Below are 54,765 nucleotides of genomic sequence, written 5' to 3'. Positions count from 1 at the left end.
CTTTCGCTGACCAGGACCGGGAGTCGGGGCAACCCCGGCGGTCGAATCTGCAAATTGCTGTCTGCAAGCAGCATTTGGTATGGTGATGTTCGTCTATTGAGAAGGTGGGTGGACCCGGAGCCATGGCAGGCGGAAGAAGCCCGGTGATGAGACGGCGGCGGCTGGCCGCCGAGCTGCAGCGGCTCCGGCTCGCCTCGGGGCGCACCCTGGAAGAGGTGGCCGGCTATCTGGAGTGCTCGCCGGCCAAGGTCAGCCGGATCGAGAACGGCCAGGTCGCGGTCCGGATCCAGGACGCGCGCGAGCTCCTGGAGCTCTACCAGGTCACCGACGACCGGCGCGAGGACCTGCTCCAGATGGTCCGGCAGGCCCGGGGCCGCGGCTGGTGGTCGGACCACGCCGACGTCCTGGAACCCGGCGCCGAGACCCTGCTCAGCCTGGAGGACGAGGCGGCGGGGATCTTCATCTACGAGACGAACCTCGTCACGGCGCTGTTGCAGACCCCGCGGTACGCCTTCGAACTGTTCTCGTCCTGGACCGATGTCCCGCTGGACCGGATCCGCCGCCAGGTCGAGGTGACCGTGGAACGCCAGCGGGTGCTGGACCGCGCGAACGCCCCGGCGCTGACCGTCGTGCTCGACGAGTCCTGCCTGCACCGCGTCCTGGGCGGCGCGGACGTCATGCGCGAGCAGTACGACCGGCTGGTCTCCGTGGCCGGCCGGCCCGGGGTCGATCTGCGGATCCTGCCGTTCGCCGCCGGTCCCCACCAGGCGATGGGGTTCGGCTTCCACATCTTCCAGTTCGCCGGAGAGGACCCGGCCATCGTCCACCTCGAGCGGCTCAACGCCGCCGACTTCCTGGAGGGTGCCGAGGAGGTCGGGCGGTATCAGGCGGCGTTCCGCCAGGCGCGAGAACGAGCCCTGTCGCCGGAGCGTTCGCTGAAGCTCCTGGAAGGGCTCGCCGCGCGCCTGGAGGAGACCTCCGCCTAGCCGTCGAGGTCCGCTCAGACCGGCACGTGCGCTCCCATGATCACGCACCGGTCGGCCGGCAGCCCGAAGTAGTCCACCGGGCTGGCCGCGTTGTGCGCGATGGTCAGGAACAGCCGCTTGCGCCAGGACCGCATCCCCTTGGCGCCGGTCCGCACGATCGCGATCCGGGACAGGAAGTAGGACACCTCGTCCGGGTCGATCCCGGCGATCTCGCCGGCGTCCGGGTGCGCGGTGGCCTGGCGCAGGATGCGCGGCACGTCCGGCTCGTCCTGGAAGCCCAGGCGGGCGGTGAGGTGGATGATGCCGTCGTCGCTGTGGCCCAGGTCGTCGAAGACCAGGCGCTCGGCGGCCGGGACGTGCGGGACCTTCTCCACCATCATCGACAGGATGACCACGGTCTTGTGCAGGGTGTGGTTGTGCTCGACGTTGGCGCGCAGGGCCAGCGGCGTGGTCTCGATGTTGGCGTTGAGGAACACCGCCACGCCGTCCACCCGGTGGATCGGCGGCTGAAGGGCGTCCACCTCGTCGACGAAGGGGCGCAGCGGCCCCTCCAGCGCCGTCCGGTTCGGCGTGACGATCGCGCGGCCCCGGCGCCAGGTGCTCAGCACGGTGAAGACCAGGGTCGCGACCAGCAGCGGCAGCCAGCCGCCGTGCACCACCTTGGTGAGGTTGGCGGCGAAGAACGCGGTCTCGCTGGTCAGGAACACCACGGCGCCGACGGCGATCTTCCAGGGCGCCACGCCCTTCAGGACCCGGGCCACCGCCAGGAACAAGATGGTGTTGAGCATGAACGTGGCGGTCACCGCGACGCCGTAGGCCGAGGCCAGCGAGGCCGAGGAGCCGAAGCCGACCACCAGGACGGTGACCGTGCAGCACAGGAACCAGTTCACGACCGGCACGTACACCTGGCCGATCTCGTGCTCGGAGGTGTGCCGGATGGTCATGTGCGGCAGGAAGCCGAGCTGCATCGCCTGCCGGGTCACGCTGAAGGCCCCGGAGATGACGGCCTGCGAGGCGATGACGGTGGCGATCGTGGCCAGGATCACCATCGGGAACTGCGACCAGTGCGGCATCAGCAGGAAGAAGGGGTTCGAGATGGTGTCCGGGCGGCGCAGGATCAGCGAGCCCTGGCCCAGGTAGTTCAGCGTCAGCGCCGGGAAGACGAGGTAGAACCAGGCCCGGTGGATGGGTTCGCGCCCGAAGTGGCCCATGTCGGCGTACAGCGCCTCGGCGCCGGTCACCGCCAGCACCACCGAGGCCAGCGCGATGAACGCCACGATCCCGTGGTGCACCATGAACTGCGCACCGTAGGTGGGGGACAGGGCCTTGATGATGCCCGGGTGCGAGGCGACCTCCGCGGCCCCGGCCACCCCGATGATCAGGAACCACACCGTCATCACCGGCCCGAACAGCCCGCCGACCAGCGCCGTCCCGAACTTCTGGATGGCGAACAGCCCGATGACGATGACCACCGTCAGCGGCACGACGTAGTCCTTCAGCCCCGGCGCCGATACCTTGAGCCCCTCGACCGCCGACAGCACGGAGATCGCCGGCGTGATCATCCCGTCGCCGTAGAACAGCGAAGCCCCGAGTATCCCGAATGCGACCAGCAGTACCTTGGTCCGCTTGGAGCGGAAGTCCAGCTTCTGGATCAGGGCGGTCAGGGCCATGATCCCGCCCTCGCCGTCGTTGTCGGTCCGCAGGATGAAGCTCACGTACTTGATCGACACGATGAGCGTGATCGCCCAGAACACCAGCGACACCACACCGTAGACCTGGTCCGCCGACGTCCCCACCGCCTTGTTGTCGGCGGTGAAGACGGTCTGCATCGCGTACAGCGGACTGGTGCCGATGTCCCCGAACACGACGCCGAGGGCGCCGAGCATGAGCGCGGCCGCGCCGGCCTTGTGGGCGCGTCCGGTGCCGTGGCCGGCACTGGCATCGGCGGCGGCATCGGCGGCATCGGCGGCGGAGGTGGGCGCGGCGGTCCCCGTGGCTTTAACGATCACGAATCAGTGATCCTGACAGGTGTGCGGGGTGTGAGCAAGGGGAGGTCAACTATGTGGGACTCGTTGGCGATGCCTACGAGAACCCGAGAGCGTGCGAAACGCTGCGGTGGAACCCGCCAGCCGAGAACTCGCACGTACCATCGCCTGCATCGACGACTTGGGCGATGAGTCCCGGCGCGACGAGCAGGTTGCCGGGATCGGCCGGCCACCGCCAGGGACGCAACGGGACGGACTGCAGGGAACTGGTCAGCTCGCGGGCACGTCGAGCGGCTCTATTGGCACGTCGCGGAATGTATCGATGCGGTGAGGGCGTACTGTCCGATCGGTGATGAAGCGCTCCGTCCGCCGCCGGACCCAAGCCGCCGCCGAAGCCCTGCTGCCCGGCCTGGCCAGTGAGAACCTGGGCCTGCTGGCCAGGGACGTGAGCCGGCTCGCGCAGGCCGTTCTGGCGCGGACGGATGCGACGATGACGCCGGCTGACAAGGCGGATCTGTCCCAGGCCGTCGCAGCCAGCGCCGACCGCTTCCTCAGCCACCTGTCCCGGCGCTCGACCGCCGAGCTGTGGGAGAGCTTCGCAGTCCCCTGGGACTACGCCGACCTGCTGTCTCGCCTCCGGTCCGGCCAGTATGCCGCCGCACTGATGGATGACGCGCTGTGGGCCGTAGACCAGACCGTCGCGATGTTCAGCTCGACACCGCCCCGGTCGGCCGCCTCGGCGCGGAAATCAGCTCGGGCCCAGGCGTCCGATCGCGCCACTGCCCGGCTATCCGGGCGCAGGGTCTGACAGCGCTGCCTCCGGTCCGCTGTGGGAGTCCGACTACGACCAGATCGACTAGTTCTCACTCGCGCTCCCGTTGCACGTATAGATCCCAGCATCCGCATAGTTCGCGGTCGAAGCCCCGTACACGCTCAACCACTTCCCCGACTGCGCGCCCACGATCGTCCCCGACGCGTTCACCGTCCACCGCTGGTTCGCGGCCCCGCTGCACGTGTTCACGCCCACCAGCGACTTGTCGGCCGTCGCGCTGCCCTGTACCTCCAGGCACAGGCCGCTGGACGCGCCACTGATCGTGCCGTTCGCGTTCGCCAGCCATTGCTCGCTGGAACTGCCGTTGCAGGTGTAGATGTCCGAGGTGGTGCCGGGGGCGGTCGAGCCGCCGGTGACGGACAGGCACTTGCCGGACAGGCCGCCGACGATAGTCGTGGGACTCGCCCCCGACGGCGCCCGGGCCCAGCGAGGCCGCAAAACCCGCCGTCTACGGATTCTTGTTGCGCAACTCAACTCATACGCATGTACGCGTATTGAGCAGCCGCGTAGCAGCGCAGGCGATTACCGCGGTGCGGCGCGCGCGGCCAGAAGCGCGATGTCGTCCTCGACCGCCGGCGGCGCGACCAGGCGCAGCGCGTCGTCGAGCAGATCCTCCAACCCGCCGCCGACCGGGAGCGGTAGCGACGCCAGCCGGGCCAGCGAGACGTCGATGTCCTCGCCGCGCCGTTCCACCAGGCCGTCGGTGTAGATCAGCAGCACCTGGTCCGCCCGCAGATCGACGATCACCTGCTCGTACCCGCCCACGCCGGTCCCCAGCGGCGGTCCGGTGGGCAGCTCGACCAGCTCGGTGGGCCGGTCGGCCGCGAACAGCGCCGGCGGCAGGTGCCCGGCGCTCGCGAACGTCCAGCGCCCCCGGTCCGGGTCGGCGACGCCGAGCAGGCAGGTCGCCGGGCGCGCCGACTCCTCCTTGGAGATCAGGTTGTCCAGATGCCGCAGGATCCCGTGCGGCGGCAGGTCCATGCCGCCGGCGTCGCGGATCGCCGAGCGGTAGATGCTCATGTCGACCGCGGCCTCGACCCCGTGTCCCATGACGTCGCCCATGACCAGCAGCGTCCGGCCGAACGGCAGCCGCACGATCTCGTACCAGTCGCCGCCGACCAGCGCGCGGTTGCCGGAGGGCAGATAGCGCGCGGCGACCTCCAGGTTCGAGTGCGGGCGGCCCGGTTCGACCAGCAGCGCGCGCTGCAGTTCCAGGGTCACGCTCTGGGAGTCGGCGTACTGCCGGGCGTTCTCGACGCTGACCGCCGCCCGGTCGGCGAGGTCCTTGACCAGGACCGCGTCGTCGTCGCCGAACCCCTCGCGGCCCCGCCCGCGGGCCAGCGTCATCACCCCGACCAGCCGCCCGCGCGCGCTCAGCGGCACAGACAGGACCGAGCCGATACCGGCCAGCCGGTACGCCGCCAGGATCTCCGCGTTCGCGGCCTGGTCCTCCAACTCCGCCTCGGAGAGGTGGTTGGCGACGACCAGCCGGCCCTCGGCCAGGCTGCGCGCGACCGCGGAGTCGGCACCGGGCCGCACCGAGGCGCCGGGCATGGCCAGCGTGCCGAGCCGGCGGCGCAGTCCCGGCGCGCAGGCCAGGGCCGCCCGGCGCATCCGGGGGGCCTCGGGCGCGCCGCCCTTGCCCCGGTCGGTGACCTCGTACGGCAGCACCTCGACGATGGTGAGGTCCGCCATCGCCGGCACCGTGAGCTCGGCCAGTTCGATACAGGTGATGTCCACGTCGAGCGTGGTGCCGATGCGCTCGGCCGCGGCGTCCTGGAGCGCCAGCCGGCGGCGGGCCTGGTCCAGCCGGCGCTGGTCCGGGGTCGCCGGCCCGGTCACCGCCGCGACCACCCCGGCGATCCGGCCGTCGACCTCCAGCCGCCGGTAGCGGACATGCCAGCCGGTGCCGGTGGCGGTGACCAGCCCGGACTGGTCGTCGTCAGGGCTGGCTGTCCTGCCGGTGCCGCCAGGTCCGCCGGTCCCGCTGGTGCCGCGAGCGCCGCCGGGGCCGTTACCGCCGTCGTACGAGCCGTCCCGGGCATTCCCGTCGAGCAGGACGCGTCTGATAGCCGGCAGGTCGGCGGCGAACGGCGTCGCGGCGGCGGGCCGGTTCAGGATCCGGGCCGCGTCCAGGCCGGTGGTGGAGAAGAAGGCCGAATTGGCGTAGACCCAGCGCAGTTCGGCGTTGAGCAGACCCATCCCGATCGGGGCCTCGGCCAGGATGCCGACCAGCAGCTCGGTGCTCAACGACGTGACGGTACCGAGGAGCGCCTCGGCGTGCTCTCCTCGTGCGTCGCCCCGCGAGTGCCCGTCGTCCATGTCCATCTGTCGGGATCATCATTTGATCGGCTGCTTAATCGTAGGTGATTGTTCAGCCAGAGGCGATGCTACGGAGGAATCCGCAGGTCACGTCGCGGTGATGTCCCTTCCCGGGATCAGCCGATCCGCTGCAGGGCCAGCTTCGTGGCGTCGGCGATGAGGGCGTCGGCGGAGTTCGCGTCCTTGCCGTCGCGGTGGGAGAGCACTGCGATGACGATCGGCGCGCGGTTGGGCGGCCACAGCACGGCGATGTCGTTGCGCGTGCCGTAGTCGCCGTTGCCGGTCTTGTCGCCGACCTTCCAGCCGGCCGGGACCGAGGCCCGGATGTAGGGACCGCCGGTGGTGTTCGCGGTGAGCCAGGAGGTCAGCAATGTGCGCCGCTGCGGAGTGAGGGCGGTGCCGAGCACGTACGCGCGCAGGTCCTCGGCCAGCGCCCGCGGGGTACTGGTGTCCTGCACGTCGCCGGGCACGGCCGAGTTGACGGTCGGCTCGGGGCGGTCGGCGTTGGTGGTCGCGTCGTTCATGGACCGCAGCGCCGACTGTAGGCCCGACGGGCCGCCGAGCTGGTTGAGCATCAGATTCAGCGCGGTGTTGTCGCTGACCTCGATCGCCGCGGTCATCACCGCGGTGAGGGTCATGCCGCCGTTCACGTGCTGGGAGGTGACCGGGGAGTAGTCCACGAGGTCCGAGGCGCTGTAGGTGATGGTCTGGGCCAGTTGGGCGTCGGTCTCGCGGTGCAGGAGTTCGGCGGCGGCCAGGGCTTTGACCGTCGAGCAGAAGGCGAACCGGTTGTCTGCTTGGAACGCGACCGTGCGGCCGGAGCCGGTGTCCAGGGCGTAGAGGCCGAGCTGTGCATGATAGCGGGATTCGAGGTCTGTGAAGGCCGTCGAGCCGCTGCCGGTGTCCGAGGGAGCGGGCGTCGTTCCGGATGCGGATTCGGACGCGGATTCGGTTGCCGCCGCGGGCGTCGATGTGGCCGCGCCGCCGCCCGAGGGTGTGGCGGCCGCCGGATGCGACGCCGTGGAACACCCGCCGAGCGCCGCGGCCGCCAAGCCGAACGAGGCCGCGACCGGGACCGTACGGGAAAGGATCCGCTCCGTGAATGTGCTCATGCGTGCCACCCTGGTCGGGATTGATCCATCCGGTCAAAGACCCGGACGCGATGTTCCATGCCGATTCGGCATACGATCTGATCCCGTGGACCTCGTCAGCGCCTGCCGCATCTTCACCTCCGTGGCCGAGCGCGGCAGCTTCACCCTCGGCGCCGCCGCCGAGGGCATCCCGCAGTCCGTGGCCAGCCGCCGCGTGGCCGCGCTGGAGAAGCACTTCCGACAGCCGTTGTTCGACCGCACGGCGCGCCGGGCCGTGCTCACCGTCTTCGGCCAGGACATGCTGGGGCCGGCCAAACGGCTCGTGCAGTACGCCGAAGCGCTCGAACACCACGCCGCCGAGGCCAAGCTGCGGCCGTTGACCCTGGCGGTGCCGGAGACCTGCGGCGTGCGGCACCTGGCGCTGCTGGACGCCGCGGCGCGCGAGGCCGGCGTGGCCCTGGACATCCGCTGCGCGGGCCCGGAGCAACGCACTGCATGGATGCGCGACAAGGCGGTGCGCGCCGCAGTACGGGCGGTGCCGCCGACCGAGGCGATCTGGGTCGTCCCGCTCGGGCTGGCACGGCCCCCGACGCCGGATCGGCACGGCGATTCGCAGGGCTCGTCCACACCCCGCCCGGTGCGGCTGGAATCGCTGCGGCCGTCACGGACCGACCCGGCGCTGCGCCGCGCCTGGATCCAGCCCGAGGACGACGTCCCGTACGTCCGCGACGTGCTCCAGCGCGCCGGACACCGCGCCGCGCTGCTGCCCGCGCAGATCTCGGTCGCGGCCTCGCTGGTCACGGCGGTCGGGGCCGCTATACGCACCGACGATTTCGTGCTCGCCTCCGCCGACCAGGCTCGCGACCTCGGCCTGGCCTGGCGGCCGATCGCCGACGCGCCGGTCGCCCGGGGCTACACCGTCGTCTCGGACATCGGCGAGGACGCCTTGCTCATACGGACGCTTCTCGGTGCCGTGTTGGCGCGGGCGTTGGGTGTGGCCGATGCGTGACAGAGGCCTGATCGCGGATTGCCGGGAAAGGTTGGCGGAAGCCGGTTTGTCAGGGTCCTTCCTCGTGCGCGATCTGGGTACCGGCCAGGAGATCGCCGTCGATACCGACGTCACGTACCCGATCGCCTCGCTGGTCAAGGTGCCGTTGGCGATCGCCGTCCTGGAAGCGATCCGTGCCGGGCGGCTCGACGGCGGGCGGATGCTCGAGCTCGTCCCCGATCCCGGAACGCCGCCTCCGCCGATCGGTATCGGCCGGTTCAGGCACCCGGCCCGCATCGCGATCGAGGACCTGATCTACCTCGCCGTCGCGATCAGCGACAACGCCGCCGCCGACGCGCTGTTCGGACTGGTGCCGCCCAGCGAGGTGGACCGGACCCTGGCCGAGGCCGGAATCGGCGGCATCGCGGTGCGGCATCCGATGCGCGACCTGCTCGGCGTCTCCGGCAGCGAACCCGGACTGGCGCACACGCTGGCCATGGGCGCGCGTACACCCGGTGGCGGCCATCCCCTCGCGCACCTGGACCTCACCCGCGCCAACACCGGCACGGCCCGGGCGCTCGCCGACCTGTTGCAGGAGCTGTGGCGCCCGACCGCGATCCATCCGCAGGTCGCCGCGCGTGTCAGAGCCCTGATGGGCGACGGGGTCCTCCAGCGCCGGCTCGGGCCCGACTTCATCTCGGACGCCACCTCCTGGGCCTCCAAGTCCGGGACCCTGTTGAACCTGCGGCATGACGCCGGTGTCGTCGAGCACGAAGATGGCGAGACGTACGCGGTCGTCGCCATGACCGAATCGAAGGTGCCGGCGGTGGCGCAGCCCGCGGTGGACGCGCTCATCGGGCGGATCGCCCGCGCGCTGCACGACCATCTGCGCGAACACTGAGACGAACGAGCAGGAGAGGACCCCGATGTCCGTCCGCTACCAGCTGGTGATCGACTGCGCCGACCCCGACCGCCAGGCCCGGTTCTGGGCCGCGGCGCTGGGCTACGTGCTCGCGCCGCCGCCGACCGGCTTCGCCACGTGGAACGACTACTACCGCGACCTCGGCCTGCCGGAGGCCGAACTCGCCGACGGCGCGGACCGCATCAGCGACCCGGCCGGCGGTGGCCCGGCGATCTGGTTCAACGCGGTCGCCGAGGCGAAGACGGTGAAGAACCGGCTGCACATTGACATCCACGCCAGCGGCGAGCACTCGGATCCGTTCGAGGAGCGCAAGCGGCGCGTTGATGCCGAGGCGCGGCGGCTCGTGGACTTGGGCGCGACCATGACGATGGTCATGCAGCAGGACGGGCTCGATCACTATGCGGTCGGGATGAAGGACCCTGAGGGCAACGAATTCGACATCAACTGATGCCCCGGTTCGACATCAACCGACGCCCCGACACCCCGGCGGCACGCCGCGCCGCCGCTTCAGCCCACCGCCCCCAACCCCCGCGCCGCCGCGGCGAGCGTCTCGCGGAAGTCCGTCGAGTACGACCGCCGCGTCCACTGCGCCAGCCGCGTCCGCCGTGGTAGCACGGCGTGCATGTCGCCGAGCATCCGGTCGATGTTCCCCAGCGAGCGGGGCAGGACCACCGTGCCGCTCGCGTACTGGCCGCGCATGCGCGCCTTGCGCGCCGCCAGGTCCGCGCGGACCTGGGCCTGGCGGGCCGGGAGCGGGGGCAGGGTGAGGGCGCCGGCGAGGTGGGCCGCGATCCAGGTCGCTCCGACCTCGGCGCTCAGGGAACTGACCAGCGAGGTGTTGTAGCCGGCGAAGGTCAGGTTCGGGATGTGGTGGGGCAGGACGTTGCGGAACAGTTCGAAGTCGCCCTCCGCGTTCTGCGCGGTGAGCGGCTGGTCGAGGAACGGCACGCTCTGCTCGAAGCCGGTGGCGGCGACGATCAGGTCGGCGGGCAGCTCGGTGCCGTCGTCCAGCACGGCCTGCGGCTTGCCCGCGCCGCGCAGCTCGGCGATGGAACGGTCGCGGCGGACCGCGATCGCGCCGGAGCGCACCGCGTCGAAGAAGCCGTCGGTGGCCAGGCTGGCGCTGCTGGAGGCGATGTCGTCGAAGCGGCCGGGCGGGACCAGCCCCAGGGCGTCCAGGCCCTGCTGCTTGACCGTCGCCCGGCTCAGGACGCCGAAGACCGGGCCGAAGCGCCGCGGGTTGGCGAACAGGACCTCGCCCAGGCGGGTGATCGCCACGTCCTCGAAGTGCTTGCCCAGCAGGACCTTGGGGCCCTTCCACAGCAGCCGGCGCGGCACCATCGTGACCGAGTCCGCGGACGCCGTCAGCGCCATCGCGGTGTCGCAGGCCGACTTTCCGTACCCGACGACCACCACGTGCCGGCCGCGTGCGTCGTCCAGCGTGAGCTGCTGCGAGGGGGCCTTGACCACGCCGCCGGCGTCGGCGTGCGCCGCCCGCCCGGGCCAGTCGGGGACCATCGGGCGGGAGAACACGCCGTTGGCGATGACCAGGTGCGCCGCCTCGACGTGCTCGCCGGAGTCCAGGCGCACGTCCCAGCCGGCGGCGATGGGCTCGGCCAGCGCGACCCCGGTGCTCAGCCGCAGGTTCGCACCGAAGCCGAAGCGGTCGACGTAGCCGCGTAAGTAGTCGTGCCACTGCCCGGCCCCGGGGTAGTCCGGCCACGTCTGCGGCGCGGCATGGTCGGAGAACTCGTAGGTCATCCGGGTGTTCTGCGTGGTCAGGCCGGGGTAGTGCCGCGTGGGACTCCACACGCCACCGACCTCCGGCTCGGTGTCGAACGTCGTGACCTCGTGCCCCACGGCCGTGAGCACCTTGGTCACGGCCAGCCCGGCGATTCCCGCTCCGATGACGGCGATCTGCATGCGGAAAGTGTCACAGAAGGCTGATGCGGTGGATAGATGTCGGGGGTGTCGGCGGCCGACGGACCGGATGGACGGAGCAACGGCGCGCTCGCCGGCCTTACCGCCCTTTCGCACCCGGGTTTAGCATGTAAAGGACTGTAGGCATTGGAACGAGTACAGCGCATGGCGCAGTCACACGGTCTGCGCTGCGCGGATCGGTCGGCACATGTCCCTCAGTGAGCACGACCCGGGCCGGAACCAGGATCAGGGCCAGGGTCAGGGCCAGGGTCAGGGCCAAGATCAGGGCCAGGGTCAGGGCCAGGGTCAGGGCCGAGATCAGGGCCGGGACCCTGGCCACGACCTGGACCGGAGCCACGACCAGCTCGACCGCATCTGCCTGCACAACCTCCTGTCCAGCAGCGCCGACACCATCTACTTCAAGGACCGCCAGTCCCGCTTCATCCGCGTCAGCCGCAGCCAGGCCGACCTCACCGGGGCCGCCGACCCGGCCGAGATGATCGGCAAGACCGACTTCGACTACTTCACGGAGCAGCACGCCCGGAACGCGGAGCGGGATGAGGAGGAGATCATCCGCACCGGGGTGCCGATGTTCGACATCCGGGAGGCGATCACCCTGCCGAACGAGTCCGACCGCGTCTTCAGCTGCAGCAAGCAGCCGCTGCGGGACTTCGACGGAATGATCATCGGCACCTTCGGCATCTCCCGTGACATCACCGCCCGCACCACCACCGAGGCGCAGCTGCGGGCCAAGACGGCCGAGTTGGACCGGATCGGCACCGAGCTGCGGGCCCTGATCGAATCCAGTCCCGACCCCATGTGCCGCTTCGACCGGCAGCTGCGCTACACCTACGCCAACCCCGCTGCGCTGCGGGCGGCCGGCGTGCCGGAGAACGAGCTGGTCGGGCGCACCAACCGGGAGGCCGGGCATCCCGTGGAGTTCGTGCGGGAGTGGGAGCAGACGCTGCGGCGGGTGCTGCGCACCGGGGTCGGCGACGAGGTGGAGCACGACCTCGTCCTGGGCGGTACGCGCCGCTTCTTTCACACCCGCCTGGTGCCCGAGCGGGACGCCGACGGCACCGTGGTGAGCGTCCTGACCGTCAGCCACGACCTGACCGACCGCAAGCGCATCGAGGACGCGCTGGCCGATCAGGCCGTGACCGACCCGCTGACCCGCCTGCCGAACCGCACGCTGCTCGTCGAGCGCATCGAGGCGGCCCTGGCCCGGATGCGCGCCGACGGCGGCCGGCTGGCCGTGCTGTTCCTGGACCTGGACCGCTTCAAGGTCGTCAACGACAGCCTCGGCCACGCCGCGGGCGACGCGCTGCTGGTCGCCACCGCCGCGCGGCTGCGCAGCGCGGTACGCCGCGGCGGCGACCTGATCGCCCGCTTCGGCGGCGACGAGTTCGTGATCGTGTGCGAGCACGTCCAGGGCCGCAAGGACGCCGCGGCGGTGGCCCGGCGGGTCTCCCGGGCCCTGGCGGCCCCCTTCGACAGCGACGGCCAGCCGATCCACATCAGCGCCAGCATCGGGATCGCGGTGACCTCCGACCCGGCCACGACGGCCGACGCGCTGCTGCGCGATGCCGACGCGGCCATGTTCCGGGTCAAGGCCCGCAACCACGGATCGGGCAGCTACGTCTTCTTCGACGACAGCGTCCGCGAGGAGGCGGTCTCCCGGCTGTGGCTGGAGAGCGAACTGCGCCGCGCCATCGACCAGCAGGAGTTCCGCCTGGTCTACGAGCCCGTGTACGACCTGCGCAACCGGCGGATCACCGGCATGGAGGCGCTGATCCGCTGGCAGCACCCCGAGCGCGGCCTGCTGCCGCCGTCCACCTTCATCGCGGTCGCCGAGGACTGCGACCTCATCGTGCCGATCGGCCGTTGGGTCCTGGGCGAGGCCTGCGGACAGATGGCCGACTGGAACGCGCGCCGGGACCCGGCACTGCCGCCGCTGACCATGGCCGTGAACCTGTCCCCGCGCCAGCTCAACGACGAGGGCCTGGTCGCCGAGGTCGCCGCCGCGCTGAGCGGCAGCGGACTGGGGCCCGAGCAGCTGTGGCTGGAGGTCACCGAGACCGCCGTGCACGAGGCGCCCGCCTTCGCGCAGGCCGTGCTCTCCCAGGTCAGCGACCTCGGCGTGCACATCGCGCTCGACGACTTCGGCACCGGCTACTCCTCGCTGGGCCACCTGCGCCGCATCCCCGCCGACGCGCTGAAGATCGACCGCGCCTTCGTCAACGGCCTGGAGCACGAGGGCGGCGACTCGGCGATCGTCACCGCGGTCATCACCATGGCCCACGCCCTGGGCATGATCACCATCGGCGAGGGCATCGAGAGCGACGAGCAGTACGAATCCCTGCGCGCACTGGGCTGCGACCAGGGCCAGGGCTACCTGTTCGCCGAGCCGGTCTCCGCCGGGGCGTTCGAGGCGCTGCACCTATGATCGCCGCATGCGCTTCGCCTTCTTCGACCTCGACGACACGCTGGTGGACGCCAAGTCAGCGCTGCGCGCGTGGTCCGTCGACTTCGCTGCCGAGTACGTCACCGGCGTGGCGGACGCCGCCTCCGACGTGTTCGACCGCGTGGACGCCGCCGCGAACTGGCCGGCCTTCGTCGCCGACGCCCGCGGGCGCTACGGCATAACCGCATCGGACGAGCAGCTCATGGAGCACGTCGCCGCGGTGTTCCCGGGCAAGTTCGTGCTGGAGCAGCAGGTCCGCACCGGGCTGGCGGAGCTGCGCGGGGACGGCTGGCGGCTCGGCGTGGTCACCAACGGCTCCACGACGGTCCAGCAGGCCAAGGTGGACAGCGTGGGGCTGCGCGAGCACGTCGACGTCGTCGTCGACTCCGAGGCCGCCGGCCACCGCAAGCCGGACCGCCGCATCTTCGAGATCGCGGCCGGCGAACTCGGGGTGGAGCTGGGGCCGCGCGGCTGGATGATCGGCGACCGCCTGGACAAGGACATCGCCGGGGGAGCGGCGGCGGGGCTGCGGACCATCTGGATCTCCCTGGGCGAGCCGCTGCCCACGGGGTTCACGCCGCCGACGTACATCGTCGGGTCGATCACGGAGGCGTTCGCGATCGTGCGAGCGTCCGCGGCGCTGTGAGCTCGAGTGCCTGGTGGCGCCGCGTTGTTAGCACGGTGTTAGGCCCCTTAGAGGCGCGGTTGCGAGGCTGAACGGCAGGTGGCACATCGCGGCCCACCGTTGGCTCCGAATCTGTGAGGGGGAGCGATGTCCTCAAGCAAGCCAGGCCCGGCCGTCGGCGCGATCAGCGCCTGGGATACCGGATGGGGGAACTGATCACGCGCCGGCCGTCGCGGACGCCTCGCTGGGGTGGACCGCGGCGGCCGGCGCATTGTTCTCGGTGGTGATAACAGGCCCCTTCGGGGCGGAAACCGGCCTTGCTCAGGCTGTGTCGAGGCCGCCCTCGCCGGCCGTTGAGACCCACGCCACTGGGCGTCGAAGGCTCGTCCGTGCTACCCCTGGATCATGAGCAGCGGACGGTCACGGTCGCTCGACGGCACCGGGATCGCCCCTCAGCGCCAGCGAGAGCATGAGGAAAAGACCATGAGCACCCTGACAGACCGCCTCGACGGCCTGCTCTTCTTCCCCGTCACGCCGTTCAGCGCGGATCGGGCGCGCGTCGACCTCGACGCGTTCGCAGCGCACCTGGAGAGCCGGCTGGCGCTGCTGGATCCGGAGCGCCCCGGGCTCTCGGCGGTGTTCGCGGCGTGCGGGACCGGCGAGTTCTGGGCCCTGGACCAGCGCGAGTACGCCGCGGTGCTGCGGGTCGCGGTGCAGGTCACGGCCGGTCGGGTGCCGGTGTTCGGGGGCGTCGGCTACGGGTCGGCGCTCGCGGCGTCCTTCACCGCCGCGGCCGAGCAGGCCGGGGTCGACGGCCTGCTGGTGCTGCCGCCCTACCTGGTCGCCGGCAGCCAGCAGGGGCTGCTGGAGCACTACCGGACCATCGCCGCGTCGACCAGCCTGGACCTGATCGTCTACCAGCGGGACAACGTCACCTTCGCCCCGGAGACCGTCGCCGACCTGGCCGAGGTGCCGAACATCATCGGCTTCAAGGACGGCAGGGGCGACCTGGACCTCATGCAGCGCATCGTCTCGGCCGTCCGGCTGCGGCACGGCGCCGACCGCCTGCTGTTCCTCAACGGGCTGCCCACCGCCGAGCTGACGCAACTCGCTTACCGGGGGATCGGCGTCCCGCTGTACTCCTCGGCGGTGTTCTGCTTCGCCCCGGACATCGCGCTGGCGTTCTACCACGCCCTGCGCGACGGCGACGGGGCGCTCGCCGACGCGCTGATCGACCGGTTCTACAAGCCGCTGGTGGAGCTGCGGAACAAGGGCGCCGGCTACGCGGTGTCGCTGGTGAAGAGCGGGGTGCGGCTGGATGGCCTGGACGCCGGGCCGGTGCGCGCGCCGCTGACCGAGCCCGAACCGGAGCACGTGGCGCAGCTGGAGAAGCTGATCGCCGAGGGCCGGGCGGTGCTGGCCGGGCATCAGGCCGGAGGTGCGGTGTGAGCACCGAGCCGGGCCCGGTGGTCACCGGCATCGACATCACCCCGGTGGCGATCGCCGACCCGCCGCTGCTGAACGCCTCCGGCGTGCACGAGCCGTTCCAGCTCCGCTCGATCATCCAGGTCCGCACCGATGCCGGCATCACCGGCGTGTCCGAGGCCTACGGCGACGACGCCACGCTCACCCAGCTGCGCCAGGCCGCCGCCGCGCTCACCGGCCTGGACGTCTTCCACCTCAACGAGCTCACCCGGCGCGTGGCCGAGGCCCTGGCCTCGGCGTCGGCCTCCTCGCCGACCGAGCTGATCGGCGCCGCCAGCGCGGACAAGACCGTCGCGCAGGCGGTCTCGGCGTTCGAGGTGGCGTGCTTCGACATCCAGGGCAAGGCGACCGGCAGGCGCGTTGTGGACCTGCTCGGCGGCCCGGTGCGTGACCGCGTCGACTTCAGTGCGTACCTGTTCTACAAGTGGGCCGAGCATCCTGGGGACTTCCCGGCTGACGACTGGGGAGCGGTGCTGGATCCGGATGGGATCGTGGCGCAGGCGCGCCGGATGGTGGATCGCTATGGCTTCAAGTCGCTGAAGCTCAAGGGCGGTGTCTTTGCGCCCGAGGAGGAGATCGAGGCCGTCAAGGCTCTGCGACGGGAGTTCCCGGACCGTCCGGTGCGCCTGGATCCGAACGCCAACTGGTCGGTGGAGACCAGCCACAAGGTGGCGGCGGCCCTGGAGGGCGAGCTGGAGTACCTGGAGGACCCTACGCCGGGCATCCCCGGTATGGCCGAGGTCGCGGCCAAGACCTCGCCGCCGTTGGCGACCAACATGTGCGTCACCGGGTTCGCCGAGATCCCCGAGGCGGTGCGTCTCGGCGCGGTCCAGGTGATCCTGTCCGACCACCACTTCTGGGGCGGCTTCCGCGCCACGCAGAATCTGGCCGCGCTGTGCCAGACCTTCGGCCTCGGCCTGTCGATGCACTCGAACACACACCTGGGGATCAGCCTCGCGGCGATGACCCACCTGGCCGCCGCCACGCCGAACCTGACCTACGCGCTGGACACGCATTCGCCGTGGAAGACCGAGGAGGTCATCGCGGGCGGCCCGCTGCGGTTCGCCGACGGTGCGCTGGCGGTCCCCGACGGCCCGGGGCTCGGCGTCGAGATCGACCCCGACGCCCTGGCCCGGCTGCATGAACAGTACCTGACCTGCGGGTTCCGCAAGCGTGACGACGCGACGTGGATGCGCCGGGCGCAGCCGGAGTTCAGTGGAAAGCGGCCGAGGTTCTGATGGCGTCCGGGGCTTTGGACGCCGGGATCTATGTATACCCCTGGGACGTCGTCGGGGACCCGGCCGCGGCCGAGCGGGTGGCCGGGCTCGGCGTCAGCCACGCGACCGTCGCAGCGTTCTACCACGCCACCCGCGCTCTGACTCCGCGGCATCCGGGGCACCGGGTGGTCGTCGCTGAACGCAGCGCCGCGTATCTGCCGGTCGGACCGGCATGGACGGACCTGCTGCCGGCTGCGCAGAGCTGGGTCGCCGGACACGACGTGTTCGGGGACACGGTCGCCGCGCTGGCCGGCGCGGGTGTCCCGACGCACGCGTGGGTCGTGGTGGACCACGTCGACGGCTTCGGCGGCCCGCACGTGGTCAACGCCTACGACGACGTGTACCCGTGGGCACTGTGCCCGGCGAACGAATCCGTCCTCGAATACGCCGTAGGGCTCGCGGCCGTGGTCGCCGAGCGCCCGGACATCGCAGGGATCGAATTCGAGGCGGCTGGGTGGTACGGCTTCGACCACCTGAGCCAGCACGACAAAGTAGCCGGCGTCCGCCTGTCCGAGGACGAGCAGTTTCTGTTCTCGCTCTGCTTCTGCCCCGCCTGCTGCGCGGCCTATCGCGAGGCCGGAATCGACGCCTCGCAACTGCGCTCGGCGGTCCGGCAGCGGCTGGACGCGAACTTCGACGGCCGCCCGGCCGCGCCGTTCGACGCCGACCTGGACGCGGCGGTGTCGGCCATGCGCGGCCGGGTCGCCGACCGGCTGCGCGAGGCGATGGTGCGGGAGCTGCGCACGCAGCGGTCGGACCCGGGTTTCTCAGTGGCCTTCCACGCCACGCCCCGGCCCCGGGTGAGCCTGGCCAACACCGGCGTGGACATGGCGAGGCTGCCGGCCGGGACCACCGGCGTCGTGGTCAACTGCTGGAACGGCAGCGCGGCGCCGGTCCAGGCCGCGGTCGGACACGGCGTGGACGTCTACGCCGGGCTGCTCGGGATCCGCGGCATGGGCGGCGACCCTGAAGGGCTGGCGCGCGTCCTCGGCGACGTCCGGGCCGCCGGAGCCGCGGGCGTGCGGATCTACCACGCCGGGCTCGCCGCCGCCGACGACCTGACCGCGATCGGGAAGGCACTGGCAGATGCTTGAGGACAAGGGCCGCATGCTCGGCCGGATGCTCATCACCGGCGCGGCCGGGGGAGTGGGGACGTTCCTACGCACCGGACTGGCTGAGCTCGGATGGCGGCTGCGGTGCCTGGACCTGCGCGTCCCGGACGATCCCGGTGCCGCCGAGTGGGTGGTCGGCGACATCACCGACCCGCCGACCCTCGACGCGGCGATGGCGGACGTCGACGTCGTGATCCACCTGGCCGCGATCCCGGTCGAGGACCACTTCGAGGCGATCCTGCACGCCAACATCGACGGCACCTACCGGGTCTACGACGCGGCCGTACGCGCCGGGGTGCCGCGATTCCTGTTCGCCAGCAGCAACCACGCGGTCGGGTACTACGAACGGGCGGCCTTCCGCGACCGGCGCATCGGCATGGACGCGCGGCCACGTCCCGACACCTTCTATGGCGTGTCGAAGGTCTTCGGGGAGACCCTCGGCTCGTTCTACCACGACCGCCACGGACTCCAGGTGGCCTGCGTACGGATCGGGTCCTGCTATACCCGGCCCCGGACCCGGCGGATGCTGGACACCTGGCTGAGCCCCGCCGACGCGGTGCGGCTGTTCCACGCCCTGGCCACGGCGCCTGACCTGGACTACGAGATCGTCTACGGCGTCTCGGCGAACCGCACCGCGTGGGGGAACCCGGACCCCGCGCGGCAACTCGGCTACGAAGCGCAGGACGACTCCTCGGTCTTCGCCGACCAGTTCGCCGACGAGCCGATCGACCCGGACGACCCCGAGGTGCGCTACCTGGGCGGCGACTTCACCACCGCGACTCCGGGTTCGCGCTGAGCGCTACAAGTGGGGATGTCCCCAGATAGCAGCTGCGGTGGATCACCGAAGTCAGGGCCTCGCGAGAGCACGGGATCGGGACTCGATGGTCAGGACTCGGCGACAACGCGCAGCAGAGCTGAGCATCGCTCGGCGACCGGCACTCGGTGCTGCCACGTAGTAGTACGAGGCGTTGCCCGGCGATCGGACTCGATGATCGGGAAGACCGATATCGAGCAGCAGAGCTGGCATCGCTCGGCGATCGGGACTCGGCGGTAACGCGCTGGAGTGCTGAGCATCGCTCTGCGACCGGACTCGATGGTCAGGACTCAGCGATACCGCGTAGCAGTTCCGCAGCGCGGGCCAGGACAGCGCGGTCCTCGTCGCTGAGCGCGTTCAGCCGCTCGTCGAGCCATGCGGTGCGGTGGGCGTGCGTGGCGCCGGCGATGGTGTCGCCTTCGGGGGTCGTGATGAACAGGACCTTGCGGCCGTCGTGCGGGTCGCGGGTGCGGAACGCGTAGCCGGCGGAGGTGAGCCGGTTCACGGTCTGGCTCATCGAGGCCGGGGAGACGCGGGCGCGGTCGCTGAGCTCGGTGAGTGTTGCCGGACCGTGTTTGTGCAGGTGGGTCAGCACGTCGATCGCCGCGTCGCCGAGGGCTCCCTCCGGGCGCATCCCGCGAAAGCGGCGGTACAGGCCGCCGACGGCCGCGCGCAGGTCGACGCTGAGCTCGGTCTCTTCGACCGCGTTCGCCCAGCGTTCGGTTGCTTCCTTGTCCATGGCTCTTTAATATACCTAAAGAAATCGACAAAAGGAGCCGAAGCCGTGCCCGCAAACCCCCTTGGCGTCGCGCTGCGCAACCGGCGTGCCGGCCAGCACACCCTGGTCTGGGCCCGCCCAGACCTGCAGGCCGCGGAGAACTTCGTGCTGAGCAGCCCCGCGTTCGAGCACGAGGCGCCGATCCCGTCCGCGCACCGTGGCCGGATGTTCGGCGCCAACATCTCCCCGGAGCTGGCCTGGACCCGGCCGCCGGCCGGCACCGTCGAACTCGCGCTCATCGTGCAGGACCCCGACGTGCCCTTCAGCAAGCCGGCCATCCACGCGCTCGCCCTGGGCATCGACCCGGCGCGTGACGGCCTGCCGGAGAACGCCCTCGCCAACCCGAGCCCGATCGCCGGCTTGCGGCACGGCAAGGGCCCGCTCGGCCGCCGAGGCTATGCCGGGCCGATGCCGATCCGCTCGCACGGGCCACACGCGTATGTGTTCCAGCTCTTCGCGCTCGACCAAGCCACGACGCTCCCAGAAGGATTTGCGCTGAAGGATGCGCTCGCGGCTATCGCGGGCCACGTCATCGGTCGTGCTCGGCTGGATGGGACCTACGAGGCCCGGTAGTTCGCGCTCGCCACAGCGCGACGGTCTTGCCGGTCCGGCCGGAGATGTCGCGCGCCGGGCCGGAAGCTTACTGAGCAGGGCCAGATGCTTCCCGCGTCGGGCCGGAGTCATCGCGCGCCGGTGAGAAGCTTCCCGCGCCGGGTCAGAGGTGTCCCGCGCAGCACCGGCGGTTGCGCACGCCAGACCCGCGATCGCCTATGCCAAGTCGGCAGCCGCACGCGCCTGGCCGGCCGGTCTAACGTGCCAGACCGGCGGTCTCCTGCGCCCGGCCAGCGGCCTCCCGTGCTAGCCCCGAGCCCTCCTCTGCTAGCCCCGAGTTCTCCTCCGCCAGACCTGAGGCCTCCCAAGCCGCCTCGATCATGCGGAACACCTCGTCCACCGCCGCTCGCGGATCGTCCGCCTCGCGTGCCACGGAGAAGGCGTCGACCACGAACCGTGCGATCGCGTGGCAGGCCGGCGTGGTCTGCGGGAGGTTCAGGTCGGCGGCGATGGCCTTGGCCAGCGACTGGGCGTGGCGCTGCCTCATCGACTCCTCGTACTGCTTCAGTGCCGCCGAATCCTCGATCATGTGCCACAGCGGGGCGGCGCCGTCGGCCGTGCAGTGCTGCACCATCGCGTGGATCTCGTGGCGGAGCGCCGGGATGAGCGGGGCGTGCGGCGCGCGGTCGGCGACCGCCTGCACGAGGCGCTGCTCGAAGTCCTCGTCCTGCTCGAAGACCAGCGCCTCCTTCGAGCTGAAGTGTGCGAACAGCGTGGTCACGGCCACGTCCGCCTCCGCCGCGACCTCGCGGATGCCCACCGCGTCGTAGCCGCGCTCGGCGAACAGGCGCAGGGCGGTGTCGGCGATCTTCTGGCGGGTGGCGGCCTTCTTGCGCTCGCGGCGTCCCGGCTGCTCGATCATGGCGTCACACTATCAGGTGTGAAATCACAACGGTTTCAAAACACTAACCGTTAGTGTTACGGTCTGCGGCATGAAGAAAGTGAGCTTCGCCGAGTTCGGCGGCCCGGACGTCCTGCACCTCATCGACGCCGAGGAGCCCCACGCGGGCCCCGGCCAGGTGCGCATCGCGGTACGGGCCGCCGGTGTGAACCCCGTCGACTGGAGGATCCGTGAAGGCCAGAAGTTGAGCGCGCATCCGCTGCGGCTGCCCTCCGGGGTGGGACTGGACGCGTCCGGGGTCGTGGACGAGATCGGGGAGGGTGTCGCAGGGTTCGATGTCGGTGACCACGTGTTCGGCGAGGGTGTGGACACCTACGCGGAGTTCGCCGTGCTCACGGCCTGGGCCCGTATGCCCGAGGGCCTGTCGTTCGAGGAAGCCGCCGGATATCCCTCGGTGGTCGAGACCGCGCTGCGCATCATTGGCCAGGTCGGCGTACGGCCGGGACAGACGCTGCTGGTCAGCGGTGCCGCCGGCGGCGTGGGATCCGCGGTGCTGCAGGTGGCCCGCGAGCGCGGCATCACCGTGATCGGCACGGCCGGCGCGGCGAACCAGGACTACCTGCGCAGCCTCGGCGCCCTGGCCACCACCTACGGCCCCGGCTGGGTCGACAGGGTACGCGGGCTCGGCGAGGTCGACGCGGCGCTCGACCTGGCCGGCTCCGGCGTGATCGGCGAACTCGTAGAACTGACGGGGGACGCGGACAAGGTCGTCTCGATCGCGGACCTGGGCGCGCCGGAGTTCGGCGTCCGGTTCTCGGGCACGGCTGGAAGCGTCACGGACGCACTGACCGAGGCCGCATCCCTGATAGCGCAACGGAAACTGCACATCCCGGTCGACAAGTCCTACCCGCTGGCCGAGGCCGCGAAGGCGCACATCGACAGCCAGGCCGGGCACACGCGCGGCCGGCGCGTGATCCTGATCTAGGGCTAGGGCTAGGGCTAGGGCTAGGGCTAGGGCTAGGGCTAGGGCTAGGGCTAGGACCAGTTCGAGTTCGAGTCCTGGGTCGAGTTCCTAGTCCTACCTCTAGTCCTACCTCTAGGCCGAACTCTTCGCCTTCTGCCGGGCATAGAAGGCGCGCGCACGGTTGCGGTCGCCACAATCCTTCGTGTCGCACCAGCGTCGGTTCCGGCGCGGTGAGGTGTCGAGGTACACCCAGCCGCACTTGACGTCTTCGCACTGGTGGAGTCGGTCGAGGTCGGCGCGGTGGGTGAAGTCCACCAGTCCGCGCACGATGCGGTCGCGGGGCATGCGAAGGCTGGTGCCCCGCTCTCGCCAGTGCCACCCGGGGGAGTACCGACCATGCCCGCGCCCGCTCGCAGACCGTTCGCCGCGCTGTTGGCGTCCCAGGCGTCCTCGAACCTCGCCGACGGACTCCTGCAGTCCGCGGCGCCCCTGCTCATCGCCACCCTGACCCGCGACCCGCTGGTGGTGTCGGGCATGACCGTGGTGCAGTTCCTGCCCTGGCTGATCGCCAGGTGCCGGCCGGCGTCCTGGCCGACCGGATGGATCGGCGCCGGGTCCTCACCGCCGGCAACTGGCTTCGGGCCGCCGGCTTCGCCCTGCTCGCGCTGACGCTGGCCAACGGCTGGCACCACGTCGCGCTGCTGTACGCCGCAGTGTTCCTGGCCGGTTGCGCCGAGACGATGGTCGACAACGCCGCGCTCACCATCCCGCCGCGCCTGGTCCCCCGCGAACGGCTCGAGCGGTCCAACGGCTGCCCGTTCGCCACGCAGTCCGTCATCCACACCTTCGTCGGCCCGCCGGCCGGAGCGGCGCTGTTCGCCCTGGCGGCGTCAGCGGCCTTCTACGCCGGTGCCGCCGGCTTCGCGCTCGCGGCCTGGCCGCCATGCTGCTTCCGGCGCTGCGTCCTACTACGGAGGAACTGCACCGTCGCCACTCGACGCCGACCGCCATCACCCAGGACATCCGCTCGGGCTGGTCCCACTTCTGGCAGCACGATCTGCTGCGCCGCGTCGCGTTCATCTCGGCGGCCGTCAACTTCTTCAGCTCCGCGACCGGCGCCCTGCTCGTCCTGCTGATCACCGGCCCGTACCACGCGCCCGCGTCGCGCTACGGCCTGTTCATCGCGGTGCCGGATCGTCGTCAGTACTCTGCGCCAGGCAGTGGTGCCCGACGGACTCCTGGGCCGGGTGACGGCCGCCTACCGGCTGGTCGTCCTCGGCGTCGTCCCGCTCGGCGCGCTGACCGGCGGTACCCTCGGGATCCGCACCCCGTTCATCGCCTCGGCGGTCGGCCTCGTCGCCGCAGCATTCCTGCTTGCTTCCCGAGTGAGCACCCAGGCCCTCCGGGATGCCGAAAGTGCCGCCGTGGAGGATGATGCCGAGCTCGTACCGGCCGGCCACGCGTTCTAGCCGCCGTGGACGGCCTCGATGCCGGCGAGGATCAGGTCGACCCCGGCGGCGAACTGCTCGCGGTCGTCGTGTTCAACCAGATGCGTGCGGGCCCTGAACACCGACGGGTACCTGGCCGGGTCGAGCTGGTCCCATCGTTCGGCGACCGAGGCCAGGAACGCGTCGCGGTCCATCTTGCCGGCGGCCAGTGCGCGGGCGTTGGCAGCGTTCTGCCCCGCGACGCCGAGGATGTAGTTCACCAGCACGCCCGCGCAATCGGAGACCCCTGATTCGGGGACGCCGAGCGCCTTCAAGTGCGTGCTGATGCTCTCGTAGACGTCCAGCAGCGCCGGCTGCCAGGGTGCACGGCTGAGCTGCGCGCCGACCCAGGGGCGGGCGTCGATCGCGTCGAACAGGCCGAGCGCGAGCGCGCGCAGCGCCGGCCGGGCTCCGGCGTCGGCGGAGAGGTTGTCCAGCAGGTCGGCGATGACGTGGTCGGCGGCCGCCGCGAGCAGGTCGTCCCGGTCAGTGACGTGGTGGTAGATCGCACCGTAGCCGGTGGACAGGCGCACAGTCAGTGCCCGCAGGGTCAGAGCCTCCTCGCCCTCGGTGTCCAGGATCTCGGTCGCGGCGTCCACGATCACGGCTCGGGACAGCGCCTCGGTACGTCGCGGCGCTCGCCGGGGTTTGGTCGCCATGGGCTCATTGTGCCATGGATGGATCGCCGCTCCAAAGTCGTGCTAGCGTTTTTGGAGCGACGATCCAAACTGTTGCGGAGGAGCATCATGACCACACCGATCACCATCGTCGGGGCCGGCCTCGGCGGCCTCGTCCTGGCCCGGGTCCTGCACGTGCACGGCATCCCGGTCACCGTCCACGAGGCCGAGGACTCGGCGTCGGCGCGCACCCAGGGCGGCCTGCTGGACATCCATCCCTGGAACGGCCAGCCGGCGCTGGAGGCGGCCGGCTTGATCGAGGAGTTCCGCGATCTGGTCCTGCCCGGCCGTGAGTCCTACCGGGTCTTGGACCGGGCCGGAACCGTGCTGCTCGACCTGCCGGACGACGGCACCGGCCAGCGCCCCGAGGTCTCGCGCGGCGAGCTGCGTCAGATGCTGCTGGACTCGTTGCCGGAGGGCACTGTGTGCTGGGGCAGCAAGGTCACCGGTGTGCAGGCGGTCGGCGAGGGCCGTTATGAGCTGTGTTTTGCCGACGGTGACAGGGCACTGACAAGCGTGTTGGTCGGCGCGGACGGGGCATGGTCGCGGGTCCGTCCGCTGCTGTCCACGGCCGTACCGCAGTACGTCGGCTACACCTCCGTCGAGTACTTCCTGCTCGACGCCGACACCCGGCATCCGGCCACCGCCGCGACGGTCGGCACCGGATCGTTGTTCGCGCTCGCGCCGGGCAAGGGTTTTCTGGCTCATCGGGAGCGCGGCGGCACGCTGCATGCGTATGTGCAGATCCAAGCCCCTCGCGACTGGCTCGCCGACATCGACACGGCAGACATCGACAGGCCAGGCACTGACACGGCGGACGGCTCCGCGATATCGGCGCGGCTGCTCGCCGAGTTCGACGGCTGGGCGCCGGAGCTCACCGCGTTGATCACCGCCGCCGACACCGCACCGGTCGTCCGTCTCCTGCACACACTGCCGCCGGGCCACCGCTGGGCCCGCGTGCCCGGCGTGACCCTGATCGGCGACGCCGCGCATCTCGCGCCCCCGAACGGCGAGGGCGCGAACACCGCCATGCAGGACGGCGCCGAACTCGGCCGCGCCATCGCCGCGCATCCCGAAGACGTCGAGAGTGCGCTCGCGAGCTACGAACAGGCGCTGTTCCACCGTGCAGGCAACGAATCAGGTACCGAATCAGGTACCGAATCGGGCCACGAGGACGTCTACGACCTCATGCTCGGCGCCGACGCCCCGCACAGCTGGGTCGCCATGATGACCGGAGCCGAGCAGGCGTCCTGAGCAGGCGCTATGAGCACGCCGAGGGCGTCCCGGTCGCCGACTTGATCAGATACTTGTCGTCCGAGGTGTAGGTGAGGGTGTACGTCAGGCTCCACATGGTGCAGGTCTGATTCGGATCGTTGCCGGGCCCGTAGCCGGCCGCCTGCTGGCTGCGGAAGGTGACGTCGGCGGTGGTGGCGGCGCCCGGGCCGGCCGGGCTCAGCGCGGTCAGCGTCGCGTTGTCGTCGGTGCTGGTCTTGTCGGCCTGCTCGAAGGAGTCGCGCTGCTGCTGGTCGTTGGTGTTGAGGTCGCCGCTCGGGTCGTACAGGGCGAAGACCGCGTCGAAGTTCTTCGTGGTGATGTCGGAGAAGTAGGAGTCGAACAGCGTCGCGACCTGGACTGAGCGCGGATCGCCGACGAGCGAGGGGTCGATCTGCACCAAGCCGACGGCGGTGGTCGCAGGCGGTGACGGCGGCGGCGTCGGAGTCGGAGACGGGGTGTCGGTGTCGCCACCGGTATCGGTCGTCGCGGTGTCGCCGCCGTTCGGGTCCGTGCTCGCCGAGCCCCCGGCATTGGTGGGGACTCCGTTGTCGTCCTGCGAGACGCTGAGCGAGCTCGTGGTCCCGCTGGAACCGGCCACGTCGTGGAACGAGCCGTTGGCGACGGCCACGCCGACCGCGACGACGCCGGCCGTCAGCAGCCCGCCGAGCGCGACGAGCACGCCGGAGCGGTTGCGCGGCGGCGTGGGCTGGGCGGCGTGGTGCGGGCCGGCCGCGCCCGGCGCTCCGTACCGTCCGAACGGTCCCGCCGGCGCGCCCAACGGCGGCGCCGGCACGTGGATGGTCGCCGTCGGCGGGTTCGGGTCGGCCGCCGCTGCGGCGGCCCGCAGCTCGGGGATCCAGTCCTCCGGCGTGCCGCGCCTGGCCGGATCCGTGCTCTGGCTGGCGCGCGCCAGATTTTCCAACCGCGGCGCCACTCGCCCCAGCCGGGACGGATCGCGTGAGGACTGGTCGCGGGCGAACAGCCGGATCGCCAGTAGTCCGAACTTCAGCGTGTCGGCGGCAGGGGTGGCCGGTTCCTCGCCGGGCGGCAGGTCCCAGTCGGGGGTGTGGGCCTGCGGCAGTACGTCCGCGCCGTGCAGCCGCATCGAGTCGCAGTCCAGGTAGAAGGTGCGGTGCGTGGGCAGGGAGAAGAGCATGTTCTTCGGCGAGAAGTCGCCGACGCGGGCTCCGAGCCGGTGCAGGCGGACCAGCGAGTCGGCGATGTCGGCCAGCAGCTTCAGGCGGTCCCGGTCGGAGACCATCAGGCCGATGTCCTGCAGATAGCGGTCCTCGTTGAGCAGGAACGCGTACTCGGCGGTCGTCTGGGTCACGCCCGAGGGGCTCAGGTGGGAGAAGGAGAACTCGGCCGGGATCTCGCGCATCAGGAAGCCGATGACGCGGCCGCCCTCGGTGATCAGCGCTTGGGGCCAGGCGGTCCGCTCGCGCAGCCACAGCGCGTCCGGTCCGGCGTGCGCCGGCAGGTCGCCGAGCGCGTCCAGGGCCCGCTCGTCGAGCCGGTCCAGCCACTCGGGCCGGTAGCGCTTGAAGATCAGCCGGTGGCCGTCGGTGTCGCGGGGCCGGTCGACCGGGATGATGCGGCCCTGGCCGCCCTTCTTCAGGGTCAGCTCCGGGCCCAGGTCCAGGGCGCTGTGCTCGATGCGCGCGGTCATGGTGCCTCCCGCCGCGCCCGGCGCGGCCAGACGGCCAGCAGGGTGCGGTCGTCGTCGAAGGTCTCGCGGGAGAAGTCGAGCAGGTGTGCCAGTCCCCGGGGCGGCGGCGGGGCGGCGAGGTGCCAGGCGAACAGCTGCCCGATCTGGCCGGTGCCGTCGCCCAGCGGGTCGCCGAAGCCGTCGGTGCCGACCAGCAGCACCTGGTGCGGCAGCAGGTCGAAGGCGGCGAACGGCATCGGGTCCGGGATCTGCGGCAGCGCGGTGACGCCCGAGGAGACCACCGCCGCCTCCGGTGTCCCCTCGGCGCCGAAGACCGGCCGGTAGTGCGCGCCGTCGAGCACCCACGCGCCGGAGTCGCCGACCCGGGTCATGATCACCCGGGCCCGGTCGGGCAGCGCGCCGACGGCGCCGATGGTCAGCGTGGTGGCCAGCAGCTCGCTGATCTGCGCGGCGCTGGGCGCGGGGACCTGCAGGTGGCGCCGGGTCACGCTGGCCATGTGCCGTACCGCGGCGTCGGCGACGGCGGCCCAGTCCAGCGGCCGGCCGCTGAGCAGGAACTGTTGCAGGGCCTCGATCGCGGCCTCGGCGGCGGCCGCCGCGCCGAGTTCGCCGTGGCGGGCGTTGGAGACGCCGTCGGCGACGGCGAACAGCAGCTCCTCGCGGTTGCCACGGCGTTGGAAGAACACGGTGACGTGGTCCTGGCGGGGCGCGCCGTTGTAGCGGTGGGCGTAGCCGCGCACCGAGGCCGAGCGGACCGTGAAGGAGTCGCTGGACCAGCCGTCGAAGACGGTGTCGGGGATGTGGCGGCGCACCGGGACGCCGGGCGGGCGGGGCTCGAACTCGGCGGTGGCCCGGTCGACGACGATCGGCTCCCAGGCCGCCGCCAGATCGGCCGGTGGGGCGTGCTCCGGCGGCGGCGGCGGCGATGGCGATGGCGATGGCGACGGCGACGGTGACGACGACGACGGCGGCGCGGCCTGCCAAGGGTCCTGATACGCCGGGGCCAGCCACGCGTGCGCCGCCGCCTCCTGATCGCGCCGCAACGCCTCGTGTTCCCGCCGCACCCCCTCCTGATCGCGCCGCGCGGCCTCCTGATCCCGTCGCGTGCCGGTGGGCCCGCCGCGCCGTTCCAACTCCCGCGCCTCCCGCTGTCGCAGGTCCTCCAACGAGGAACCGGCGCTCTCGTCCTGGTTGCGGCGCGTGCCCGATGGCCACCGCATGCTCAGACCACGTCGATCGCGAGCACGAACTGCTCGGGCAGGTCGACCGCCAGCTCCGGGTTCCCGCCGGCCAGCGTCTGCCCGGAGTGGATGACGCTGGCGGTCAGGGCGGTGAAGAAACTCGCGATCGCCCGCCCGATGTCGGCGCCGGGGACCGCGATCAGGCCGAACTCGCGCGCGGTGGCCACCGTGGCGATGGTCGCGGCGTCCGCGCCGCCGACGCCGCAGGCGATGATGTTCGGCGCGACCGGGGTGGTGCCGCGGTCGGTGAGCTGCTTCAGCGGGCCCTGCCAGTCCTCGTCGTTGGGCAGGCCGTCGCTGAAGAAGAACACCGCGGGCCGGTGCACGACGTAGTTCTGGCGCTTCAAGGCCGCCACGTCGTTCGGGATCCGCCGCATCAGGTCCAGGAACACGCTGCGGTAGCTGGTGGTGTTCCCCGAGCCCATCGGCGGCATCGCCGGCTGTTCGCGCACGTCGCACAGCGCCAGGCGCTCGACCACGGTGTCGGCGAAGCCCAGCACCGCCAGCCGGACCTTCGCCGCCACCATCGGGTTCATGCGCAGCTCCGAGTACAGCGCCTCCAACCCTGCGGTGAGCTCGCCGGAGTGCGGGCGCATCGACGCGGACTCGTCGGCGGCCACGTACACCGGGAGCAGATGGCCTTTCGTGTCGGGCATGGATCAGCCTCCTTGGTGTCGGTACTGGTTGGGGTCAGTACTGGTTGGGGTCAGTACTGGTTCGGACTCTCGTGCGGGGCGCGGGGCTCCTGCGGCGGCGCGACGGCCGGGACGAAGCCGGCCGGCCGGTCCAGGACCGCGCGCCCGGCGCCGGTCAGCGACTCGGCGGCCCAGTGGGCGACGAACCGCGCCAGGAAGTCGGTGAAGGAGCGCACCGAGTACTCCACCGGCATGCCCGCTGCGGCCTGGAAGGCCTGCCCGGGCTGGGTGGCCAGGCGCGCCACCGTCGCCGGGTCCGCGCCGCCCAGGCCGCAGGCCACGATCGTCGGGGCGTAGCGGAAGGTCGCGCGGTCGGTCAGCGCGTGGTGCGCCGCCGGCCAGTCCTGCGGGTCGTGCGGCGCGGCGGCGCTGAGCACGACCACCACCGGCCGGCCGACCACCAGGTCGTGGCTCTTGCAGCGGTCGATGTCGGCGGTCAGCCGCTCGCGCAGGTCGGTCAGCGCCGGGGCCAGCCGGCAGCCGCCGCGCGGGGTCAGCGCCGGGACCGTGCCGGCTCCGGAGACGCCGGTCAGCGGGATCCGCACCGCCACCTCGGCGGCGTAGCCCAGCAGCGCCAGCCGGATCGCGCCGACCGTGTCCGGGTTGCGGGCCAGCGCGGCCGGCAGCCCGGCCAGGCCCTCGTTGACCGCGTCGAGGTAGCCGGGCAGCTCGACGGACTCGTCGACGAGCACGTACACCGGCACCGCGCGCCCGGCCGACGGCGGCGAGCCCGGCGGCGGCCCGGGCACCGAGCTGCCGCGGATCACCTGGCTGACGCCGTCGGGCAGCTGGTCGTCCCAGCCCTCGCCGGCGCTGGGCAGAGCGGCGTCCCCGCCGCCGGCCGGGCCGGCGATCTGCTGGACCCGCTTCAGGGTCTGATCGCGCAGCTGCCCCATGTCCACCGGCTGGATCAGGTCGCGGTCCATCATGTAGCGGACCAGCTCCAGCGACCGCTGGTCGTTGATGTCCTGGCGCGCGGCCAGGGCGTCCATGTGCCGGGCGTACAGGTCGGTGACGTACGCGGTCTCATCGGGGTGCCTTTGCAGGTGCAGGATCAGCACGCTCCACAGATCCTGCGGCAAGTTCGCCAGCGCCTCGCGCTCCAGGCGGTCCTCGTCGCGGCGCGCGGCGGCGGCGATGTGCGCCAGCCGGGCCTCGTGCTCGGCCTTGGCGATCTCGCGCGCCTCCAGCTCAGGCTGCGTGCGCGCGGCGAGCTGGTCCAGCTCCTGGCGGCTCTGCTCGGCCATCAGGGCCATGATGTGCTCGTGCTGTGCGGCGCCGACGTCCTGGCCGTGCCGGGCGGCCCCGACGGAGGTGGCCCGCTGGACCTCTTCGAGCTGCTGGAGGTAGATCCGGGCGGCGTTGTCGGGGGAGAGCCGGACGCTGCAGTAGTAGATGGTGATGCCCTCCTCCAGCACCGCCGGCCGGGCGAACCAGCTGTTGATCTCCAGCTCGGCGTCCTCGGCGCGGCGGATGTCGTACTTGCGGGTCACCAGCCGGAACTGCGCGGCCAGGTGGCCGTAGACGATCGGCAGGGCGTCGCCGACGTTGCGGCGCACGATCGCCTCCGGGTCGCTGACCCGGAACCCGACGTCCACCTCGGCGTCGAAGCGGTACGCGTCCTCGCGCGAGGGCAGCGGCGTGCGCTCCAGGCGCGCGGTGCGGCGGTGGTCGGACAGGTCGACGTCGTAGCGGAAGCGGTACTTGGACATCAGCTGCTGCCCGCGGCGCAGCGGCCGGCCGTCGAAGCTGGCCACCTCGCCGAAGCCGGTGGCGTAGACGACGGCGACGTTCGGCTGCGCCGGCTGGGCCGAGGAGAGCGGGCCGCGCGGCACCGGCCGGGTGTCGAGGATGAGGCGTACTTCGGTGCCGGTCATGGAAGCTCCCTGGATGGGGCCAGGACGCGCCGCAGCGCGTCGCCGGTCTTGGGCAGCGGGGCCAGGTTGTCCGGTTCGGTCCAGGTGTCCGCCAGGCGTATCAGGATCCTGCGGACTCGGTCGTGGTCCCGGGCCACGGCCAGGCCCAGCCGGACGAAGGCCTCGCACAGGTCGGGGTCGCTCTCGGCCATCGAGGCCCAGGCGGTCAGCACCGAGGCGGCCTCCTCGTGCAGCGGCGCGTCGTCCAGGACGTGGCGCCACAGCCGGACGACCGGGCCGCGGGCGTCGGGGCGGGCGGCGGCGAGGTCCAGGAGGTAGGGCCAGGTGACGGTGCCGCCGGGCTTGGCGGTGTCACCGGGCTCGGCGGTGCTGCCGGGCTTGTCGGCGCTATCGGGCTTGTCGGCGTTGCCGGCGCGGCCGGCGCGATCAGCGCTCTGCGACGTCAGAACGGCCGTTCGCCGGGTCGTGGGACTGGCCGGACCGGTCGGCGCCCCGGCGCCGTCGGCCCGCACCGGCCGCTCGGCCAGGATCAGCACCCCCAGCAGCAGGAACCCCAGCTGCGCGGACAGCGTCGTCTCGTGCTCCAGCACGGCGTCGGCCAGCCGGGCCACGATCGTGCGGGCCCGTTCCGGCTCGCCGGTGGCGACCAGTTCGGCCAGCGCGTGCCCGACGGCGATGCCGACCCGGCTGTCGTCCACGGCCAGCAGCCGAAGCACCGCCTCGGCCGAGCCTGCCGGGTCCTGCCGGCCCAGGCCCAGCCCGTGTACCAGGGCCGCGGTGGCCTGCCCCAGCGGCTTGTCGCGGTCGGCGTACCAGCCGCGGGTCAGGGCCTGGACGGCGGGCCGCAGTTGCGCCTGGGCTGCCACCACCCGCAGCGCGTAGGCCACCGCCTCGCGGCGGAACCGGTCCTCGTCGAACACCCAGGGAATCAGGACCCTGCGGCACACGAAGTCGAAGGACAGCGTGGCCAGCGTGCCCAGCGCCGAGCCGGCCAGGATCCGGATCTGCTCCGAGGGGTCCTCGGCCAGGCCGGTGAGCCAGTCGAGCAGGTCGTCGTGGATCCGGTGCCGGGTCCAGACGTGGCGCAGCACCGCGGCCGGATAGGCCGGATCCAGGTAGCCGACGACCTCGGCCGGGGCGGTGCCGAAGGGCCCGGTGACGGTGGTGTTGGAGGTCCGGGCCCGCAGCCGGCCCAGCAACTCGTCCTGGGTCGGGGTGAACGGGTCCCCGCGGTCCCGGAACCCCGCGGCGGCGGTGTCGGTGACCAGCACCGGCGGCTCCGGCTCGAGGCGCCGCCGCAGATCCTCGGCCGCCACCGCGACCGTCTCCTGCCCGACGCCCTCCAGCACCGCCAGCGCCACCGCGTGGCAGCGGGTCTCGATGTCGCGCAGCCCGGCGAACCAGGTGCTGAAGTCGTCGGCGGCCCGCCGCGACAGCCGCCGTGCCACCGGCTCCGGCTCGGCCCCGCCGCCCAACTCCTCATCGGCCAGGATGTCGGCCAGACGGACCGCCACCGAGCACGCCGTGCCGGCCGTGAGCTGCTCGGCGACCAGATCCCGGATCCCGGGCCGGGCCAGCAGGCGCGCGGTGCGCTCCTCGTCCAGGCGCCGGCGCAGGTGCGCGGCCAGCACCTCGGCCAGGTCCGGCTGCGCGGGCAGATCCACGACGTGGTCCAGGAACCCTTCCGCGGGCAGCGCCGAGGCGGCGTCGGCGGCCAGCACCAGGCGCGCGTCGGTGACGTCCAGGGCCGCCTCCAGACCGCGCAGCACCGAGGCGGTGAGCGTGCCGAACTCGGCCGCGTCGTCGAGCACGAAGCCGGCGCCGCGCAGGTCCTGCATCGTCGTGTCCTGATCGGCGGTGAGCAGGACGTCCGGCAGCCGCGCAAGCTCCGCCGCACCGAGGTGGTAGACCGGGTCGGAGTGCGGGAGCAGGCGCAGTGCCGCGGTGGTGCGGCCGTGGCCGACGGTGCCGCGCAGCACGACCACGCGCTTGTGGACCGCGACGGCCAGCACGTCGTCCCACTGCCCGGGCGCCACGAACACGCTGCGCGCCGACTCCACGAGCACCGGCGCCATCAGCGGCAGCCGGACCGTCTCCTCGGTGCCGAAGATGTTCACGACCTTGTCCCGGCCCACCGCGTCGCCCTCGACGGTGCGGATGCGGTCGGCCTGGCGCAGGAACGCGCGGCGGCGGCTGCCCGCGCCGCGGTCGGCGGTGGCGTCGGCGACGGTCTGGCCGGAGCCGATGCTGTGGGATTCCGGGGCGGTTTCGGTGGGCTGGGTGTTCGCGGGCTGGTCGGAGGTCTCCGACTGGGACCCCGAGTTCTCCTGTGCTCGGCCCGGATTCGGGGCGGGACCCGGGCCCTGGCCCTGGCCGTTGCCCGGACTCGGACTCGGACCCTGACCTGGTCCCTGGCCCGGACCCGGACCCGGCCCAGGGCCCTGGCCCGGCGGAGCCGGATTCGCGCCAGGGGCGGGACCACCCGGCGGCGGACCGGCCGCGGCCGCAGCCGCGACCGCGCCGGCCGAGTCGGTCGTCGACCCGCTCACGGCTGGCGGCCCACGTTCTTGTCGCGGCCGACGACGTCCCCGCGCACGCGGTCGATGTTGAACACCGTCGAATACGCGTCCTGATTCGGCGAAGCAGGCCGCTGATCAGCCTTCTCCCGCAGCCGGGTGGTACGGCACGCCCCCAGTTCCGGCACCGCCTCGGCCAGCTCCTCGATCAGCGCCGGCATCGTGGCGTCCAGCCCGCCGCCCGGCGCGAGCCGCCGCGCCTGGTGCGTCACCAGGTCCCGCAGGTCCGGCGGCAGCGCGTCGGCGTCCGGCACCGAGACCTCGCCGTGGTTGCCGATCAGCAGCGGCACCACCAGGTTCCCGGCCCGCAGCGCCAGCCGGATCTCCTTGCGGACCCAGTCGTCGGGGGAGTCCAGCCGGCGCGTGCCGGAGGCGTCCGGCGCGCCCAGCCAGGCCGGGCCCATGCAGACCAGCATCACCGGGCAGTGCGCGGCCTTCTCCTCCAGGATCGGGGCGTACACCTCGCCCGGCCGCAGCGAGTTGCCCGCCTTGAACACGACGTCGGCGCCGAACGCCTCGGTCATCCGGGCGTGGACGTACTCGGTGGCCCAGATCTCGTCGGTGCCCCGGTAGTTGACGAATATCAGGTGCTTGGTGTCGGGCATGGGTGGTGCGCTCCTCGTCGCGGGCGTTGCGGTGGGGTTCGGGCCGGTCCGGTGGACCGGTCAGCGGTCGATGACGGGGGCCGAGCCGGCGGCGCGGGCCAGGGCGGACAGGTCCGGAAGCAGGTCCCGCACCGCGGGCCGGGCGCGGTGCCGGTTCAGGGTGCGGGTCAGACGGTTCAGGTCGCCGCGCAGCGAGGCCGAGCCCACCCGGGCCACCACCGGCAGCCACCGGGCCGCCACCTCGCAGGCCAGATCGGCCTCGCCGAGGTGGGCGTAGGCGGTCGCCTCCCGCACGGCCAGGCGTGCGTAGCCGGTGCGGCTGCCGCCGGCCAGCCGTCCCATGTGCTCGGCGAACAGCACGGCCGCGGCGCGGAAGTCGCCGAGGTCGATCAGGCAGGTCGCCTCCAGGATCCGGGACTGCTCGAAGACCGGGTCCGGCCGCGGGCCCCATTGCGGGCGCACCGGATCGGCGTCCCCGGCGGGTTCCTGGCCGGTGCCGGCGAGGTCGTGGAAGCGGTCCAGCGCGCGGCGGAACGCCGCCTCGTCCTTGGCCAGCGCGCACGCCTGCGCCTCCCGTTGCGCCGCGAACTGCCGGATGCGCGGGGAGATGCCGGGCAGCGCGCCGGCCGCCCGGGCGTGGTCGACGGCCTGCTCGGCCTCGCCGCGGCGCCGGGCCCACTGGGACTGGCGGATCAGCGCGTAGCCGACGGCGTCGGTGTCGCCGATGGCGCGGGCCCAGTCGCGGGCGGTGCGGGTCCAGCGCAGCGCTATGGCGTCGTGGCCGGTCTCCTGGGCGGTCCAGCCGAGGAACTCGGCGTAGCGCAGGGCCGCCGAGCGCAGCGGCGCGGCGGCCGACGGGAGGACAGCTGCGGCGCGGTTGTGCAGGTCGGCGACGCCGTGGCTGAGTTCGGCGAACACCGCGTGCGGGCCGCTGCGGTGGCTCAGGGCGCGCAGGGTGTCCAGACGGTCCAGGGCCGCGGCGGCGAACTCGGCCGGGTCGGCGGGGTCGGCGCGCGGGTCGGTGTGTAGGTCGGTGTGTAGGTCGGTGTGTAGGTCAGTGTGCAGGTCGGTGTGTGGATCGATGTGCGCATCAGGATTCTGACTATCGCGCGGATCGGTGACGCGGTTCGCGATGCCGGGGCCGTCCAGGATGCCGATGTCGGCCGGTACCGGGCCGATCCGGGCGTGTTCGGACAGGAACAGCCGCGCCAGGCGGCCGCCGGCGCCGAGCGCGCCGTCCAGGGCCAGGGCCAGCTGGTAGGTGCCGCGGGCGCTGCCCTGCTCGATCTTGCCGAGGTAGGCGCGCGATATGTAGACCTCGCCGCCGAGGGCGTCCAGGGACTTGCCCTCGGCCATGCGCAGCCGCCGGATCTCGGCGCCGAACCAGACGATGCCCAACTCGCTGCGCGCCGGACCCGATGTCCGGTCCGCGGGCCGTCGTGGGCTGGGTATCTGAGGGTTCTGTTTTCTATCGGCCGGTTCGGCGAGGGTGGTGTAGAGCCGGACGACTTCCGGGGTCGCCGCGCGTCGTCCGTTCTCCAACCGGGACAGATAGGAGGTGCTGTAGCCGCTGTGCGCTGCCAGTGCACGCAGGCTCAGACCGGCGGCCGTGCGCAGGGTGCGCAGGTCGTCTGGGGCCGATCCGGGGTCTCCGGGCATGAATTCGAGCACTGGCTCAGCGTATGGCCGCGCCGCGCTGGTGGGGAGATATCAGAACCCTGTAAGGGTGGCGAATGCGGATTGGAGACGGGCAACTCTGTCCCGCGGGCTCCGGCCTTCCTAGGTTCAGTGGACAGGACCGGATGGAGGGGAGAAGCGGTGGAGACAGGCAGAGCCCAGCCGGGTCGCTCGGGCGGCAGCGTCGGCTCCGGGCGTGCGGCGGCGCCGGCGCGGGGGACCGACGCCGATGCCGAGGCCGGCGTCGGTGCCGGAGTCGGTGCCGACGCCGAGGCCGACGCCCTGGCGATCGACGAGCTGGCGTCCCGGATCCGGCACCTGTGGCCGGGCCTGCCCGAGGCCGTCCGCGAGGATCTGGCCGACTGCCTGGTCCCGCTCACCGCTGCCGCGCAACGGCGTGACACGGACTCCCGCGCCGTCCGCGAAACCCTCCAGACGGTCCTGCTCATCGTCGGCACCGGCGCCCTGGCCACGCTCAGCGTCGCCAGCCGCCGGCGGCTGGCGGCCCTCACCGGGATCGCGCTGCCAGAGCGCATCCGCTGAGGGCGGGCGGCGGTCCGGCCGGCCGTGAGGCCCCGGCGTCGGCCGCACCGGGTCCGGAGACAACGGGCTCGGCGGCGGCGCCGGGGGGCGGATGCCGGGGCCTCGCGCCAGGGGGCCAGCCGACCGTCCCGCCGCCCACCGCTCCGCGTGACCGCGCGGGCGACTCCGCACCGCACACGGGGGGACCGCGCGGTCACGCTCGGGCGTATCGCCGAGCCGTGAGCAACGAGCAAGCGGGCGCCATGGGATCGCGACGTGGTGGCCGCGACGCGCGATGACCTGATCGAACTGTCGCAGTACTCCCGGCGGTCGGACGGGCCGCAACGGCCCCCGGCTGGGCCGGACGGTGCGCAAGTGCCAGCACGCGACGGCGACCCCGGCTTGGCGGCGCGGGCGCCGGCCGGTGGGAAGCCCAGGCCCTTGCGCCCCACCCTGCATACCCGGTATGTATATCCCCATGACCCAACACCATACCGAGTATGCACAGGTCCCGTGACATGTCCGTCCTGCACGCGCTGTTCGCCGCGGGCGACTGTCACCACGCGCTGAAGTGGTTCGCACGGCCGGTCACGCAGGGGGGCCGGCCGCGCAGTGGGCTCGCGATGGCGGCGGGCCTCGCCGTCACGGGCGTCGTGGGGGTCGCGGTCGGGCCGGGCCGGCGGAGGCGAGTTCGCGGGAGAAGAAGGCCACTGTCTGGTCGACGAGGTCTTGGGGGTTGGGGTGTCCGTCGAAGACGTGCTCGGCGCCTGCGACGGATATGAGCGTCGAGTGCGCGCCGGCCGCGAGCAGTGCTTCGTGCAGGAGTTCGGCGTGGCGGATCGGGATTTTGCTGTCGGCGTCGCCGTGCACGATGAAGAACGGTGGAGCGTCGGCGTGTACGTACGTCAGTGGACTGGCCTGCGCGGCCGCGGCTTCGAGGGTGGCGCTGGTGGCGGCGGTGTCGCCGGTTTCCCCGAGCAGGCCGTAAATGGCGCTGAAATGCCGCAGCGCCACCAGGTCCGTCGGCGAGCAGAACGTCGCGGCGGCCGCCAGCGGCTGGTCGGCGGTGCCGTCGGCGTCCTTGTCGGCGGGCGCCAGGGCCGCGAGCGCTCCGAGCATGCCGCCGGAGGACTCGCCCCAGACGCCGACGCGGGTGGGGTCCAGGCCCCAGGTCGCGGCGTTGGCCCGCAGGTACCTGATGGCGGCCCGGACGTCGTGCAGTTGCGCCGGGAACGCGGCCTCGCCGGAGAGGCGGTAGTCGATGGTCGCGGCGGCGATGCCGGCGGCGGCGAGGGCGTCGAACACCGCGTTCGGCGCGAGGTCGGCGGGCAGGTAGCGGCGGTCGCCGGACCAGAAGGCGCCGCCGTGCATCCAGACCACGACCGGGACCGGGGACCGTGCGCTGGCCGTGGCCGGCAGGTGCAGGTCCAACAGGAGGGGGCGGAAGCCCTGGATCTCGGCGTAGGTCAGGCCTTCGTGCGTGATCTTTCCCAGGGTGCTCATGGCTGAGAGTATCGGCTTCTTGCTGGATCCTCGCAGGATTTTTCAGCAGCGCGTACGGTATCCGGCAGCCGGCGCCTAGCCCCCAGCAGCCAGCTCAGCGCTCGCGGAAGCCCTCGAGGAACCGGCGGAACACGCCGCCGTCCCGGGGCAGCGCCGGCTGCGGCGGCGGAGCCTGGGCGCGGCGGGTCGCGATGGGCTGGTCGTAGTCGGTGCGCAGGAGCGCGTCGATGGTCTGCTGCTCGTCGAAGTCCTCGGACCCCTCGATCGTCGGCACGAAGCCGACCAGCATCCCGTCCTTCATCACCTGGGCTTCCAGCCCCGCGGTGTCGTCGGTGTCCCACTCGGCCTGGCGTCCGCCCGAGAGCATCACGCGGATCCCGAACTGGTACACGCTGACCTTGGCGACGTGCGCGTCGACGCCGCGTTCGCGCAGGGCGTCGACCACGCGGCGCGCTCGATTCTCCTCCATGCTGATCAGGGTAACCGCCTGACCTCGGTGTAGGCGACGATGCCCGACGGCGGCGCTCGCGGGCCCGCGGCTGTAGCGTTTGCGGCGTGGATCGTTTCAACGGCTTGGAAATCCCCGAATCGCTGGCCGAGGCGCTCGACCCCGCGCGGCTCGCGCTGATCGTCTACGACATGCAGGTCGGCGTGCTGCGGCAGATCCCTGACGGCGGCCAGGTGCTGGCGAACGTCCAGCGGCTGTTGGAGGCGGCCCGCCGGCGGGGGGTCCGTACGATCTTCCTGCGGCACTACTTCATGCCGGCCCCGCTGGCCGGCGTCTTCCAGCTCCGGCAGGCCAAGCTCTGGCAGCACAAGGACGCCGCCGCCGACACGCGTCCGCTGATCCCGTACGGCTCGCCCGGCTTCCAGCTCGCCGAGGGCCTGGACCCGCGGCCCGACGAGGCGGTCATCGACAAGATCACGATGTCCGCCTTCGAGGGCACGCCGCTGGACATCGTGCTGCGCGACTGCGGGGTGCGCGCCTACCTGATCGCCGGCGTGGCGCTTGAGGTCGGCATCGAGCCCACGGTGCGCCACTCCGCGGACCTCGGGTACATCCCGATCGTCGTGCGCGACGCGTGCGGCGCCGGGAACCACGCCGCCGCCGAGCGCTCGCTGGCCGGCTTGGAGTTCGCCGGCGACGCGATCCTGACCGACACCGACGAGGTCTGCGCGATCCTCGGCGGCGCGGCCTGACCTGACCGGAGGGCAAGCCGCGGTCCTGATCAGCTGCGCGGCTTGCCCTCCGGCGCCGGCTGCATCCAGTCGAAGGTCCGCTCCACCGCCCGCCGCCAGTTCGCGTACTCGCTCTCGCGGCGACCGGCGTCCATCGCCGGGTTCCACAGGGCGGCGCGGTGCCAGTTGCGGCGCAGGCCTTCCAGGTCCGGCCAGTAGCCGACCGCCAGGCCCGCGGCGTACGCGGCGCCCAGGGACACCGTCTCGGCGACCATCGGACGGACCACCGGGGCGTCCAGGACGTCCGCGACGAACTGCATCAGCAGGTTGTCGGCGGTCATGCCGCCGTCCACCTTCAAGGTGGTCAGGGCCAGGCCCGAGTCGGCGTTCATGGCGTCCACCACCTCGCGGGTCTGCCAGCCGGTGGCCTCCAGGACCGCGCGGGCCAGGTGGCCCTTGGTGATGTAGGAGGTCAGCCCGACGATGACGCCCCGGGCTTCGCTGCGCCAGTGCGGGGCGAACAGGCCGGAGAAGGCCGGGACGATGTAGCAGCCGCCGTTGTCCTCGACGGTGCGGGCCAGGGTCTCGATCTCGGGGGCGGTGGTGATCAGGCCGAGGCTGTCGCGGAACCACTGGACCAGCGAGCCGGTGACCGCGATCGAGCCCTCCAGCGCGTACACGGCCGGTTCGGTGCCGATGCGGTAGCCGACCGTGGTGAGCAGGCCGTGGGTGGAGCGGACCGGGGTGTCGCCGGTGTTCAGCAGCAGGAAGCTGCCGGTGCCGTAGGTGCACTTGGCCTCGCCGCGGGCGAAACAGGTCTGGCCGAACAGCGCCGCCTGCTGGTCGCCGAGCGCGGCCGCTATCCGCACCCCGGGCAGGGCGCGCGCCGCCGGGCCGTAGACCTCGGCCGAGGAGCGGATCTCCGGCAGCATCGCCGCCGGGACGCCGAAGAAGTCCAGCAGTTCCGGGTCCCACTGCAGGGTCTTGATGTTCATCAGCTGGGTGCGGCTGGCGTTGGTCACGTCGGTGACGTGCACGCCGCCGTCGATGCCGCCGGTCAGGTTCCAGATCAGCCAGCTCTCCATCGTGCCGAACAGGATCTCGCCGCGCTCGGCCCGCTCGCGCAGCCGCGGGGTGTGGTCGAGCATCCAGCGGATGCGCGGCGCCGAGAAGTACGTGGCCAGCGGCAGGCCGGAGTGCTCCAGGACGATCGAGGCGTCCGGGCGGCGGGCGTACTCGGCGACCAGCTCGTCGGTGCGGGTGTCCTGCCAGACGATCGCCCGGCCCAGCGGGTGGCCGGTGCGGCGGTCCCACAGCACCGTGGTCTCGCGCTGGTTGGCGATGCCGATCGCGGCCACCTGGGAGGCGGTCACACCGACCTTGGCCAGCGCCTCGGGGGCCAGGTGCTCCAGGTTGCGCCAGATCTCCGCGGCGTCGTGCTCGACCCAGCCGGGCTTGGGGAAGTACTGCTTGTGCTCGCGTTGGGACACCGAGACCAGGCGGCCGCCGCGGTCGAACAGGATGCAGCGCGTGGATGTCGTGCCCTGGTCGATCGACATCACGAAGTGCGCGACCATGGTGCAGCCTTTCGGTGAGGGGGAGTTCAGGCTGTGGGCGGGGGGTGGTGGCGAAGGCGGTGGTGGCGGTAGCGGCGATGGCGGCGATCGCCGCGCCGGGCCGCGCCGGGGACTACCAGCGTCCCGCGCCGAGATCCCGCGAGATCATCTGTGCGGCGTTCTGCACGGCCTCGGCCTGCGCCGGGTCGGGTTTGCCGGTCGAGGGACACAGCCGGTCCACCGCCCCGGTGATGCTGATCGCGCCGACCACCAGCCCGCCGTAGCCGCGGATCGGCGCGGCGATCGAGGCCTGGCCGAGCGTCGACTCCTCGATGTCGGCGGCGTAGCCGTGTTCGCGCACCTTCGTCAGTTCTCGGCGCAGGGCGGCAGGGGTGACCAGCGTGCGCCGGGTGAGCGGTGCCAGTTCGGTCTCGCGCAGTTCGGCCGCGGCCTGGGTGTCGTAGGCGAGCAGGACCTTGCCCAGCGCACTGGCGTGCAGCGGCAGCAGCGCGCCCACGTCCAGGCTCTGCAGGGAGTCGTCCGGCCGGAAGACGTGGTGCACGATCAGCACCTTGCCCTCCAGCAACGTGCCGATCCACACCGCCTCGCCGCTGCGCGCGGCCAGCGCGTCGGCCCAGTTGATCGCCCGGGACCGCAGCTCGTTCACGTCCAGATAGCTGGTGCCCAGGTGCAGCAGGGTGGCGCCGAGCTGGTACTTGCCGCTGGACTTGTCCTGCTCGACGAACCCGACGCCCTGCAGCGTGCGCAGGATGCCGTGCGTCGTGCCCTTGGCCAGGCCCAGGGAGGCCGCTATCTCGCCGACCCCGAGCCGCCCGGAACCACGTGCCAGCAGGCGCAGGATCGCTGCCGCGCGTTCGATGGACTGCACGGGTCCCGGCATGGCGGTGATGATAGCCCTTCGTGCGGTGGTCGACGTCGTCGAACGCCGTACCCGGGGACGGGCACGGCGCGGACGAGCCCGGCGGGGCATGCGCGGCGCCCCGGCCGGCCTGACCGGCCGGAACGGGGAACTGCGCGAAGATTACCGCCATGTCGCGCGACGGTACCTCAGGTCGGGGATCCTGACCAGAGTTCGACAATGTCGACCGGCATCCGTTGACGGGAGGTTTCCGCGAACGCACGCTGTGCGGAATCCCATGGTGAGCCGCGAACGCTCCCCGCGGGACTTCAGGCGCCCCGGACGGCCGGGGCGTCCCACCCGGTCAGGAGGAGACATGGCGAATCGCTTGGCGGATCGCGTTCGGGCCAAAGGGCTCGTGGGAGAGATGGCCGCGGAGTTCGCGGGCACGTTCATCCTTCTGCTGTTCGGCCTCGGCGTGGTGGCACAGGTGGTGGCCGGCGGTATTGGCAACCACGACAGCATCGCCTGGGCCTGGGGGTTCGGCGTCCTGTTGGGTGTCTACGTGGCAGCCAAGATCACCGGCGCGCACCTGAACCCCGCGGTCACCGTCGCGCTGGCCGCCTTCGGCGGCTTCTCGTGGCGCAAGGTGGCCCCGTACGCCCTGGCGCAGACCGCCGGCGCGTTCGTCGCGGCGCTGATCGTGCGCTGGAACTACACCGAGGTCATCGCGAAGTTCGACCCCGGCCACACCCTGAAGAGCCAGGGCATCTTCTCCACGCTGCCCGGCAACGGCTCGCTGCCGGTGCACATGTGGGGCGGGTTCCGCGACCAGATCATCGGCACGGCGATCCTGCTGTTCTGCATCCTGGCGATCACCGACCTGCGCAACACCTCCCCGGGGGCCAACCTGGCGCCGGTCGTGGTGGGCCTGCTCGTGGTGGCCATCGGCATGGCCTTCGGCACCGACGCCGGCTACGCCATCAACCCGGCGCGCGACTTCGGCCCGCGCCTGGCGGAGTTCTTCACCGGCTACGGCACGGCCTTCCGGGACCAGTACGGCGATCTGTACTTCTGGGTGCCCATCGTCGCCCCGATCATCGGCGGCCTGATCGGCGCCGGGCTCTACAAGCTCCTGATCGGCACCTTCCTGTCGGACGAGGCCACCCCGGACGACCCGGCGGCCGTGCCGATCGACCCGGCGGTCCCGGCGGAGCAGCCGGCCGTGTAGCCGGACGCCCGCGCACCACCGTTCCAACCAGTTTCAGATTTCTGCGGATCGCGAGAGAGGCACCCCTTCATGGCTGACTACGTCGGCGCGGTCGACCAGGGCACCACCAGCACCCGTTTCATGATCTTCGATCACGGCGGCAACGAGGTGGCCCGGCACCAGTTGGAGCACGAGCAGATCCTGCCGAAGGCCGGCTGGGTCGAGCACAACCCCACCGAGGTCTGGGAGCGGACCCGGGCGGTCATCGAGACCGCGATGAACAAGGCGCACCTGCACGCCTCGGACCTGGCCGCGCTGGGCATCACCAACCAGCGCGAGACCTCCGTGGTGTGGAACCGCCACACCGGACGGCCGTACTACAACGCGATCGTCTGGCAGGACACCCGGACCGACCGCATCGCCGCCGCGCTGGACGCCGACGAGCGCGGCCAGGTCATCCGCCGCAAGGCCGGCCTGCCGCCGGCCACCTACTTCGCCGGCGGCAAGATCCAGTGGCTGCTGGAGAACGTCGAGGGCCTGCGGGCCGACGCCGAGGCCGGGGACGCGATCTTCGGCACCATGGACACCTGGCTGATCTGGAACCTCACCGGCGGCGTCGACGGCGGTGTGCACGTCACCGACGTCACCAACGCCAGCCGCACGATGCTGATGGACCTGGAGACCCTGGACTGGGACGACGAACTCCTCGGGTTCTTCAACGTCCCGCGCGCCATGCTCCCGGCCATCCGGCCCTCCTCGGACCCGGACGGCTACGGCAAGACCCGCGCCGACGGCCCGCTGCGCGGCGAGGTCCCGCTCACCGGCGACCTCGGCGACCAGCAGGCCGCCACCGTCGGCCAGGTCTGCTTCACCCCGGGCTCGGCCAAGAACACCTACGGCACCGGCAACTTCCTGCTGCTGAACACCGGCAAGGAGATCGTCCGCTCGGAGAACGGACTGCTGACCACGGTCGCCTACAAGTTCGGCGACCAGGACGCCGTCTACGCCCTGGAGGGCTCCATCGCGGTGACCGGCTCGGCCGTGCAGTGGCTGCGCGACCAGCTCGGCATCATCTCCGGAGCCGCGCAGAGCGAGTCGCTGGCCCGGCAGGTCGAGGACAACGGCGGCGTGTACTTCGTGCCGGCCTTCTCCGGCCTGTTCGCGCCGTACTGGCGCTCGGACGCCCGCGGCGCCATCGTCGGGCTGTCCCGCTACAACACCAACGCCCACCTGGCCCGCGCCACCCTTGAGTCGATCGCCTACCAGACCCGCGACGTCGTGGAGGCGATGGAGCAGGACTCCGGCGTCCGGCTGGACGTGCTGCGCGTGGACGGCGGCGTCACCGCCAACGAGCTGGCCATGGAGATCCAGGCCGACGTGCTCGGCGTGCCGGTGTCCAAGCCGGTCGTCGCCGAGACCACGGCCCTGGGCGCCGCCTACGCCGCGGGCCTGGCCGTCGGCTTCTGGAGCAGCACCGACGAGCTGGTCAGCAACTGGAACGAGGACAAGCGCTGGCAGCCGCGGGCCGACGAGGCCGCGCGCGCCAAGGGCTACCGCAACTGGAAGAAGGCCGTGGACCGGACGCTGAACTGGGTCGACTTCGAGGACTGATCGATCGACCGCGGCGGGCCTTCGGGCCCGCCCCCGTCCCGTCCACCCGTAGTACAAACGGAGGAAACACCGTGCAATCCACACCTCTGGGCGCCCAGTACCGCCTCGGCGCGCTCCAGCAGATGGCCGAGGAGGAGTTCGACGTCCTGGTCATCGGCGGCGGCGTGGTCGGGGCCGGGGCCGCGCTCGACGCCGCCACCCGCGGGCTGTCCGTCGCCCTGGTCGAGGCCCGCGACTGGGCCGCCGGGACGTCGAGCCGCTCCAGCAAACTGATCCACGGCGGTCTGCGCTACCTGGAGCAGCGCGACTTCGGCCTGGTACGCGAGGCGCTGACCGAGCGCGGGCTGCTGCTGAACCGGATCGCGCCGCACCTGGTCCGCCCGGTCCCCTTCCTGCTGCCGCTGCGGCACCGGATATGGGAGCGCTTTTACATAGGCGCCGGCGTCATGCTCTACGACACCATGGGCGGCGCCCGCGCCCTGCCGCGCCACCGGCACCTGACCAAGACCGCGGCGCTGCGGCGCGCGCCGGCGCTGCGGTCGGACTCGCTGGTCGGCGCGATCCAGTACTACGACGCGCAGGTCGACGACGCGCGGTTCGTGATGGCGCTGGCGCGCACCGCGGCGCAGTACGGGGCGCGCGTGGCGACGCGCACGCGCGTGACCGGGCTGCTGCGCGAGGGCGGCCGGGTCACCGGCGCCGTGGTCGAGGACCTGGAGGGCGGCGGCCGGATCGAGGTCAAGGCCCGGCAGGTGGTGGCGGCGACCGGGGTGTGGACGGACGACATCCACGAGCTGGCGCAGCTGCGGGCGTCGATCTCGGTGCGGGCGTCCAAGGGCGTGCACCTGGTGGTGCCGCGCGACCGGATCGACCTGCGCACCGGGCTGATCTCCCGGACCGAGAAGAGCGTGCTGTTCGTCATCCCCTGGGGCCGGCACTGGCTGGTCGGCACCACGGACACCGACTGGGATCTGGACCGCGAGCACCCGGCGGCCAGCCGTGCCGACATCGAGTACCTGCTCGAGCATGCCAACGCGGTGCTCAGCAAGCCGCTGACGGAGGAGGACATCGAGGGCGTGTACGTGGGCCTGCGTCCGCTGCTGTCCGGCACCGCGGATCAGACCACGAAGCTGTCCCGCGAGCACATCGTCGCCTCGCCGGCGCCCGGCCTGACGGTCGTGGCCGGCGGCAAGTACACCACGTACCGGGTGATGGCCAAGGACGTCGTCGACGCGGCGGTCGAGGACCTGGACACCACGGACGGCGCGAAGATCCCGGACTCGGTGACCGACAAGGTCCCGGTCCTGGGCGCGGAGGGCTTCGCGGCGCGGTGGAACGAGCGCGGCAGGCTCGCCCGCCGCACCGGCCTGCACCAGGTACGCGTGGAGCACCTGCTGCGCAGGTACGGGTCCTGCGTCGACGAACTGCTGGAGCTGATCGCGGCCGACGAGTCGCTGGCCGAGCCGATCGCCGGCGCCGACGACTACCTGCGGGTCGAGGCGGTCTACGCGGCCTCGCACGAGGGCGCGCTGCACCTGGAGGACGTGCTGACGCGGCGCACCCGCATCTCGATCGAGTCCTGGGACCGCGGCGTCGCGGCGGCACCGGAGGTGGCGGCGCTGATGGCGCCGGTGCTGGGGTGGAGCGAGGCGACGGTGCGCGAGGAGGTGGAGCGGTATCTGGCCCGGGTCGAGGCCGAGCGGGCTTCGCAGGCGCGGGGGGACGATGCGGAAGCTGATGCGGTGCGGCGGGCTGCGCCGGATCTGTTCGATGTCGCGCATGGGGGAGACGCTCACGGGGGAGTCGCGGGCGGTCGGGCCGGTCGGGCCGGTGGGGCGGCGGGCGCGGAGGGTGCGGCGGATGCGGCGGATGCGGCGACGTGCGCTTCGGCCGCCGCGCCGGAGAAGCGGGGCTGATCGGGCTGATCCGGCAGGTCCCGCGGGTCTGCGATGACCGGGCGGGGCGGGCGGTGCTCACTGGCGGGCAGGCGGCTTCTGGGCCGTCTGAGCTGGGCATCGCTCGCCCCGTCCTTTCCGCGCTCAGGCGGCCCGCTGCCAGGTCACGCGCTCGTGCCCGCCGTGCCAGAAGTCCTGCCGCGAGGTGCGCAGCCACTGGTAGCAGCCGGTGGCCCAGAGCCAGCCGTTCTCGCCGATCTGGGCCCAGCGGTCACCTGGCGCGGCGTGCGCCAGGATCGCCCAGGCCCCGCCGGCGATGGCGAGCGCGGCCAGCAGCGCCTTGCGCGCACCGGGCAGTGCGCAGGCGGCCATGACCGTCGCGAAGACCAGCAACCACGCCAACTCGTGCCAGCTCGCGCCCTTCCCCGGCCGGCTCGGGTCGGGCCGGAACGACAGGGCCAGCGGGAACGCCGCCGCGACCAGGCGCAGCCGGGTCAGCCGCAGCTGCGCGAACGGCGTCCGCACCGAGAACCCGCGTCGGACGCAGATCGCGGTCAGCAGCGCGACAAGCAGCTGCCCGTAACAGAACAGGAAGGCGGCGGTCGCGGTCTTGGCCGCACCGTCCTTCGGCCCCGCCGACGCCAGACCGCCGGGCAGCAGCGCCCACACCGAGAGCGCCGTGACCCACAGCCACGTGGGGATCCACTCGACGCCGCCCCAGTATGTCAGCCCTATGACGATCAGCGGCGCCAGCGGAATCAGGATACTGAACCAGCCGGCCCCGGTCAGCGCGGCCCCCGCGGTGGGAATGGCGGCGGCCAGCGACCACAGCGCGACGATCACCCAGAACGTGGCGCGCGGCCAGCGCTCGCGCAGCTCGTCCATGAGCTTTTCCAGGCCGTCGAAGAAGGCGTCCAGCCCCATTGATGCATCCCCCGCTCCCCGTCCGCGATGGGGAGGTTACCAGGGCGGTTTCGCTGCCGACATTCGATTTCGGTGGTGGCGGCTTCCCGCCGCGAGCACCAGGATGATGCCGAGCGCGACGAGCAGGACGTACTGAGTGCCGTCGTAGCCGTAGTCGTACAGGTCGCCGGTGAGCGGCTGGATCAGCCAGGGGCCGCAGGCCAGCGCCACGGCGCCGGGCGCGAGGCCGTTGCGCAGCCCGGCGGCCAGCGCCAGGGCCAGGACGGCGGCGACGACCCCCGGCATCGCAGTGATCAGCGACCAGGCGAAGCCCTCGCGCTGCCATGCCAGCTGGAGCATTCCGGTGACGGCCAGTGCGACCGCGATCGTGGGAATCCGATGCCCGGCAAGGGCTCTGGCCTCTGGAGGTACGGCGAGCACCAGCGCTGCGAAGGCCGCCAGCATCAGCGGCATCTCGAACCCGGGGAACGTTGTCAGGACATAGATGTGGGCTCCGCGCCGCAGTTCGAAGACGACCGCGATGGTGACGGCCGCGGCGACCAGTGTGGCCACGGCGAACCACCGGGCCAAGGCCCAGCGGCCGACCAACGCGGACAGGGCCATTGCGCTCGCGGCGGCCAGTACTGACACCGGGATGTAGGCAAGGACAGCGCCGTCGGAGCCCTGACCGGTCTCGAAGCGGATGCGGAAGAGGAAATCCTCGTGGTGCGTGTTGATCCCGCCCCGGAACATCAGATAGAGCATGACACCGGAAAGGCCGGCGACGCTGCCGAGAACGTAGGGCAGCGCCGCGCCGACGACGGCACCGCCGTACCGGTCGGAGGTCAGGCGCAGGCGGACTCGCAGGCCGTGGCGGGCGACGTCGAGCGCTTCACGAAGGATCTCCGCGCGGGTGGCGCCGGCGGTGGCCGCCGTGTAGGTGCCGGCTATCTCAGACCCCTGTTGATCGCGGTAGCTCTTCGGGTAGAGGCGCAGAGCCGGTGTGAGGAGTCGCTGCGCGAACGCCGGATCCGTGCCGCCGCTCATGCCCCGGCCCCCTGGCCCTGGATCCGAGCCCGCTGGCGGCCGGCGCTCAGTCGTCGGCGCGCCTCCTCGGCTGTCGCCTGCAGCCGCTCGGCCTCGGCTTCGAGGACCTCGCGTCCGTTGTCGGACAAGGCGTAGGTGCGGCGCATGCGTCCGTCGACGACCTCTTCGCTGTCAATGCGGATCAGGCCTTGTTGGAGCAGGCGGTCCAGGGCTCCGTACAGGGTTCCGGTGCGCAGGCGCACTCGGCCGGAGGAGATGGTGTCGACCTCCTGCATCAGCGCGTAGCCGTGTTTCGGTGCGTCGGCCAGGGCTGTCAGGAGCAGGATGGTGGGTTCTTGGAGCGATCGCTCGGACATGGCAGCGAGCATACTCAGTTCACTGGCATATGTCAGTGAACTGAGTATGGCTGGTGGGTCTGGGCCGTCTACCGCAGCCCCGCGCGCTCCTCGATCAGCCGGGTCGCGGCCTCGTCCAGCGCCATCCGCATGAGCGCCAGCATCGAGTCCAGCGCCAGCGGACGCAGCCGGTCCAGGCCGCCGATGATGTCCGGCCAGCGGTCGGCGGGGTAGCCCGCGGCCTCGAAGGGGGCCCAGATCTGGTCCACGTACAGCTGCACGAAGGACTTCGCCACGGCCTGCACATGCGTCCGTGCCTCGGCCGCCGCCTTCAGGGCGCTGTCCGGGGGGATGCCCAGGGCCATCAGCTCGGCGCCGATGCGGGTCAGCTGTGGGGAGCGTTCCTCGAAGCGGCCGTTGCCCAGGGGGCGCAGCAGGCCCAGGTCCACGGCCGAGTTCAGCAGGGCGGTGCTGCGGTCGGGGTCGGAGGCGGCGGTGTTCGTGGAGTCCGTGGTGTCTGTGGAGCCCGCGGAGCCCGCGGAGTCCGTGGTGTCCTCGTCGCCCGTGTCCAGCCCTGGGAACAGGGTGTGGATGTCCTCCAGGCGGACCACGCGCTTGTCGCCGTCGTCGAAGGCCTGGTGGACCGCGGCGGCGAAGGAGGCGAACTCGGCGCCGCCGCCGAGCATGCGGCGGATCGACTCCAGGGTGAAGCCCTCGGCCTGCAGGCGCTTGATCTGCTCCAGGCGCGCCAGGTGTTCGGGGCCGTAGTAGCCGACGCGGCCGCGGACGGTCGGGGCCGGCAGCAGGCCGCGGGACTGGTGCTCGCGGATGTTGCGGACCGTCATCCCGGACAGGCGCGCGAGGTCGTCGACGCGGTATTCCTCGTCGTTCACCCCGTGTGCCTCCCGATGGTCTGCGATGTGGTCGAGGATAACCGACTGGCGGGTCCCAGGCGGCGCGCGGCGGGCTCCCGGCCGATAGTGGAGGGGCAACCCGACCTGCCGGCGGTAAGGAGCCCCCGATGGCCTGCCTGACACGTACCGACCTGGGCCTGCTGGCCCTGCGACTGGGCACCGGCGGCGTCCTGATCGCGCACGGCACGCAGAAGCTGTTCGGCTGGTTCGGCGGCCACGGCCTGAAGGGCGCGGCGGCGGGCATGCACGCGATGGGCTTCCGCCCCGGCTTGCCGAACGCGCTCATGGCCGGACTCGGCGAGGCGGGCGGCGGCGCACTGCTGGCGCTGGGCGCCGCGACCCCGGTCGGCGGCGCGGCGGCGATCGGGGCGATGTCGGCCGCGGTGGAGGTGCACCGGCCCAAGGGGTTCTTCAACAGCACCGGCGGCTATGAGTACCCGGCGTTCCTCGGGCTGGCCGCGGCCGGCCTGGCGGTGGCCGGACCGGGGCGGTACTCGGTCGACCACGCCACCGGCAACCGGCTGAACTCCCCGGCGATGCTGGTCGGGGCCTTCGCGCTCAGCACGGCGGCGGCCGCGGAGGTGCTGCGGCGGCGGACGAAGGTGGTGGCGGCGCAGGCGGCTGCCGAGCAGGAGAAGGAGAAGGCGGCGGCGGAGGAAGCGGTGGCTGAGCTGCCGTGATGCGACGCGCAGCGGGCAGCGGGCGAGTTGCGGCAGGGCGGTAAAGCGGCGGCTGAGCTGCCATGAGGCGGTGAGCTGTGGCGGCGGGTGGTTGGCGGCCGGCGACCGGCCGAATCTCAACCGCCCTACACCCGCAGCAGCCCGTCCATCAGCAGATCCAGCAACCGCCCCGCCTGCTCCCGCTGCTCGGGCAGCGTGCACACCGAGAACACCCCCACCAGCGCCGTGACCACGTCCTCGGCCGCGACGTCAGCGCGCAGCGTCCCCGCCTCGGCGCCCGCGTCGAGCAGCCGGCGTACCGCCTTCGACAGCTCCTCGCGGGCCTGCGAGCGGGTGACGGTGCCGTCGGCGATCAGCGCGCGCAGGGCGTCGGCCATCTCGCGCTTGGTGGCGATGTAGTCGGCGAAGCGGTCCATCCAGGTGCGCAGGGCGCGGTCCGGCGGCTGCTGGGCCAGCAGCTCGTCGGCGGCTTCGCACAGGCGCCCGCGCTCGGCCAGGTAGACCGCCTCGACCAGGGCTTCGCGGGTGGGGAAGTGGCGGTAGAGGGTGCCGATGCCGACGCCGGCCTCCTTGGCGACCGCCTCCAGGGAGACCTTGCCGTCGCCGGCGGTGAAGGCGTGCTGGGCTACCTCGATCAGGCGCCGGCGGTTGCGCTGGGCGTCCGCGCGGGCCGGGGCTGGTCGGGCTGATCCGGTGGACATAAAGCGGAGGCTCCTCCGTTTCTGCTAGCGTGAGGGTTACCGGAGGCTCCTCCGGTTGTTCCCCCACTATCTCATCTCACAGACGGGAACGGGATATGAGCAGCACCGACATGGCCGGCACCGCGGCCCCCGGCGGCACCGCCACCCTGGCCGGACACCAGGTCGCGCGCATCGGCTACGGCGCGATGCAGCTGGCCGAGCACCGTCCGGGCCGTCCGGCACTCAGCCCCGACGCCGCCGTGGCCCTGCTGCGCACGGCGATCGACAGCGGCATCAACCACCTGGACACCGCCGAGTTCTACGGAACCGCCGCCGCCAACGCCAACGACCTCATCCGCGCCGCGCTGCACCCCTATCCGGACCACCTCGTGCTCGCGACCAAGGTCGGCGCCGAGCGTGACGCCGGCGGAGCGCTGGTGCCGGCGCAGCGTCCCGAGCAGCTGCGGGCCAGCGTCGAGGCGAACCTGGCGCGGCTGGGCACCGAGCGCCTCGGCGTGGTCAACCTGCGCCGCCTCGACCACGCGCCCGGGATCGTCGCCGAGGGCGACCAGGTCGTCGACCTCGACAGCCAGCTCGCCGAGTTCATCGCCCTGCGCGAGGAGGGCAAGATCGACGGCATCGGGCTGAGCGCCGTCGACGCCGGCCAGCTCCGGCACGCGCTGCCCGCCGGGATCGTGTGCGTGCAGAACTCGCACAGCCCGGTCGACCGCACCAGCGAACCAGTGCTCGACGTCTGCCGGGAGCACGGCATCGCGTGGGTACCGTTCTTCCCGCTGGGCTCGGCGTTCCCGCAGTTCCCGAAGGTGGTGGACCAGCCGGCGGTGCGCGCCGCGGCCGAGGCGCTGGGCGTCACGCCGGTCCAGGTCGGCCTGGCCTGGCACCTCGCGCACTACCAGCACACGCTGCTGATCGCGGGCACGACCGATGCGGCGCACCTGGCCGAGAACATCGCCGCCGGACAGGTACGGCTGGACGCCGAGACGCGCGCCGCCATCGACGCGATCGCGGTGCCGGCAGCCTCCTGAGTCCGGGCAAATCGGCCTCTGGGGCCTCCCGACTTCCGCTTCGACACAACGTTCTGTAATGCTGTTCGCCCGACGACCACGGCATGCTGCCATCGGACTTGGGGGAGACGCGGGTGGACTGGCTGCTGGCCATGGGATACGGCGCGATCGGCGGCGCGGTGGTCGAGGCGGTGGTGAGCTCCGACCGGGTCCTGGCCTGGAACGCCGCCCGGCATCAGGCGCTGACCCGGCAGCCCGCGACGGCGGGGCCCGCGCTGTCGGCGTACGTCGACCCGCTCTCGGACGTGGCGGCGGGGCTGACCCGGGTCCTGCTCGGCGCGGTCGCCGGATTGCTGTTCCACTCGCAGGTGACCGGGGCGTACGCGGCGATCGCTGTCGGATGCTCGGCGCCGACGGTGCTGCGGCAGCTGGGCTCGGCGCGGCTCGGCGCGGCCTTCGAGATCGTGGGCGGGTCGGCGAGCGATGCCGGACATGAGCTGGCAGTCGAGCACGCGATGGCGCACCCGGTCGAGTCGGCACCGGAACGCGCGGCGGAAACGGTAGCTGAACGCGCGGCCGAGCTGGCAGCCGACCACCCGACCGGTCCGGCGGCCGAGCCGGCGACCGCGCTGATCCCGAAGCAGCCCACCGCCGAGGAGCAGGCGTGAGCCGCGGTCCGATCGGGCGCCGCTACTGGTCGTCGCTCACCGGCCTGGGTTCCGGCCCCGCGCCGGAGCGTGACTGGCGCGGCCAGACCTTCTGGCGACGCTACGTCGCCTCCTTCTTCGTGCTGCCGCAGCCGCCAGTCGAATCCGGCACCGGCACCGGCACCGATACGGCTACCGACGCCGCTACCGGTACCGTGTCCGCGCCGCAGCGCATCCGTGCGCCGAAGCTCGTCCGCTACCAGGCAGCGGTCCTGGCCGGGGTGGCCGCGCTCGTGGCGGTCGTCGTCTCCGTGACACAGGGCGGCGGCGGTGGGCAGCCCGGCAACGGACATACCGCGCCGGGCTCGACCACGTCCGCCACCGCCTCCGGTCCGACCACGACCGCGACCGGCCCCACGAAGGCGCCGACGACCAGCCCGACGAAGCCCGGGCCGTGGCAGGGCACCGTCCGCGTCACCATGAACGGCGAGCACGTCACCGCCGGCCCGATCCCGGGCGCCGGCCTGGTCTTCGGCCTGCAGGTGGGACCCCAGGCGACGCTCGTGGGCCCCGACAACATCGCCGCGTGGACCGAGGACAAGAGCCCGACGGCGGCAAGTTGCTCCGCTCTGCTTCAGGGACACGCGGTGTATCAGGCGGCGGTCAAGGTCGGCGACCAGCTGTGCGTCGCCGCCTTGAACGGCCGGACCGCCGTCGCCAAGGTCACCGCCGAAGACCAGGACGCGAGCAACGGTCAGTACATCGACCTGCAGATCCTGGCCTACGCGCCGTCGTAGGACCTGGCGCCCGGCGTCCCAGGCCCTCGGCCCGGCTCAGCTCAACTCAGCTCGCGTTCACCGGATGCGTGATCTTCGTAGTGTCGACGAACAGCGCCCCGAACGCTGTCGCCAGCGCCGTCAGCGCCGCGGCGGCGTTCATGTGGTGCTCGCCGTTGATCGCCAGCGCCAGGGCGGCCGCCACGATGGCCGCGGCCCCGATCGCCACGGCGGCTTCCCACAGCAGGTCGCTCTTCTGCCCGAGCGCGGTCGCGGCGCCGTCCTGTGCCGCCTCGACGGTCTTAACCACCTGCGAGCCGCCGGCCGGCTGCCCGGCGTTGTCGGGCCCCTCCAGCGTCTTCATCAGCGGGTTGATGATCCCGCCCAGGAATCCCGAGCCGATGATGCCGGCGAACTGGCCCACGTCCGGCAGGTTCAGGCTCGTGCCGCGCCAGGAGACCACGGCCAGCGCCGCGGCGACGACGGAGAACCCGACGAGCTGCGCGATGCGCGCGATCGAGGCGTTCGATATGGAGGCGGCGGCCATTTTCGTACCTTCTCAGGGTCGGAACACGGGGGAGGGCAGCACCAGCATTGCCCTGCGATGTCCGCCACACAATAGGGGATGGTCCCCGCCGTCGTCGCAGGTGCCCGGCCCGCGGGAAGCATCCGCGGCCGAGGCTGGTTGTGATCGGTAAGACGACCCAGGAGGATGCGAAATGGCGATGCGCGCCGTGTGGAACGGCCAGGTGCTGGCCGAGAGTGACGACACCGTGGTGGTGGAGGGTAACCACTACTTCCCGGCGGGGTCGCTGAACAGCGAGTTCTTCGCCGCCAGCGACACCCATACCGTCTGTCCGTGGAAGGGCCTGGCCAGCTACTACACCGTCACCGTCGGCGGCGAGGCCAACGCTGACGCCGCCTGGTTCTACCCCGAGCCCAAGGCCGAGGCCGAGCATGTCCGCGACCGGGTCGCGTTCTGGCACGGGGTGAAGGTCGAGGCCGTCTGAGACGCCGAGGCCGGCTGATCAGACGCCAGCCGAGGCGCTCTCGGCGGTCTTGGCGTCCTCGACAGTCTCGACGACTTCGAACCGGTTGCCGTCCGGGTCCTTGAACTCGTACATCGGCGGCACCCCCGGCCACCGGAGCAGGTCCCCGACCTCGATGCCGCGCTGCCGCATGGCGGTGTGCTCTGCCTCGGCGTCGGGGACCATGAAGCGGATGCCGGTGTCCTGCCCGACGGTGCCGCCGCCGTTGCCGATACCGACCAGGGCGACCGACACCCGCGCGCCCGGCGCGGCGACCGTGACCCAGCGGAAGTTCTCGCCGGCGCGCATGTCCAGGCGCTTGTCGAAGCCGAGCGTGCCGGTGAAGAACTCCAGCGCCTTGTCCTGGTCGCTGACCGGGATGCCCACGGTGCCGATGTCGGTGATGGTGGTCTGGTTCATGACGGTCTCCTGATTCTCAGTTGTCGGTGCCGTACATCAGCGATCCGGGCGTCGTGAGCCTTTCCCCGGTCTCCAGCCAGGTCTTCAGCCCCGACAGGACCATCGGCCAGCCGCCGTAGACCTCGGACGGGGCGTCCGGCGGCAGCTGGTCGTGCACGACCGTCAGCCGGCACGAGTC

Annotated in this window: 55 protein-coding genes (1 of these 55 running past the window's edge); 27 read left to right on the top strand and 28 right to left on the bottom strand. The window is 72.1% G+C overall.

The window, feature by feature from the left end; translation table 11 throughout:
- Positions 1-146 precede the first annotated feature (146 nt).
- A complete protein-coding gene (locus ABH926_RS46480; RefSeq protein ID WP_370373604.1) occupies positions 147-986 on the top strand; it encodes a helix-turn-helix domain-containing protein in 840 nt (279 codons plus the stop codon).
- A gap of 14 nt (positions 987-1,000) precedes the next feature.
- On the opposite strand, the gene ABH926_RS46475 is transcribed toward ABH926_RS46480, so the two are convergent.
- A complete protein-coding gene (locus ABH926_RS46475) occupies positions 1,001-2,872 on the bottom strand; it encodes a potassium transporter Kup (RefSeq protein ID WP_370373622.1) in 1,872 nt (623 codons plus the stop codon).
- Positions 2,873-3,320: 448 nt separating this feature from the next.
- On the opposite strand from ABH926_RS46475, the gene ABH926_RS46470 reads away from it, so the two are divergent.
- Positions 3,321-3,779 carry a hypothetical protein gene (locus ABH926_RS46470; RefSeq protein ID WP_370373603.1) on the top strand — a complete coding sequence of 153 codons (459 nt, stop codon included), beginning with the start codon at positions 3,321-3,323 and terminating at the stop codon, positions 3,777-3,779.
- A 48-nt stretch (positions 3,780-3,827) separates the two neighbouring features.
- Here ABH926_RS46470 and ABH926_RS46465 read toward each other — a convergent pair whose 3' ends face one another.
- The 3 genes from ABH926_RS46465 to bla form a co-directional block, all read right to left on the bottom strand.
- Positions 3,828-4,241: an RICIN domain-containing protein gene (locus tag ABH926_RS46465; RefSeq protein WP_370373601.1), complete on the bottom strand. Its 414-nt coding sequence runs from the start codon at positions 4,239-4,241 to the stop codon at positions 3,828-3,830.
- 84 nt (positions 4,242-4,325) lie between these two features.
- Positions 4,326-6,131 carry a PP2C family protein-serine/threonine phosphatase gene (locus ABH926_RS46460; RefSeq protein ID WP_370373599.1) on the bottom strand — a complete coding sequence of 602 codons (1,806 nt, stop codon included), beginning with the start codon at positions 6,129-6,131 and terminating at the stop codon, positions 4,326-4,328.
- Between the two features lie 110 nt (positions 6,132-6,241).
- Positions 6,242-7,237 (bottom strand): class A beta-lactamase, encoded by a 996-nt coding sequence (gene bla, locus ABH926_RS46455; protein ID WP_370373597.1) that lies wholly within the window; start codon positions 7,235-7,237, stop codon positions 6,242-6,244.
- Positions 7,238-7,322: 85 nt separating this feature from the next.
- Here bla and ABH926_RS46450 point away from each other — a divergent pair, with 85 nt between their 5' ends.
- Genes ABH926_RS46450 through ABH926_RS46440 form a run of 3 tightly spaced genes read left to right on the top strand, consistent with a single transcriptional unit; the run spans position 7,323 to position 9,574 of the window.
- Positions 7,323-8,225 carry a LysR family transcriptional regulator gene (locus ABH926_RS46450; RefSeq protein WP_370373595.1) on the top strand — a complete coding sequence of 301 codons (903 nt, stop codon included), beginning with the start codon at positions 7,323-7,325 and terminating at the stop codon, positions 8,223-8,225.
- A complete protein-coding gene (locus tag ABH926_RS46445) occupies positions 8,218-9,105 on the top strand; it encodes a serine hydrolase (RefSeq protein WP_370373593.1) in 888 nt (295 codons plus the stop codon). Before ABH926_RS46450 ends, ABH926_RS46445 begins: the two co-directional genes overlap by 8 nt.
- A gap of 25 nt (positions 9,106-9,130) precedes the next feature.
- Positions 9,131-9,574: a VOC family protein gene (locus ABH926_RS46440; protein WP_370373591.1), complete on the top strand. Its 444-nt coding sequence runs from the start codon at positions 9,131-9,133 to the stop codon at positions 9,572-9,574.
- Between the two features lie 59 nt (positions 9,575-9,633).
- Here ABH926_RS46440 and ABH926_RS46435 read toward each other — a convergent pair whose 3' ends face one another.
- Complete coding sequence (locus ABH926_RS46435; protein WP_370373590.1) at positions 9,634-11,049, bottom strand: flavin-containing monooxygenase; 1,416 nt, start codon at positions 11,047-11,049, stop codon at positions 9,634-9,636.
- A 205-nt stretch (positions 11,050-11,254) separates the two neighbouring features.
- Here ABH926_RS46435 and ABH926_RS46430 point away from each other — a divergent pair, with 205 nt between their 5' ends.
- The 6 genes from ABH926_RS46430 to ABH926_RS46405 all read left to right on the top strand — a co-directional run bounded on the left by ABH926_RS46430 (position 11,255) and on the right by ABH926_RS46405 (position 18,805).
- The gene (locus ABH926_RS46430; protein ID WP_370373588.1) at positions 11,255-13,492 is read left to right on the top strand and encodes an EAL domain-containing protein; all 2,238 of its coding nucleotides are present in this window, start codon (positions 11,255-11,257) and stop codon (positions 13,490-13,492) included.
- Positions 13,493-13,499: 7 nt separating this feature from the next.
- Entirely contained in the window at positions 13,500-14,156 is a 657-nt protein-coding gene (locus ABH926_RS46425) for an HAD family hydrolase (protein ID WP_370373586.1), read from the top strand.
- Positions 14,157-14,618: 462 nt separating this feature from the next.
- Complete coding sequence (locus tag ABH926_RS46420) at positions 14,619-15,584, top strand: 5-dehydro-4-deoxyglucarate dehydratase (protein WP_370373584.1); 966 nt, start codon at positions 14,619-14,621, stop codon at positions 15,582-15,584.
- Entirely contained in the window at positions 15,581-16,858 is a 1,278-nt protein-coding gene (locus tag ABH926_RS46415) for a glucarate dehydratase family protein (protein WP_370373582.1), read from the top strand. The genes ABH926_RS46420 and ABH926_RS46415 overlap by 4 nt, the downstream gene beginning before the upstream one ends.
- A complete protein-coding gene (locus tag ABH926_RS46410; RefSeq protein WP_370373580.1) occupies positions 16,858-17,991 on the top strand; it encodes a hypothetical protein in 1,134 nt (377 codons plus the stop codon). The genes ABH926_RS46415 and ABH926_RS46410 overlap by 1 nt, the downstream gene beginning before the upstream one ends.
- Complete coding sequence (locus ABH926_RS46405) at positions 17,984-18,805, top strand: NAD-dependent epimerase/dehydratase family protein (protein ID WP_370373578.1); 822 nt, start codon at positions 17,984-17,986, stop codon at positions 18,803-18,805. The genes ABH926_RS46410 and ABH926_RS46405 overlap by 8 nt, the downstream gene beginning before the upstream one ends.
- Positions 18,806-19,106: 301 nt before the next feature.
- Here ABH926_RS46405 and ABH926_RS46400 read toward each other — a convergent pair whose 3' ends face one another.
- Positions 19,107-19,562: a MarR family winged helix-turn-helix transcriptional regulator gene (locus ABH926_RS46400; RefSeq protein ID WP_370373576.1), complete on the bottom strand. Its 456-nt coding sequence runs from the start codon at positions 19,560-19,562 to the stop codon at positions 19,107-19,109.
- Positions 19,563-19,607: 45 nt separating this feature from the next.
- Here ABH926_RS46400 and ABH926_RS46395 point away from each other — a divergent pair, with 45 nt between their 5' ends.
- The gene (locus ABH926_RS46395; RefSeq protein ID WP_370373575.1) at positions 19,608-20,174 is read left to right on the top strand and encodes a YbhB/YbcL family Raf kinase inhibitor-like protein; all 567 of its coding nucleotides are present in this window, start codon (positions 19,608-19,610) and stop codon (positions 20,172-20,174) included.
- Between the two features lie 235 nt (positions 20,175-20,409).
- On the opposite strand, the gene ABH926_RS46390 is transcribed toward ABH926_RS46395, so the two are convergent.
- Entirely contained in the window at positions 20,410-21,075 is a 666-nt protein-coding gene (locus ABH926_RS46390; protein WP_370373574.1) for a TetR/AcrR family transcriptional regulator, read from the bottom strand.
- Positions 21,076-21,145: 70 nt separating this feature from the next.
- On the opposite strand from ABH926_RS46390, the gene ABH926_RS46385 reads away from it, so the two are divergent.
- On the top strand, positions 21,146-22,039 hold the full coding sequence (locus ABH926_RS46385; protein ID WP_370373572.1) for an NADP-dependent oxidoreductase: 894 nt from the start codon (positions 21,146-21,148) through the stop codon (positions 22,037-22,039).
- Between the two features lie 111 nt (positions 22,040-22,150).
- Here the strand turns inward: ABH926_RS46385 and ABH926_RS46380 are convergent, their stop codons facing one another.
- The gene (locus tag ABH926_RS46380) at positions 22,151-22,363 is read right to left on the bottom strand and encodes a CGNR zinc finger domain-containing protein (protein ID WP_370373570.1); all 213 of its coding nucleotides are present in this window, start codon (positions 22,361-22,363) and stop codon (positions 22,151-22,153) included.
- Positions 22,364-22,414: 51 nt separating this feature from the next.
- Between ABH926_RS46380 and ABH926_RS46375 the strand changes: the two genes are divergently transcribed.
- The 3 genes from ABH926_RS46375 (at position 22,415) to ABH926_RS46365 (ending at position 23,487) form a co-directional block, all read left to right on the top strand.
- A complete protein-coding gene (locus ABH926_RS46375; RefSeq protein ID WP_370373568.1) occupies positions 22,415-22,687 on the top strand; it encodes a hypothetical protein in 273 nt (90 codons plus the stop codon).
- Positions 22,591-23,154 carry an MFS transporter gene (locus ABH926_RS46370; protein WP_370373566.1) on the top strand — a complete coding sequence of 188 codons (564 nt, stop codon included), beginning with the start codon at positions 22,591-22,593 and terminating at the stop codon, positions 23,152-23,154. Before ABH926_RS46375 ends, ABH926_RS46370 begins: the two co-directional genes overlap by 97 nt.
- Positions 23,155-23,241: 87 nt before the next feature.
- Positions 23,242-23,487, top strand: a complete 246-nt coding sequence (locus ABH926_RS46365; RefSeq protein ID WP_370373564.1) for a hypothetical protein — start codon at positions 23,242-23,244, stop codon at positions 23,485-23,487.
- Here ABH926_RS46365 and ABH926_RS46360 read toward each other — a convergent pair.
- A complete protein-coding gene (locus tag ABH926_RS46360; RefSeq protein WP_370373562.1) occupies positions 23,484-24,164 on the bottom strand; it encodes a TetR/AcrR family transcriptional regulator in 681 nt (226 codons plus the stop codon). The two genes, ABH926_RS46365 and ABH926_RS46360, sit on opposite strands and share 4 nt — an antisense overlap.
- Positions 24,165-24,251: 87 nt before the next feature.
- Here ABH926_RS46360 and ABH926_RS46355 point away from each other — a divergent pair, with 87 nt between their 5' ends.
- A complete protein-coding gene (locus ABH926_RS46355) occupies positions 24,252-25,436 on the top strand; it encodes an FAD-dependent oxidoreductase (protein WP_370373560.1) in 1,185 nt (394 codons plus the stop codon).
- A gap of 7 nt (positions 25,437-25,443) precedes the next feature.
- Here the strand turns inward: ABH926_RS46355 and ABH926_RS46350 are convergent, their stop codons facing one another.
- Genes ABH926_RS46350 through ABH926_RS46320 form a run of 7 tightly spaced genes read right to left on the bottom strand, consistent with a single transcriptional unit; the run spans position 25,444 to position 35,791 of the window.
- Complete coding sequence (locus ABH926_RS46350) at positions 25,444-27,126, bottom strand: hypothetical protein (protein WP_370373559.1); 1,683 nt, start codon at positions 27,124-27,126, stop codon at positions 25,444-25,446.
- The gene (locus ABH926_RS46345) at positions 27,123-28,346 is read right to left on the bottom strand and encodes a protein phosphatase 2C domain-containing protein (RefSeq protein WP_370373557.1); all 1,224 of its coding nucleotides are present in this window, start codon (positions 28,344-28,346) and stop codon (positions 27,123-27,125) included. The genes ABH926_RS46350 and ABH926_RS46345 overlap by 4 nt, the downstream gene beginning before the upstream one ends.
- Positions 28,347-28,348: 2 nt before the next feature.
- Positions 28,349-29,023, bottom strand: coding sequence for a hypothetical protein (locus ABH926_RS46340; protein WP_370373556.1), 675 nt, complete (start codon positions 29,021-29,023; stop codon positions 28,349-28,351).
- 50 nt (positions 29,024-29,073) lie between these two features.
- Entirely contained in the window at positions 29,074-30,939 is a 1,866-nt protein-coding gene (locus tag ABH926_RS46335) for a hypothetical protein (RefSeq protein ID WP_370373554.1), read from the bottom strand.
- On the bottom strand, positions 30,936-33,488 hold the full coding sequence (locus tag ABH926_RS46330) for a hypothetical protein (RefSeq protein WP_370373552.1): 2,553 nt from the start codon (positions 33,486-33,488) through the stop codon (positions 30,936-30,938). The genes ABH926_RS46335 and ABH926_RS46330 overlap by 4 nt, the downstream gene beginning before the upstream one ends.
- Entirely contained in the window at positions 33,485-34,120 is a 636-nt protein-coding gene (locus ABH926_RS46325; RefSeq protein WP_370373550.1) for a toll/interleukin-1 receptor domain-containing protein, read from the bottom strand. The genes ABH926_RS46330 and ABH926_RS46325 overlap by 4 nt, the downstream gene beginning before the upstream one ends.
- A gap of 60 nt (positions 34,121-34,180) precedes the next feature.
- Positions 34,181-35,791 carry a helix-turn-helix domain-containing protein gene (locus ABH926_RS46320; RefSeq protein ID WP_370373548.1) on the bottom strand — a complete coding sequence of 537 codons (1,611 nt, stop codon included), beginning with the start codon at positions 35,789-35,791 and terminating at the stop codon, positions 34,181-34,183.
- A gap of 147 nt (positions 35,792-35,938) precedes the next feature.
- Here ABH926_RS46320 and ABH926_RS46315 point away from each other — a divergent pair, with 147 nt between their 5' ends.
- Positions 35,939-36,340 (top strand): hypothetical protein, encoded by a 402-nt coding sequence (locus ABH926_RS46315; protein WP_370373547.1) that lies wholly within the window; start codon positions 35,939-35,941, stop codon positions 36,338-36,340.
- Positions 36,341-36,961: 621 nt separating this feature from the next.
- Here the strand turns inward: ABH926_RS46315 and ABH926_RS46310 are convergent.
- Both ABH926_RS46310 and ABH926_RS46305 read right to left on the bottom strand, forming a co-directional pair.
- A complete protein-coding gene (locus tag ABH926_RS46310; RefSeq protein ID WP_370373545.1) occupies positions 36,962-37,822 on the bottom strand; it encodes an alpha/beta hydrolase fold domain-containing protein in 861 nt (286 codons plus the stop codon).
- A gap of 94 nt (positions 37,823-37,916) precedes the next feature.
- Complete coding sequence (locus tag ABH926_RS46305) at positions 37,917-38,291, bottom strand: hypothetical protein (protein ID WP_370373543.1); 375 nt, start codon at positions 38,289-38,291, stop codon at positions 37,917-37,919.
- An 86-nt stretch (positions 38,292-38,377) separates the two neighbouring features.
- Between ABH926_RS46305 and ABH926_RS46300 the strand changes: the two genes are divergently transcribed.
- Positions 38,378-39,022, top strand: a complete 645-nt coding sequence (locus ABH926_RS46300) for a cysteine hydrolase family protein (RefSeq protein ID WP_370373541.1) — start codon at positions 38,378-38,380, stop codon at positions 39,020-39,022.
- A gap of 29 nt (positions 39,023-39,051) precedes the next feature.
- Here ABH926_RS46300 and glpK (ABH926_RS46295) read toward each other — a convergent pair whose 3' ends face one another.
- Both glpK (ABH926_RS46295) and ABH926_RS46290 read right to left on the bottom strand, forming a co-directional pair.
- Complete coding sequence (gene glpK, locus ABH926_RS46295; protein ID WP_370373540.1) at positions 39,052-40,578, bottom strand: glycerol kinase GlpK; 1,527 nt, start codon at positions 40,576-40,578, stop codon at positions 39,052-39,054.
- Between the two features lie 112 nt (positions 40,579-40,690).
- Positions 40,691-41,458, bottom strand: a complete 768-nt coding sequence (locus tag ABH926_RS46290) for an IclR family transcriptional regulator (protein ID WP_370373538.1) — start codon at positions 41,456-41,458, stop codon at positions 40,691-40,693.
- Positions 41,459-41,792: 334 nt separating this feature from the next.
- Here ABH926_RS46290 and ABH926_RS46285 point away from each other — a divergent pair, with 334 nt between their 5' ends.
- The 3 genes from ABH926_RS46285 to ABH926_RS46275 all read left to right on the top strand — a co-directional run bounded on the left by ABH926_RS46285 (position 41,793) and on the right by ABH926_RS46275 (position 46,153).
- On the top strand, positions 41,793-42,647 hold the full coding sequence (locus ABH926_RS46285) for an MIP/aquaporin family protein (protein ID WP_370373536.1): 855 nt from the start codon (positions 41,793-41,795) through the stop codon (positions 42,645-42,647).
- Positions 42,648-42,716: 69 nt separating this feature from the next.
- On the top strand, positions 42,717-44,237 hold the full coding sequence (gene glpK, locus ABH926_RS46280) for a glycerol kinase GlpK (protein ID WP_370373534.1): 1,521 nt from the start codon (positions 42,717-42,719) through the stop codon (positions 44,235-44,237).
- Positions 44,238-44,308: 71 nt separating this feature from the next.
- A complete protein-coding gene (locus ABH926_RS46275; protein ID WP_370373532.1) occupies positions 44,309-46,153 on the top strand; it encodes a glycerol-3-phosphate dehydrogenase/oxidase in 1,845 nt (614 codons plus the stop codon).
- Between the two features lie 123 nt (positions 46,154-46,276).
- On the opposite strand, the gene ABH926_RS46270 is transcribed toward ABH926_RS46275, so the two are convergent.
- From ABH926_RS46270 to ABH926_RS46255, 4 genes are all read right to left on the bottom strand, one after another.
- A complete protein-coding gene (locus tag ABH926_RS46270) occupies positions 46,277-47,056 on the bottom strand; it encodes a hypothetical protein (RefSeq protein WP_370373531.1) in 780 nt (259 codons plus the stop codon).
- Positions 47,057-47,092: 36 nt separating this feature from the next.
- Positions 47,093-48,082 (bottom strand): hypothetical protein, encoded by a 990-nt coding sequence (locus ABH926_RS46265; RefSeq protein WP_370373530.1) that lies wholly within the window; start codon positions 48,080-48,082, stop codon positions 47,093-47,095.
- Positions 48,079-48,438 (bottom strand): PadR family transcriptional regulator, encoded by a 360-nt coding sequence (locus ABH926_RS46260; RefSeq protein ID WP_370373529.1) that lies wholly within the window; start codon positions 48,436-48,438, stop codon positions 48,079-48,081. Before ABH926_RS46260 ends, ABH926_RS46265 begins: the two co-directional genes overlap by 4 nt.
- Positions 48,439-48,506: 68 nt before the next feature.
- Positions 48,507-49,310 carry a MerR family transcriptional regulator gene (locus tag ABH926_RS46255; protein WP_370373527.1) on the bottom strand — a complete coding sequence of 268 codons (804 nt, stop codon included), beginning with the start codon at positions 49,308-49,310 and terminating at the stop codon, positions 48,507-48,509.
- 128 nt (positions 49,311-49,438) lie between these two features.
- On the opposite strand from ABH926_RS46255, the gene ABH926_RS46250 reads away from it, so the two are divergent.
- The gene (locus tag ABH926_RS46250) at positions 49,439-50,011 is read left to right on the top strand and encodes a DoxX family membrane protein (protein WP_370373526.1); all 573 of its coding nucleotides are present in this window, start codon (positions 49,439-49,441) and stop codon (positions 50,009-50,011) included.
- 125 nt (positions 50,012-50,136) lie between these two features.
- Here ABH926_RS46250 and ABH926_RS46245 read toward each other — a convergent pair whose 3' ends face one another.
- Positions 50,137-50,712 (bottom strand): TetR/AcrR family transcriptional regulator, encoded by a 576-nt coding sequence (locus tag ABH926_RS46245; protein ID WP_370373524.1) that lies wholly within the window; start codon positions 50,710-50,712, stop codon positions 50,137-50,139.
- Between the two features lie 95 nt (positions 50,713-50,807).
- Here ABH926_RS46245 and ABH926_RS46240 point away from each other — a divergent pair, with 95 nt between their 5' ends.
- The 3 genes from ABH926_RS46240 to ABH926_RS46230 all read left to right on the top strand — a co-directional run bounded on the left by ABH926_RS46240 (position 50,808) and on the right by ABH926_RS46230 (position 53,160).
- Positions 50,808-51,737, top strand: coding sequence for an aldo/keto reductase (locus ABH926_RS46240; RefSeq protein WP_370373522.1), 930 nt, complete (start codon positions 50,808-50,810; stop codon positions 51,735-51,737).
- An 83-nt stretch (positions 51,738-51,820) separates the two neighbouring features.
- Positions 51,821-52,384, top strand: coding sequence for a hypothetical protein (locus ABH926_RS46235; RefSeq protein WP_370373520.1), 564 nt, complete (start codon positions 51,821-51,823; stop codon positions 52,382-52,384).
- On the top strand, positions 52,381-53,160 hold the full coding sequence (locus ABH926_RS46230; RefSeq protein ID WP_370373518.1) for a hypothetical protein: 780 nt from the start codon (positions 52,381-52,383) through the stop codon (positions 53,158-53,160). Before ABH926_RS46235 ends, ABH926_RS46230 begins: the two co-directional genes overlap by 4 nt.
- 46 nt (positions 53,161-53,206) lie before the next feature.
- On the opposite strand, the gene ABH926_RS46225 is transcribed toward ABH926_RS46230, so the two are convergent.
- Complete coding sequence (locus ABH926_RS46225) at positions 53,207-53,686, bottom strand: hypothetical protein (RefSeq protein ID WP_370373516.1); 480 nt, start codon at positions 53,684-53,686, stop codon at positions 53,207-53,209.
- Positions 53,687-53,864: 178 nt separating this feature from the next.
- Here ABH926_RS46225 and ABH926_RS46220 point away from each other — a divergent pair, with 178 nt between their 5' ends.
- Complete coding sequence (locus ABH926_RS46220) at positions 53,865-54,149, top strand: DUF427 domain-containing protein (RefSeq protein ID WP_370373620.1); 285 nt, start codon at positions 53,865-53,867, stop codon at positions 54,147-54,149.
- 18 nt (positions 54,150-54,167) lie between these two features.
- Here ABH926_RS46220 and ABH926_RS46215 read toward each other — a convergent pair whose 3' ends face one another.
- Both ABH926_RS46215 and ABH926_RS46210 read right to left on the bottom strand, forming a co-directional pair.
- Positions 54,168-54,587 carry a VOC family protein gene (locus ABH926_RS46215; protein WP_370373514.1) on the bottom strand — a complete coding sequence of 140 codons (420 nt, stop codon included), beginning with the start codon at positions 54,585-54,587 and terminating at the stop codon, positions 54,168-54,170.
- A gap of 16 nt (positions 54,588-54,603) precedes the next feature.
- A protein-coding gene (locus tag ABH926_RS46210) for an ArsR/SmtB family transcription factor (protein ID WP_370373512.1) crosses the window boundary here: on the bottom strand, positions 54,604-54,765 show its 3' portion. The gene runs 600 nt beyond the window's last position; the window shows 162 of its 762 coding nt (coding positions 601-762); the start codon falls outside the window, past its right edge; it ends in the stop codon at positions 54,604-54,606.

Origin of the sequence: Catenulispora sp. GP43, from assembly GCF_041260665.1 — a bacterium.
Lineage (GTDB): Bacteria > Actinomycetota > Actinomycetes > Streptomycetales > Catenulisporaceae > Catenulispora.
The sequence above is the reverse complement of the archived record's forward strand: the minus strand, read 5'-3'. Positions and strand labels throughout refer to the sequence as shown.

Excerpts from the sequence above, each read along its gene's own strand:
- ABH926_RS46480 (WP_370373604.1), top strand. The coding sequence starts at position 147 with ATGAGACGGCGGCGGCTGGCCGCCGAGCTGCAGCGGCTCCGGCTCGCC.
- ABH926_RS46475 (WP_370373622.1), bottom strand. The coding sequence starts at position 2,872 with ATGCTCGGCGCCCTCGGCGTCGTGTTCGGGGACATCGGCACCAGTCCG.
- ABH926_RS46460 (WP_370373599.1), bottom strand. The coding sequence starts at position 6,131 with ATGGACATGGACGACGGGCACTCGCGGGGCGACGCACGAGGAGAGCAC.
- bla (WP_370373597.1), bottom strand. The coding sequence starts at position 7,237 with ATGAGCACATTCACGGAGCGGATCCTTTCCCGTACGGTCCCGGTCGCG.
- ABH926_RS46445 (WP_370373593.1), top strand. The coding sequence starts at position 8,218 with ATGCGTGACAGAGGCCTGATCGCGGATTGCCGGGAAAGGTTGGCGGAA.
- ABH926_RS46440 (WP_370373591.1), top strand. The coding sequence starts at position 9,131 with ATGTCCGTCCGCTACCAGCTGGTGATCGACTGCGCCGACCCCGACCGC.
- ABH926_RS46435 (WP_370373590.1), bottom strand. The coding sequence starts at position 11,049 with ATGCAGATCGCCGTCATCGGAGCGGGAATCGCCGGGCTGGCCGTGACC.
- ABH926_RS46430 (WP_370373588.1), top strand. The coding sequence starts at position 11,255 with ATGTCCCTCAGTGAGCACGACCCGGGCCGGAACCAGGATCAGGGCCAG.
- ABH926_RS46425 (WP_370373586.1), top strand. The coding sequence starts at position 13,500 with ATGCGCTTCGCCTTCTTCGACCTCGACGACACGCTGGTGGACGCCAAG.
- ABH926_RS46420 (WP_370373584.1), top strand. The coding sequence starts at position 14,619 with ATGAGCACCCTGACAGACCGCCTCGACGGCCTGCTCTTCTTCCCCGTC.
- ABH926_RS46410 (WP_370373580.1), top strand. The coding sequence starts at position 16,858 with ATGGCGTCCGGGGCTTTGGACGCCGGGATCTATGTATACCCCTGGGAC.
- ABH926_RS46405 (WP_370373578.1), top strand. The coding sequence starts at position 17,984 with ATGCTTGAGGACAAGGGCCGCATGCTCGGCCGGATGCTCATCACCGGC.
- ABH926_RS46400 (WP_370373576.1), bottom strand. The coding sequence starts at position 19,562 with ATGGACAAGGAAGCAACCGAACGCTGGGCGAACGCGGTCGAAGAGACC.
- ABH926_RS46390 (WP_370373574.1), bottom strand. The coding sequence starts at position 21,075 with ATGATCGAGCAGCCGGGACGCCGCGAGCGCAAGAAGGCCGCCACCCGC.
- ABH926_RS46385 (WP_370373572.1), top strand. The coding sequence starts at position 21,146 with ATGAAGAAAGTGAGCTTCGCCGAGTTCGGCGGCCCGGACGTCCTGCAC.
- ABH926_RS46380 (WP_370373570.1), bottom strand. The coding sequence starts at position 22,363 with ATGCCCCGCGACCGCATCGTGCGCGGACTGGTGGACTTCACCCACCGC.
- ABH926_RS46375 (WP_370373568.1), top strand. The coding sequence starts at position 22,415 with ATGCCCGCGCCCGCTCGCAGACCGTTCGCCGCGCTGTTGGCGTCCCAG.
- ABH926_RS46360 (WP_370373562.1), bottom strand. The coding sequence starts at position 24,164 with ATGGCGACCAAACCCCGGCGAGCGCCGCGACGTACCGAGGCGCTGTCC.
- ABH926_RS46355 (WP_370373560.1), top strand. The coding sequence starts at position 24,252 with ATGACCACACCGATCACCATCGTCGGGGCCGGCCTCGGCGGCCTCGTC.
- ABH926_RS46350 (WP_370373559.1), bottom strand. The coding sequence starts at position 27,126 with ATGACCGCGCGCATCGAGCACAGCGCCCTGGACCTGGGCCCGGAGCTG.
- ABH926_RS46345 (WP_370373557.1), bottom strand. The coding sequence starts at position 28,346 with ATGCGGTGGCCATCGGGCACGCGCCGCAACCAGGACGAGAGCGCCGGT.
- ABH926_RS46340 (WP_370373556.1), bottom strand. The coding sequence starts at position 29,023 with ATGCCCGACACGAAAGGCCATCTGCTCCCGGTGTACGTGGCCGCCGAC.
- ABH926_RS46335 (WP_370373554.1), bottom strand. The coding sequence starts at position 30,939 with ATGACCGGCACCGAAGTACGCCTCATCCTCGACACCCGGCCGGTGCCG.
- ABH926_RS46325 (WP_370373550.1), bottom strand. The coding sequence starts at position 34,120 with ATGCCCGACACCAAGCACCTGATATTCGTCAACTACCGGGGCACCGAC.
- ABH926_RS46310 (WP_370373545.1), bottom strand. The coding sequence starts at position 37,822 with ATGAGCACCCTGGGAAAGATCACGCACGAAGGCCTGACCTACGCCGAG.
- ABH926_RS46305 (WP_370373543.1), bottom strand. The coding sequence starts at position 38,291 with ATGGAGGAGAATCGAGCGCGCCGCGTGGTCGACGCCCTGCGCGAACGC.
- glpK (WP_370373540.1), bottom strand. The coding sequence starts at position 40,578 with ATGGTCGCGCACTTCGTGATGTCGATCGACCAGGGCACGACATCCACG.
- ABH926_RS46290 (WP_370373538.1), bottom strand. The coding sequence starts at position 41,458 with ATGCCGGGACCCGTGCAGTCCATCGAACGCGCGGCAGCGATCCTGCGC.
- ABH926_RS46285 (WP_370373536.1), top strand. The coding sequence starts at position 41,793 with ATGGCGAATCGCTTGGCGGATCGCGTTCGGGCCAAAGGGCTCGTGGGA.
- glpK (WP_370373534.1), top strand. The coding sequence starts at position 42,717 with ATGGCTGACTACGTCGGCGCGGTCGACCAGGGCACCACCAGCACCCGT.
- ABH926_RS46270 (WP_370373531.1), bottom strand. The coding sequence starts at position 47,056 with ATGGGGCTGGACGCCTTCTTCGACGGCCTGGAAAAGCTCATGGACGAG.
- ABH926_RS46265 (WP_370373530.1), bottom strand. The coding sequence starts at position 48,082 with ATGAGCGGCGGCACGGATCCGGCGTTCGCGCAGCGACTCCTCACACCG.
- ABH926_RS46260 (WP_370373529.1), bottom strand. The coding sequence starts at position 48,438 with ATGTCCGAGCGATCGCTCCAAGAACCCACCATCCTGCTCCTGACAGCC.
- ABH926_RS46250 (WP_370373526.1), top strand. The coding sequence starts at position 49,439 with ATGGCCTGCCTGACACGTACCGACCTGGGCCTGCTGGCCCTGCGACTG.
- ABH926_RS46245 (WP_370373524.1), bottom strand. The coding sequence starts at position 50,712 with ATGTCCACCGGATCAGCCCGACCAGCCCCGGCCCGCGCGGACGCCCAG.
- ABH926_RS46240 (WP_370373522.1), top strand. The coding sequence starts at position 50,808 with ATGAGCAGCACCGACATGGCCGGCACCGCGGCCCCCGGCGGCACCGCC.
- ABH926_RS46235 (WP_370373520.1), top strand. The coding sequence starts at position 51,821 with ATGCTGCCATCGGACTTGGGGGAGACGCGGGTGGACTGGCTGCTGGCC.
- ABH926_RS46225 (WP_370373516.1), bottom strand. The coding sequence starts at position 53,686 with ATGGCCGCCGCCTCCATATCGAACGCCTCGATCGCGCGCATCGCGCAG.
- ABH926_RS46220 (WP_370373620.1), top strand. The coding sequence starts at position 53,865 with ATGCGCGCCGTGTGGAACGGCCAGGTGCTGGCCGAGAGTGACGACACC.
- ABH926_RS46215 (WP_370373514.1), bottom strand. The coding sequence starts at position 54,587 with ATGAACCAGACCACCATCACCGACATCGGCACCGTGGGCATCCCGGTC.